47 protein-coding genes and 1 tRNA gene are annotated in these 57,671 nt (G+C 36.1%); 12 read left to right on the top strand and 36 right to left on the bottom strand.

Translation table 11 applies throughout. From position 1 onward, the window contains the following. The first annotated feature begins 161 nt into the window (after positions 1–161). Positions 162–1,217 carry a DUF6933 domain-containing protein gene (locus HMPREF3116_RS07235; protein WP_070468772.1) on the top strand — a complete coding sequence of 352 codons (1,056 nt, stop codon included), beginning with the start codon at positions 162–164 and terminating at the stop codon, positions 1,215–1,217. 72 nt (positions 1,218–1,289) lie between these two features. Here the strand turns inward: HMPREF3116_RS07235 and dnaJ are convergent, their stop codons facing one another. The 15 genes from dnaJ to HMPREF3116_RS07160 form a co-directional block, all read right to left on the bottom strand. Beyond that, the gene (gene dnaJ / locus HMPREF3116_RS07230) at positions 1,290–2,447 is read right to left on the bottom strand and encodes a molecular chaperone DnaJ (RefSeq protein WP_070468770.1); all 1,158 of its coding nucleotides are present in this window, start codon (positions 2,445–2,447) and stop codon (positions 1,290–1,292) included. 90 nt (positions 2,448–2,537) lie between these two features. Continuing rightward, a complete protein-coding gene (dnaK, locus tag HMPREF3116_RS07225) occupies positions 2,538–4,364 on the bottom strand; it encodes a molecular chaperone DnaK (RefSeq protein ID WP_070468768.1) in 1,827 nt (608 codons plus the stop codon). A 76-nt stretch (positions 4,365–4,440) separates the two neighbouring features. Further along, positions 4,441–4,992, bottom strand: coding sequence for a nucleotide exchange factor GrpE (grpE, locus tag HMPREF3116_RS07220; protein ID WP_070468782.1), 552 nt, complete (start codon positions 4,990–4,992; stop codon positions 4,441–4,443). A gap of 21 nt (positions 4,993–5,013) precedes the next feature. After that, positions 5,014–6,066 (bottom strand): heat-inducible transcriptional repressor HrcA, encoded by a 1,053-nt coding sequence (gene hrcA, locus HMPREF3116_RS07215; protein WP_070468766.1) that lies wholly within the window; start codon positions 6,064–6,066, stop codon positions 5,014–5,016. 273 nt (positions 6,067–6,339) lie between these two features. Continuing rightward, entirely contained in the window at positions 6,340–7,527 is a 1,188-nt protein-coding gene (locus HMPREF3116_RS07210; protein ID WP_070468764.1) for a M20 metallopeptidase family protein, read from the bottom strand. A 194-nt stretch (positions 7,528–7,721) separates the two neighbouring features. Further along, positions 7,722–8,690, bottom strand: coding sequence for a riboflavin biosynthesis protein RibF (ribF, locus tag HMPREF3116_RS07205; RefSeq protein ID WP_070468762.1), 969 nt, complete (start codon positions 8,688–8,690; stop codon positions 7,722–7,724). A gap of 20 nt (positions 8,691–8,710) precedes the next feature. Beyond that, complete coding sequence (gene truB, locus HMPREF3116_RS07200) at positions 8,711–9,622, bottom strand: tRNA pseudouridine(55) synthase TruB (protein WP_070468759.1); 912 nt, start codon at positions 9,620–9,622, stop codon at positions 8,711–8,713. Positions 9,623–9,766: 144 nt separating this feature from the next. Continuing rightward, positions 9,767–9,958: a DNA-directed RNA polymerase subunit beta gene (locus tag HMPREF3116_RS07195; protein ID WP_070468758.1), complete on the bottom strand. Its 192-nt coding sequence runs from the start codon at positions 9,956–9,958 to the stop codon at positions 9,767–9,769. Positions 9,959–9,973: 15 nt separating this feature from the next. Then, the gene (gene murA / locus HMPREF3116_RS07190; protein WP_070468756.1) at positions 9,974–11,278 is read right to left on the bottom strand and encodes a UDP-N-acetylglucosamine 1-carboxyvinyltransferase; all 1,305 of its coding nucleotides are present in this window, start codon (positions 11,276–11,278) and stop codon (positions 9,974–9,976) included. Positions 11,279–11,372: 94 nt separating this feature from the next. Then, positions 11,373–12,008: a uracil phosphoribosyltransferase gene (upp, locus tag HMPREF3116_RS07185; protein WP_070468754.1), complete on the bottom strand. Its 636-nt coding sequence runs from the start codon at positions 12,006–12,008 to the stop codon at positions 11,373–11,375. A gap of 122 nt (positions 12,009–12,130) precedes the next feature. After that, a complete protein-coding gene (gene glyA, locus HMPREF3116_RS07180) occupies positions 12,131–13,351 on the bottom strand; it encodes a serine hydroxymethyltransferase (RefSeq protein ID WP_070468752.1) in 1,221 nt (406 codons plus the stop codon). 72 nt (positions 13,352–13,423) lie between these two features. After that, positions 13,424–14,449, bottom strand: a complete 1,026-nt coding sequence (locus HMPREF3116_RS07175; RefSeq protein ID WP_070468751.1) for an L-threonylcarbamoyladenylate synthase — start codon at positions 14,447–14,449, stop codon at positions 13,424–13,426. 56 nt (positions 14,450–14,505) lie between these two features. Further along, the gene (gene prmC, locus HMPREF3116_RS07170) at positions 14,506–15,369 is read right to left on the bottom strand and encodes a peptide chain release factor N(5)-glutamine methyltransferase (RefSeq protein ID WP_070468749.1); all 864 of its coding nucleotides are present in this window, start codon (positions 15,367–15,369) and stop codon (positions 14,506–14,508) included. Beyond that, complete coding sequence (prfA, locus tag HMPREF3116_RS07165) at positions 15,362–16,435, bottom strand: peptide chain release factor 1 (protein ID WP_070468747.1); 1,074 nt, start codon at positions 16,433–16,435, stop codon at positions 15,362–15,364. The genes prmC and prfA overlap by 8 nt, the downstream gene beginning before the upstream one ends. A gap of 73 nt (positions 16,436–16,508) precedes the next feature. Then, entirely contained in the window at positions 16,509–17,129 is a 621-nt protein-coding gene (locus tag HMPREF3116_RS07160; RefSeq protein ID WP_070468746.1) for a thymidine kinase, read from the bottom strand. Positions 17,130–17,354: 225 nt separating this feature from the next. Here HMPREF3116_RS07160 and HMPREF3116_RS07155 point away from each other — a divergent pair, with 225 nt between their 5' ends. Beyond that, positions 17,355–18,707: a Mur ligase family protein gene (locus tag HMPREF3116_RS07155; protein ID WP_070468744.1), complete on the top strand. Its 1,353-nt coding sequence runs from the start codon at positions 17,355–17,357 to the stop codon at positions 18,705–18,707. Then, positions 18,707–19,381: a type 1 glutamine amidotransferase gene (locus HMPREF3116_RS07150; RefSeq protein ID WP_070468742.1), complete on the top strand. Its 675-nt coding sequence runs from the start codon at positions 18,707–18,709 to the stop codon at positions 19,379–19,381. The genes HMPREF3116_RS07155 and HMPREF3116_RS07150 overlap by 1 nt, the downstream gene beginning before the upstream one ends. 256 nt (positions 19,382–19,637) lie before the next feature. On the opposite strand, the gene HMPREF3116_RS07145 is transcribed toward HMPREF3116_RS07150, so the two are convergent. The 4 genes from HMPREF3116_RS07145 to HMPREF3116_RS07135 form a co-directional block, all read right to left on the bottom strand. Continuing rightward, entirely contained in the window at positions 19,638–21,479 is a 1,842-nt protein-coding gene (locus tag HMPREF3116_RS07145) for an ABC transporter ATP-binding protein (RefSeq protein ID WP_070468740.1), read from the bottom strand. Then, a complete protein-coding gene (locus HMPREF3116_RS07140) occupies positions 21,479–23,194 on the bottom strand; it encodes an ABC transporter ATP-binding protein (protein WP_070468738.1) in 1,716 nt (571 codons plus the stop codon). Before HMPREF3116_RS07140 ends, HMPREF3116_RS07145 begins: the two co-directional genes overlap by 1 nt. Before the next feature lie 95 nt (positions 23,195–23,289). Further along, positions 23,290–23,589 carry an AI-2E family transporter gene (locus HMPREF3116_RS09300; protein WP_256365721.1) on the bottom strand — a complete coding sequence of 100 codons (300 nt, stop codon included), beginning with the start codon at positions 23,587–23,589 and terminating at the stop codon, positions 23,290–23,292. Further along, positions 23,552–24,526, bottom strand: a complete 975-nt coding sequence (locus HMPREF3116_RS07135; RefSeq protein ID WP_256365720.1) for an AI-2E family transporter — start codon at positions 24,524–24,526, stop codon at positions 23,552–23,554. Before HMPREF3116_RS07135 ends, HMPREF3116_RS09300 begins: the two co-directional genes overlap by 38 nt. Before the next feature lie 148 nt (positions 24,527–24,674). Here HMPREF3116_RS07135 and HMPREF3116_RS07130 point away from each other — a divergent pair, with 148 nt between their 5' ends. Both HMPREF3116_RS07130 and HMPREF3116_RS07125 read left to right on the top strand, forming a co-directional pair. Continuing rightward, on the top strand, positions 24,675–25,697 hold the full coding sequence (locus HMPREF3116_RS07130) for a lactonase family protein (protein WP_083272810.1): 1,023 nt from the start codon (positions 24,675–24,677) through the stop codon (positions 25,695–25,697). Between the two features lie 16 nt (positions 25,698–25,713). Continuing rightward, positions 25,714–26,337: a flavin reductase family protein gene (locus tag HMPREF3116_RS07125; RefSeq protein WP_070468736.1), complete on the top strand. Its 624-nt coding sequence runs from the start codon at positions 25,714–25,716 to the stop codon at positions 26,335–26,337. Positions 26,338–26,407: 70 nt separating this feature from the next. Here the strand turns inward: HMPREF3116_RS07125 and HMPREF3116_RS07120 are convergent, their stop codons facing one another. The 5 genes from HMPREF3116_RS07120 to HMPREF3116_RS07100 all read right to left on the bottom strand — a co-directional run bounded on the left by HMPREF3116_RS07120 (position 26,408) and on the right by HMPREF3116_RS07100 (position 32,120). Beyond that, positions 26,408–27,364, bottom strand: coding sequence for an ABC transporter permease (locus HMPREF3116_RS07120; RefSeq protein WP_070468734.1), 957 nt, complete (start codon positions 27,362–27,364; stop codon positions 26,408–26,410). 2 nt (positions 27,365–27,366) lie between these two features. Next, positions 27,367–28,443 carry an ABC transporter permease gene (locus HMPREF3116_RS07115; RefSeq protein ID WP_070468732.1) on the bottom strand — a complete coding sequence of 359 codons (1,077 nt, stop codon included), beginning with the start codon at positions 28,441–28,443 and terminating at the stop codon, positions 27,367–27,369. Continuing rightward, positions 28,430–30,001, bottom strand: a complete 1,572-nt coding sequence (locus HMPREF3116_RS07110; RefSeq protein WP_070468779.1) for an ABC transporter ATP-binding protein — start codon at positions 29,999–30,001, stop codon at positions 28,430–28,432. The genes HMPREF3116_RS07115 and HMPREF3116_RS07110 overlap by 14 nt, the downstream gene beginning before the upstream one ends. A 113-nt stretch (positions 30,002–30,114) precedes the next feature. Then, positions 30,115–31,185, bottom strand: coding sequence for a BMP family lipoprotein (locus HMPREF3116_RS07105; protein ID WP_070468730.1), 1,071 nt, complete (start codon positions 31,183–31,185; stop codon positions 30,115–30,117). 410 nt (positions 31,186–31,595) lie between these two features. Further along, complete coding sequence (locus HMPREF3116_RS07100) at positions 31,596–32,120, bottom strand: PTS sugar transporter subunit IIA (protein ID WP_070468728.1); 525 nt, start codon at positions 32,118–32,120, stop codon at positions 31,596–31,598. A gap of 205 nt (positions 32,121–32,325) precedes the next feature. Between HMPREF3116_RS07100 and HMPREF3116_RS07095 the strand changes: the two genes are divergently transcribed. After that, positions 32,326–33,156, top strand: a complete 831-nt coding sequence (locus HMPREF3116_RS07095; RefSeq protein ID WP_070468726.1) for an undecaprenyl-diphosphate phosphatase — start codon at positions 32,326–32,328, stop codon at positions 33,154–33,156. A 209-nt stretch (positions 33,157–33,365) separates the two neighbouring features. Here the strand turns inward: HMPREF3116_RS07095 and HMPREF3116_RS07090 are convergent, their stop codons facing one another. The 7 genes from HMPREF3116_RS07090 to HMPREF3116_RS07060 form a co-directional block, all read right to left on the bottom strand. Further along, a complete protein-coding gene (locus HMPREF3116_RS07090; protein WP_070468724.1) occupies positions 33,366–34,721 on the bottom strand; it encodes an aspartate kinase in 1,356 nt (451 codons plus the stop codon). 178 nt (positions 34,722–34,899) lie between these two features. Next, entirely contained in the window at positions 34,900–36,339 is a 1,440-nt protein-coding gene (gene glgA / locus HMPREF3116_RS07085; RefSeq protein ID WP_070468723.1) for a glycogen synthase GlgA, read from the bottom strand. Between the two features lie 19 nt (positions 36,340–36,358). Next, complete coding sequence (gene glgD, locus HMPREF3116_RS07080; RefSeq protein ID WP_070468721.1) at positions 36,359–37,558, bottom strand: glucose-1-phosphate adenylyltransferase subunit GlgD; 1,200 nt, start codon at positions 37,556–37,558, stop codon at positions 36,359–36,361. Further along, positions 37,551–38,687, bottom strand: coding sequence for a glucose-1-phosphate adenylyltransferase (locus HMPREF3116_RS07075; RefSeq protein ID WP_070468719.1), 1,137 nt, complete (start codon positions 38,685–38,687; stop codon positions 37,551–37,553). The genes glgD and HMPREF3116_RS07075 overlap by 8 nt, the downstream gene beginning before the upstream one ends. Positions 38,688–38,798: 111 nt before the next feature. Further along, on the bottom strand, positions 38,799–40,742 hold the full coding sequence (gene glgB / locus HMPREF3116_RS07070; protein WP_070468718.1) for a 1,4-alpha-glucan branching protein GlgB: 1,944 nt from the start codon (positions 40,740–40,742) through the stop codon (positions 38,799–38,801). A 37-nt stretch (positions 40,743–40,779) separates the two neighbouring features. Beyond that, positions 40,780–42,066, bottom strand: coding sequence for an alkaline phosphatase family protein (locus tag HMPREF3116_RS07065; protein WP_070468716.1), 1,287 nt, complete (start codon positions 42,064–42,066; stop codon positions 40,780–40,782). Between the two features lie 339 nt (positions 42,067–42,405). Next, positions 42,406–42,780: a lactoylglutathione lyase gene (locus tag HMPREF3116_RS07060; protein WP_070468713.1), complete on the bottom strand. Its 375-nt coding sequence runs from the start codon at positions 42,778–42,780 to the stop codon at positions 42,406–42,408. Positions 42,781–43,311: 531 nt separating this feature from the next. Between HMPREF3116_RS07060 and HMPREF3116_RS07055 the strand changes: the two genes are divergently transcribed. Continuing rightward, positions 43,312–44,250, top strand: coding sequence for a zinc ribbon domain-containing protein (locus HMPREF3116_RS07055; protein WP_070468711.1), 939 nt, complete (start codon positions 43,312–43,314; stop codon positions 44,248–44,250). Between the two features lie 311 nt (positions 44,251–44,561). Next, positions 44,562–44,644 (top strand) — tRNA-Leu (locus tag HMPREF3116_RS07050). 87 nt (positions 44,645–44,731) lie between these two features. On the opposite strand, the gene HMPREF3116_RS07045 is transcribed toward HMPREF3116_RS07050, so the two are convergent. The 3 genes from HMPREF3116_RS07045 to HMPREF3116_RS07035 form a co-directional block, all read right to left on the bottom strand. Continuing rightward, complete coding sequence (locus HMPREF3116_RS07045; RefSeq protein WP_070468710.1) at positions 44,732–45,367, bottom strand: CBS domain-containing protein; 636 nt, start codon at positions 45,365–45,367, stop codon at positions 44,732–44,734. Between the two features lie 84 nt (positions 45,368–45,451). Beyond that, positions 45,452–46,663: an ABC transporter substrate-binding protein gene (locus tag HMPREF3116_RS07040; protein ID WP_070468708.1), complete on the bottom strand. Its 1,212-nt coding sequence runs from the start codon at positions 46,661–46,663 to the stop codon at positions 45,452–45,454. 364 nt (positions 46,664–47,027) lie between these two features. After that, positions 47,028–49,175: a Tex family protein gene (locus tag HMPREF3116_RS07035; RefSeq protein ID WP_070468706.1), complete on the bottom strand. Its 2,148-nt coding sequence runs from the start codon at positions 49,173–49,175 to the stop codon at positions 47,028–47,030. A 347-nt stretch (positions 49,176–49,522) separates the two neighbouring features. Between HMPREF3116_RS07035 and HMPREF3116_RS07030 the strand changes: the two genes are divergently transcribed. From HMPREF3116_RS07030 to HMPREF3116_RS07020, 3 genes are all read left to right on the top strand, one after another. Further along, on the top strand, positions 49,523–52,237 hold the full coding sequence (locus HMPREF3116_RS07030) for a cation-translocating P-type ATPase (RefSeq protein WP_070468705.1): 2,715 nt from the start codon (positions 49,523–49,525) through the stop codon (positions 52,235–52,237). A 264-nt stretch (positions 52,238–52,501) separates the two neighbouring features. After that, positions 52,502–53,815 carry a DUF1576 domain-containing protein gene (locus tag HMPREF3116_RS07025; RefSeq protein ID WP_083272808.1) on the top strand — a complete coding sequence of 438 codons (1,314 nt, stop codon included), beginning with the start codon at positions 52,502–52,504 and terminating at the stop codon, positions 53,813–53,815. Continuing rightward, the gene (locus HMPREF3116_RS07020; protein ID WP_070468703.1) at positions 53,793–54,140 is read left to right on the top strand and encodes a hypothetical protein; all 348 of its coding nucleotides are present in this window, start codon (positions 53,793–53,795) and stop codon (positions 54,138–54,140) included. The genes HMPREF3116_RS07025 and HMPREF3116_RS07020 overlap by 23 nt, the downstream gene beginning before the upstream one ends. An 81-nt stretch (positions 54,141–54,221) precedes the next feature. Here HMPREF3116_RS07020 and gorA read toward each other — a convergent pair whose 3' ends face one another. Together gorA and HMPREF3116_RS07010 are read right to left on the bottom strand one after the other, a co-directional pair. Next, on the bottom strand, positions 54,222–55,574 hold the full coding sequence (gene gorA / locus HMPREF3116_RS07015) for a glutathione-disulfide reductase (protein WP_070468701.1): 1,353 nt from the start codon (positions 55,572–55,574) through the stop codon (positions 54,222–54,224). Further along, positions 55,553–56,251 carry a dihydrolipoamide dehydrogenase gene (locus HMPREF3116_RS07010; protein ID WP_070468699.1) on the bottom strand — a complete coding sequence of 233 codons (699 nt, stop codon included), beginning with the start codon at positions 56,249–56,251 and terminating at the stop codon, positions 55,553–55,555. The genes gorA and HMPREF3116_RS07010 overlap by 22 nt, the downstream gene beginning before the upstream one ends. A 172-nt stretch (positions 56,252–56,423) precedes the next feature. Between HMPREF3116_RS07010 and HMPREF3116_RS07005 the strand changes: the two genes are divergently transcribed. Continuing rightward, positions 56,424–57,635 (top strand): O-antigen ligase family protein, encoded by a 1,212-nt coding sequence (locus tag HMPREF3116_RS07005; protein WP_246819074.1) that lies wholly within the window; start codon positions 56,424–56,426, stop codon positions 57,633–57,635. Positions 57,636–57,671: the final 36 nt, after the last annotated feature.

Raw genomic sequence — 57,671 nt, 5'->3', positions numbered from 1 at the left:
CAAAATTACCCCATTACCACAACATTTTGCCTACTTTATCATTTCCAAGACTATCTGTGGTTACCTAGCTGATGACCCTATATTAATCAATAGATGAATGATAAAATTATGTTGCATAAACTTATGTTACTATTCAGTCTTTGACAACGGAGGTTAAATATATGCTCATTCAAATTACCAAAAAAACTGAACCACTTTTTAACGCTATAGATGAACAAATGACAAAAGAAAACAGTCAAGCTTATGCTACAGAAAACCCATTATTTACTTGGACAGGTAAATATTTCACCCAAAATAGAAAGAAAATTCTATGTCTCATTAATAATCAAACGCTTGCAGTTGTTATCATCAATGATGTCAACGCAACAAAGAAGAAAAAGATTGAAGAACTTGTCAGAGTTGGTATATCGGCATCATTAGAATTATGTGCCATATCACAAGAACAAATTCATGACTATTTAAACACTGATCCGACTTTGGCAATTGGCCCCACGACAGATCGTAGAATCATAGGCATTTTAAATGAAACAGTACTCGCCCTATCTACTTATGGTGTCGATCTTAGCCAAGAATATCCACTACGCATGATGCTTATGCTGAACAATACTATATTAACACTTAGTCAGCCTGCAGCTACAGATGAAACTAGTAAGGCATTTGACCAGCCACTTCAATTTACACCAATAACTGATATAGAGAAAAAATTGAAAAATTCTGATAGTGAAAATGGCAACCAATCCATTGTTCAAAAGAACTGGCAATCCTATCATGAGATTGAACAGATCAAAAATGAAGACGAGGATGCTTTCCAAGATCAGTTAATCAGCAATAATGAAATCATACTCGATGCTTTTTCTACGTATTTAGAAAAAGTACGAGGTCTAAGCCCAAAAAGCGTACGCAAACATCAGTCTAGGGCTAGAACATATATCCAAGATTATCTAAATTATTATTACCCTACTACACCAATTGATGATACCGATGACTTCGATACAATTGTACACTTTTTAAGTGCTTTTATTTTAGATAAGCATATAGCAACTTCAAAGGCAGACTTCAATTCATATAAAACGGCCTTAAAACATTTCTATACTTTCTTAAATGTTGTCGGTGAAATTTCAGATAAGGATTTGAAAATGGCCAAAGAAGCTATCGCCTTAGGTGGTGATGATAGTTTTTATGAGCTTGCTAACATGAGTGGTGATTTTTGGTTCTAGTTCATATCACATAAAACAGAGCTAAAAAATGGTAGTAAAAGTCAATTTGACTTCTGCTACCATTTTTACTGCTTATGAAAATGCATCTTTTAACTTATCAAAGAAGCCTCTATCCTCTTCACTAACTTCATCATTTGATGCTTTTGCGAAGGCTCTCAATGAAGCTTTTTGTTCTTCATTCAGATTCTTAGGCGTCACAACTTTGACAGTAACTGTTTGATCACCGTTTGAATTACCATTCAATTTAGGTGCTCCCTTACCACGTAAACGGAATTTAGTTCCTGTTTGCGTACCAGCTGGCACCTTCATAGAAACTTTACCATGAACGGTAGGAACTTCAATTTCATCACCTAAAGCTGCTTGTGCAAAGTTAATTGGTAATACATAGCGTATCTCAGATCCTTCACGTTCGAATGTATCAGATCGTTTTACATGGAAAACAACATATAAGCTTCCAGCTGGTCCATTATTTTTACCAGCATTACCTTGTCCGTTTAGACGCATGCTTTGACCATCTTCTACTCCTGCAGGTACATTTACTTTAACTTTATGCGTTTCAGTTTCACGACCTGCACCATGACAGTGATGACAAGCTTGGTCATAGATTTTCCCTTTACCAGAACATTCATGACATACAGATTGAGAAACAACACGGCCTAATGGAGTTTGTTGGTAAACTTTTTCAACACCGGAACCTGAACAAGTAGGACATGTATGTACAGCAGTACCTGGCTCCGCACCAGAACCTTCACATACTTTACAGTCTACTTCTCGACGATAAGAAACAGTTTCTTCAGTTCCAAAGATTGCTTCTTCAAATTCTAGGTCCATATTGTATTGTAAGTCATCACCTTGTTGCGGTGCATTTGGATTAGCAGTACGGCCGCCTCCGAAGCCACCACCGAAACCGCTAAAGCCGCCGCCTCCGCCACCAAAGAATTGTTCAAAGATGTCTTCAAAGCCAGAGCCACCGTAAGATTGGTAATTACCGCCACCAAAGCCACCGTCTGTAGCTGCATGGCCATATTGGTCATAGGCTGCACGCTTTTGTTCATCGCTTAAGACTTCATATGCATCAGATATTTCTTTAAACTTCTCTTCAGCATCTGCTTCTTTATTAATATCTGGATGATATTTTTTTGATAATTTTCGATAAGCTTTTTTTATTTCATCCTTACTAGCGGTCTTAGACACACCAAGGACTTCATAATAGTCTCTTTTTTCAGCCACGCTGTACTCCCCCTTGAATCATGCGTTATGTAGTTTATCATAACATAAGAAACCCCGCCCTCAAAGAAGACAGGGTTTCTAATTTATGCATTATTTGTCGTCGTTAACTTCTTCGAAGTCAGCGTCTACATCGCCATCATTGTCTGAAGCATCACCTGCGTCAGCTTGACCTTCAGCTTCTTGTGCTGCTTGTTCATACAATTTAACTGTTAAAGCTTGGATTTTTTCACTTAATTCATCTTTTTTAGTTTTCATTGTTTCAACATCTTCAGTTTCTTGCGCTGCTTTCAATTCATCTTTTAGCGCGTTTGCTTCGTCAATTTCAGATTGGTCAACTTTACCTTCTAATTCACCAGTTGTTTTTTCGACTTGGAAAATTAATTGGTCTACCTCATTTTTAAGATCTGCCTCTTCTTTACGTTTTTTATCTTCTTCGGCATTTGCTTCAGCATCTTTCATCATACGGTCGATTTCTTCGTCTGACAAGCCTGAGTTTGATTGGATAGTAATTTGTTGTTCTTTACCAGTACCTTTATCAGTTGCTTTTACATTAACGATACCGTTTTTATCAATATCGAATGTAACTTCGATTTGAGGGACACCACGAGGTGCAGCAGGAATATCTGTTAATTGGAAACGACCTAATGTTTTATTGTCTGCAGCCATTGGACGTTCACCTTGCAATACATGTACATCTACTGCTGGTTGGTTATCTGCCGCAGTTGAGAATACTTGTGATTTAGAAGTTGGGATTGTAGTGTTACGGTCAATTAATTTTGTGAACACACCACCCATTGTTTCAATACCTAATGATAATGGTGTTACATCTAGTAATACAACGTCAGTAACGTCACCAGAGATTACCCCACCTTGGATTGCAGCACCCATAGCTACTACTTCATCAGGGTTAACTGAACGGTTAGGATCTTTACCAGTTTCTTGTTTAACCATGTCAATAACAGCTGGGATACGAGTAGAACCACCAACTAAGATTACTTGGTCAATGTCAGATTTAGATAATCCAGCATCTGATAAAGCATTTTTAACTGGTTTTTTAGTACGTTGAACTAAATCGTAAGTTAATTCATCAAATTTCGCACGTGTTAAAGTCACTTCTAAGTGAAGTGGACCTTCTGCCCCTGCCGTAATAAATGGTAATGAAATTTGTGTAGAAGTTACACCAGATAAGTCTTTTTTAGCTTTTTCAGCAGCATCTTTTAGACGTTGCATAGCCATTTTATCAGAAGATAGGTCAATACCATTTTCTGATTTGAATTCAGCGATTAAGTGTTTAACAATTGCGTTATCGAAGTCGTCCCCACCTAAGTTGTTGTCACCTGAAGTAGATAATACTTCAAATACACCATCACCTAACTCAAGGATAGATACGTCAAAAGTACCACCACCAAGGTCAAATACCAACACTTTTTCATCTGCATCTACTTTATCTAAACCATACGCTAATGCAGCTGCTGTTGGTTCGTTCACAATACGGTCAACTTCTAGACCAGCGATTTTACCAGCATCTTTAGTTGCTTGACGTTGTGCATCGTTGAAGTACGCAGGTACAGTAATAACTGCATTTGTAACTTTTTCACCTAAGTAGTCTTCGGCATAACCTTTTAAGTATTGTAAGATCATCGCTGAAACTTCTTGTGGTGTATATTTTTTATCTTCAATTTCTACAGTAAAGTTGTCTTCACCGATGTGACGCTTGATTGAAGCGATTGCGTTCGGGTTAGTTACCATTGAACGTTTCGCTACTTCCCCAACTTGACGCTCACCATTTTTGAATGATACAACTGAAGGTGTTGTACGATTACCTTCTGGGTTAGCTATAATTTTAGGTTCTCCACCTTCTAATACAGAAACTGCAGAGTTAGTAGTACCTAAGTCAATTCCGATAATTTTTGCCATAATAAACATGTCTCCTTTTTTAATAATCTATCAATTTAAATGAGTATATTTGTTAACTAGTAGCTATGTACCTAATCTATTGCGCGATAGTCACCATCGCAGGTCGTAGAACACGATCTTTTAATACATACCCTTTTTGGAACACATCAACCACTTCCTCAGCTTGCTGACCTTCTTCGGCTGGCACAGCACTTACAGATTGATGGAAGTTTGGATCAAAAGTTTCTCCTTTAGGATCAATTACTTCAATACCTTCATCAGCTAAGGCTTGTAGTAAGCTCGCATGTACCATTTCAATACCCTTCACTAATTGCTGAGATGACTCATCGTCCTGTGCCAATTCTAGCGCACGTTCCAAGTTATCGATTGCAGGCAGAATACCTTTTGCTAAGCTTTGTGATCGATATTTAGAAGCTGATTCTCGTTCGGTTTGATTACGTCGGTGCATATTTTGAATTTCAGCAGATAGACGCATAATTTGGTCTTCTTTGGCTGATAAATCAGCTTGAAGAGAAGCTAATTCGCTATCCTCCACCACCGTTTCTGTTTCTACTTCTGCTTGCTCATCTTGAACGTCAGTTTCGCTGATTTCTTCATCAACATTTAAATCTTGTTGATTGTCGTCCATTTTTGTCAATTGATAGACCTCCTAAGATTTATAATAATTGTCCAGGTATCTTGCCATTTCTTTTGAAATACTTTGGAAAAGTTGTGCCATACGTATATACGACATACTTTCAGGACCAAGTACAGCAAAAGTAATTAGCTTACCTGATTTAACAGTACCCATGCTTGTAGACATTAAACTCATATTTTCCAAGGTTGGATCTTTGAGTTCCTTACCTACCCTCACTTGGATACCTTGGTCTGTGGTATTAATCAATGAAGCTATCACTGACTGGTCTTCTAGTAATTGACTCAATTGAGGAATACTAGTACCATTAGCCGATTCAGCTAATGAAGAAAATAAATAATTTTGACCATTTACCCTTATACCCTCACTATTAAATTGATTCATGAACCTGTAGATTAACTGATCACTAGCTTCACTAGAATGGTTCATTTGTTCAATATCTTTTAAATAGTGTGTTTGCAGTCGCTTAATCACAGTTGCAAGTTCAAGTCCGACAAGTTCTTGGTTCATTATTTCTGCTATTCTCTCAATTAATTGTGGCGTAACCACTTCATTGAAAGTCACAATTTGATTACGAATAACGCCTTTATCTGTCACTAGTATGACCATTGCCTGGTCTGCCGTAAGTGACAGCACCTGAAAGTTAGCTAAACGTTGCGTTGCAATATCTGGACCTAATGAAATTACGACGCTTTCTGAAAGCGAGGCCAGGGTCGCAGCCGTTTTTTTAATCACTTGACTCAAGTCGTTATAAGGATCATGGAATATCTCTCTAAGTAAAGCATCTTCCTCTTCCTCAAGCTCTAAATCAATCAACCCACCATAATATGGCATGATATGATTAATATAGTAACGATAGCCCGCTTCAGCTGGTACACGACCAGAAGATGAATGGGTTTTTGAAATCAACGAAAAATCTTCAAGTTTGGCTAATTCATTTCGTATCGTAGCTGAACTTGCATTTATTTCTTGATGTTGAGATAAAGTTTTCGAACCGACTGGTAATTGATATTTTGAGTAATGGTCAATTACCGCCTGTAAAATCAAACTTTGTCGTTTTGTTAACATCTAATCACCTCATTAGCACTTAACAACTCCGACTGCTAACATGTTTATAATATAACACCCTTCATTCCTTTTGTCAATAATAGTCAAACTTTATTTTGACTATTTTTAGCATTTAAAAGTTACTTATTACAAAACCTCGCTATAAATTGTGCGTTAAAAAATATTCATTAAAAAAAAAGACATCAATCATATTATATGTTTGACGTCTCTTCCGAAAAATAAAAGTACTAATATGAAGGTGTTTTCCCTTACCTATAAACTTGTATCGATATTTTATTTGTTATCTCGTAACCAGTTAGTAGCAGATGTTGCTAATGTAGCAGAACCAACAATTAGAGCTTCTTCATTGAATTGTACTAATGGATGGTGAACTGGATAAACTTCACCATTATCATCTGGTAATGGACAACCGACGAAGAAATATGTAGATTCAGGCAATTTACTAGCAATATGCGCATAGTCTTCTGATGCTAAATATGGCGGAACATTCATTACGTCATATTTACCAGCCAAGGCTTCTTTAGCAGATACCATAACTTGGTCAGCCATAGCTTCAGAGTTGATTAAGGAAGGGCAATCCGCCATTACTTCATATTCCGTTTCTGCACGAAAAGCTTTACCAATATGTTCAACTATTTCTGGTAAACGTTTTGAAACATGTGCTGCTGATTCTGGGAATAATGAACGTGAAGTACCTTCTAAAACTACTGTATCAGGTATAACGTTAATAGCGCCACCTGGTGCACTAATATACCCCATAGATAGTGAAGCACCTTTATTAGATGGTAATTCACGCGCTAAAATACCATTAGCACCATTGATGATTTGGCTTGCTACGAAAACTGGATCAACACCATTATTGGGCATGGCACCATGAGCACCTACACCTTTAATAGTAATTCGGAAGTTCAAAGCAGATGCCAGCGCTTCTTTTTTGTGAATTTCAACATCTACTTTATCACCATTTGGCCACATATGTAATGCCATACCGGCATCAGGTGTAGGATTTTCTAAGATACCCTCTTCAACCATTACACGTCCACCATTTAAAGTTTCCTCGGCTGGCTGGAATAAGAACTTAATTTGTCCTTCAAGCTGGTCTTCATTTTCTTTTAACATTTTTAAAACCATTAATAAAATAGTGGTATGCATATCATGTCCACATAAGTGTCCATTTTCATTTTTAGATGTACATACTGATTGAGATTTTTCTGTAATTGCCAGTGCATCCATATCGGCACGTAATAATAAAGTTTTACCTTTAGCACTGTCACCTAATGTACCGGTGATTCCGTAAGTATTACCTACGTTTTCATATGTAATGCCAAACTCATCTAGTTTTGATTTTACTAGTTTAGTAGTTTCTGGTAATTCAAAACCAACTTCTGGATTTTCGTGTAATTGACGACGAACTTTTACTGCATCATCAAAAATTTCTTTAGCACGGTCTAAATATGCCATTTGACATTCCTCCAATATTTTCTATATTTCTACTATATTGTACTCCTAATTTAAAATTTGTCTAATAATATCTATACAAACCTAAGATTGAAATCCTATAATATCAACATTTCACTCTTTTTTGTTGATTTTTGCATACTTAATAAAAAAGTAAACGCTATAGGTAAGTCCATAGCGTTTAATAATTGATATATTTATTTAATTTTATCATTTGTCAAATTTTGCAATTTTTCTAAATATTTTCTCGCTTGAATCGCATCTTGGTCCATTTGATCAATTAAGCCATCAATACCATCAAACTTTAGCTCAGGTCGTAAATATTGATGCCAATATACCGTCACGTATTCCCCATATATCTCACCTTTAAAATCTAGAAGATGAATTTCTACGGTCCGTTTACGTCCTTCTCCAAAAGTTATATTATTCCCAATAGAAGCAACACCAGGAAACACTTGGTCGTTCAGCAACATTTCAACGATATAAACGCCTTCAGCTGGGATCAATGACTCTGTAGCGATCATCAAATTTGCAGTAGGATAACCTAATTCTCGCCCTCTTTTCTCACCGTGAACTACAATACCATCGTTAGAATAGATGTAACCGAACTGTTGATTTGCTTTATCAATTTTACCAGTATTTAGATCTTGTCTAATTTCAGTAGATCCTACTTTATTCGTATCTTCTGATAATTTATTTACTTCTATAATATTAAAGCGACCAGCTGCGTGTTCTATAAGTGTATGCATATTAGCTAGGTCTTTTTTACCATAAGTATAATCAAATCCGGCAACAACTGACTTGGCATGAAGCCCTACCATATACTGATCAACAAATTCCTGTGGTTTCAATGCCGAAAAAGCTGACGTCAGCTGAACAACATATAAATAATCCACTCCTAGATGCGTCATTAAGCGTTCTTTCTCTTTTAAAGTTGTTAAGTAAGTGACCTCTTCAGGTCTAATTTGTTGATACATAATTCTTGGCGCCATATTAAAAGTCATTACAGCTAGTGGTAATTGCAAGCGGTCTGCCTCATCTCGTGCTGCTTTAATCACCGCTTGATGACCTCTGTGGACGCCATCAAAAAAGCCTAAAGCTAACACAATGTCTCCGGTATAAACTGTTGCTTGTTCAAAAGGATGGTGTAAATTTATTGTTTTCATTCAGTATCGTCGTCCAATCTTTAAAACATTTTACTTGGTTTAATCTTACCGTCTTTACTCGGGTGAACATCATAAAGAGCTTTTAACTTGCCGTCTATGTATGCTGTCACAGGTAGCTGGCTTCTTAGTGATGGTGGTAAAGTGTTGATTTCTAGTACTGATCCATTTTCTACTAACTTCACTAAATTTTTATCTTCAATTGGCAAATGCCACTCTGGATATGCAGACATTGCTGATTCAATTGGTACTAACCAAGAATAATCTTCAACTTCTACCGCTTTTGCCAAGTCTGATAAGGTTAGACAATCCCCTCTTGAAAAAGGGGTTGAAGCTTTCCGAGTAAGGCTAGTCATCGTAGCTGGTACGCCTAATTTCTTACCTAAATCACTTGCTAAAGTACGGACATAAGTCCCTTTACCGCAAGTTATCTCAAAGGCAAATACTTGCTTACCTTCAACAAAACGAGACGTCCCCATTAATTTAAAGCTATGCACAAAAACAGGGTGTTCAGGTCGTTCAACCTCAATGCCCTCACGCGCATATTCATAAAGTCGTTTACCCTTAACTTTTATTGCCGAAAACATAGGTGGAATTTGGACAATATGTCCAGTCAACTCATCCATCATTTTTTGGATTTCTGTATCAGTAAAAGCAGATGGTAATACTTTTTCTGCTATCACCTCACCATCTAAATCTTCGGTGGTAGTTGCAAAACCTAAGGTAATTTCTCCAGTATAAACTTTGGTTTTATCCATTAATAACTCAACCAGCTTAGTAGCTTTACCCAAACATATCGGTAGGACACCATCTACATTGGGGTCTAATGTCCCTGTGTGCCCGACTTTCTTCATTTTCAATATTTTTCTTACTTTAAATACACTATCATGGCTTGTCATGCCACGTTCTTTCCATAAAGGCAAAATGCCGTCCATAAACTCACCTCATATCTAGCATATTGTAACATATGGTAGCGAAAAAACGGCTTTGAATACGATCAAAAAATATATTTTCATGATTAAAAAAGCTAAGAACTAGCACGCATCTAGTTCTTAGCTCTTCAAGTATAAAGTGATATCTTAACGAATAAATGAAAATACATGGTTCCAGCTATCTGGATTTAAAAAATTAAAAGCCGATTGATTTGATGAAATGCTATAGCCAATCAAACCACCAACGACAAATAGTAAAAAAACTACAAGTAATAAAAGTAATCCCCAAAACAATAATTTTTTCCATGGTTCATTTATATATTGATGATATTGTTTCATTTGTTCACTACCTAACTAATCTAACAAGCTAGCAATTTCAGCGTCCGATTTCTCATCGACGTCTACGCGTAAAATATTAGCACCTAGGGCGCGCAATTTCTGATCGAATTGATGGTAGCCACGGTCTAAGTATTTTAACTCAGATACTTTTGTCATACCTTCAGCCCTTAAACCAGCTAAGATTAAAGCCGCTGCCGAACGTAAATCAGAAGCTGCAACTGCTGCACCCTGTAATTCTGAAGGACCGTTCATAATGGCTGTATTTCCATTAATATTAAAATCAGCATTCATTCGACGCAATTCTTCTAAATGCATGAAACGATTTTCAAAAACTGTTTCTTCCATTTCTGAACTACCTTCAGCTAGTATTTGTGCTACTGTAAATGGTGATTGAATATCTGTTGGAAAACCAGGATAAGGTAATGTTCTTGCCTTTGTCGGATGTAAAACAGGAGAGCCTTGAACACGTACACCAGATACATCTTCAGTAATGGTTGCCCCCAATTCTTTTAATTTTGAAATCAAAGGTTGATTATGCTCTGAAATTGCATCTTCAATGTAAACATCACCTTCTGTGATTGCAGCAGCCACCATAAAAGTACCTGCTTCAATGCGGTCAGGAATGACTGAATGTTCAGTCCCTTCTAGATTTTTAACACCAATAATTTTAATGGTATCTGTACCAGCTCCTTGGACACGCCCACCCATTTTATTGATAAAATTAGCTAAGTCGACAATCTCAGGTTCACGGGCAACATTTTCTATAACCGTAGTACCCTCAGCTAGCGCAGCAGCCATCATAATATTCTGTGTTGCACCTACACTCGGAAAATCTAAATAGATATTTGCACCAACTAATTTATCGGCACGTGCTTCCACATATCCTGCTGTAGTCGTAACTTTTGCACCCAAGGCCTCAAAACCTTTTACATGTAGGTCAATGGGACGAGAACCGATTGCACAACCACCAGGCATTGCAAATTTCGCATGACCATATCTAGATAATAAAGGTCCCATTACAACAATACTAGCTCGCATTTTACTTACTAATTCAAATGGCGCTTCCGTTGTTAAATCACCGGAAGCATCTACAAGGATTTCGTTATTCTCTTCATCAAAATCTACCTTGGCATTCAAATTACGTAACACATCATTCATTACATATACATCTGAAAGTAATGAGGCGTTTGTTATACGACTTTTCCCTTTATTTGCTAATAACGTGGCAGCCAGTAGTGGTAAAACAGCGTTCTTAGCACCATCAACCCTTACATGTCCTTTTAATTTTCTGCCACCCTTAACAATCATATTTTCCGTCATTTCATTATCACCTATCTAAATTAATTTATCTGTTTCAAATATTGATGTTTATTTTTGTACACCAAGAGTAGCATATATTTCTAATAGATGACAATTATAAGGTTCCAAATAGGCGGTCACCTGCATCACCAAGACCTGGTAAAATGTAGCCGTCCTCATTTAATTTTTCGTCAAGTGCACCAGTAAAAATATCTACTTCTGGATAAGCATCTTGCAGCGCTTTTACACCTTCTGGTGCGGCAACTAAACAAACGAATTTGATGTTTTCTGGTTTTACATTACGTTTTACCAATGAGTCAATCGCCATGATTACTGAACCACCCGTAGCTAACATAGGGTCAACTACAATCACTTCACGTTCTTCAATATCTTGGGGCATTTTGAAGAAGTATTCTTGTGGTTGTAAAGTTTCTTCGTCACGGAACATACCAATATGTCCTACTTTAGCAGCAGGCATCAATAATAGCATACCATCTACCATACCTAGCCCAGCACGAAGAATTGGTGCAATCGCTAATTTTTTCCCAGCAATCACATTTTGTTTTGATTTTACTAAAGGTGTTTCAATTTCAACTTCTTTCATTGGCAAATCACGGGTGACTTCATAACCTAAGAACATGGTGATTTCATTTACCAATTCACGAAAATCTTTAGTACCCAATTCTTTATCACGTAACATAGCCATTTTGTGTTGGACTAGAGGGTGATCAATTACAACTAATTTACTCATGAATATATACCTCGCTTTAAGATTTTATGTTTCCTTGATTAATTTTGCTTAAACCCTAAATATTATATAGGACTTGACAGCCTAGTGCAAGTTACCTAGGCCGTCAAGTCCTTAAATATTGTTTAGTTTAATGGAAATGCTTTCGTTAAAGTTTCAACTTTTGCCATAACATCATCACGAACCGCTTCATCATGCGGATTTTTAATAATATTAGCAATCATACGTGCAACTTGTTCCGATTCTGCTTGTTTAAAGCCACGAGTAGTAATTGCTGGTGTACCAATTCGGATACCACTTGTTTTGAAAGGACTTAAACTTTCGTTTGGAATGGTATTTTTGTTTACAGTAATCCCTACCTCATCCAAGGCTGTTTCAATTTCAGCACCTGTAACACCAAATCCGATGACTTTAAGCAATAATAGATGGTTATCAGTTCCACCAGATACTAATGGAATACCTTCTTCATGGAAAACTTTTTCAAAAGCTTTTGCATTTTTAATAATTTGTTTTTGGTAGTCTTTAAAATCATCCTGTAAAGCTTCACCAAAAGCAACAGCCTTTGCTGCAATGACGTGCTCCAATGGTCCACCTTGAATGCCTGGGAAAATCGCGGAATTGATCTTTTTACCATAGTCTGCATTAGCGGATAAGATTAAACCACCGCGTGGGCCACGAAGCGTTTTGTGTGTTGTCGATGTTACTACATCCGCATATGGAATTGGATTAGGATGTAAACCAGCTGCAACTAAACCGGCAATATGTGCCATATCTACCATAAAGTAGGCACCAATAGCTTTAGCAGTGGCTGCAATCTTTTCGAAATCAATTGTACGTGCGTATGCTGATGCACCCGCTACAATTAATTTAGGTTGATATTCTTTAGCCAGACGGTCAATTTCATCGTAATCAATGAATTCTTCATCATTCGTTACGTTGTACGCAATAAAGTTATATTTCTTACCTGAAAAATTTACATGAGAGCCATGAGTTAAATGCCCACCATCAGTTAAGTTCATACCTAGGACTAAATCCCCTGGTTCTAAGAAAGCGTCATATACGGCCATATTAGCTTGTGATCCTGAATGTGGTTGAACATTAGCATAAGTAGCACCAAATAGCTTTTTAGCACGGTCAATCGCTAACGTTTCAATTTTATCAATTACTTCACAACCTCCGTAATAACGTTTACCTGGGTATCCTTCAGCATATTTATTAGTTGCAATCGAACCTTGCGCTTGGCGTACAGCCTTCGAAACCCAGTTTTCACTTGCAATTAATTCAATACCATGTTGTTGACGGTCCATTTCCTCGTTTAACAAATCAAAAATAATGTCGTTACTCATGCATCTGCCTCCAGCTTTATTATTTGATAAATATTCCTTGGAATCTACCTAATCCAATTCTATTATCTAACTTTATTCTACCACGGTTGAGCTCGCTTTTATCAAACGATTACGATAAGCCCCATTTTTTTCGGTATCGGGATACAATTCTACAACAATTTGTTGGATATTTTTATGTTCATCAAACGTTCTTAAGACAGCAAATAGCTGTTGTGTAGCGGTTTCTATCGTTGGTCCAAGAGATACTACTGACTCCACTAGTGTTTTGTATTTTTCAACATTCTGTACACTAGTTGCTAGTCCTACCTTAATCGACTGATCGGCTAATTCTGATAGCACTTGCGCTAGCTTTTCAGAGGAAACAGCTAAAACTGGTTGATCGGGACTGTAATGAATATATTTCATTCCTGGTGCTTTTGGTGCTTCCTCTGCATTGTTTGCAATGGTACCTCCCATATAAATAGGCATATTCTTTACCACTGCTCCCAACATAGATTTCGTAATATAACCAGGTCTTAAAATAACCAAGCCTCTTGGATCCGTTAAATCTAACACCGTAGATTCAACGCCAATTCGTGTGGGTTCAGCATTTACAACACCGCCAATTCTGCCATCGAAATCATGCATAACGTGTGCGACTTGTGTTGGACTAGGTTTACCAGAAATATTTGCTGAAGGGCCAACGATTGGAAAGCCAGTTGCCCGAATAAGACTTCTTGTAGTGGCGTGATCTGGTAAGCGTATACCGACTGTATCCATACCGCCGGTTACTACACTAGGAAATGTATTTGGCTTCACTGGTACAACTAAGGTCAAGGGCCCCGGCCAGAATGCTTTAGTAAGATCATCGATTAAATGATGTCGGACACTATCATCATCAATCATATAATCGAAGATATCTTCAGGGTCTGCAATATGTACGATTAATGGATTATCACTAGGTCGCCCCTTTACTGAATACACAGATTTAACTGCGTCAGCATTATTCGCAATTGCGCCTAAACCAAAAACAGTTTCAGTAGGAAATGCCACCAGTTGACCATCTTGTAACATTTTAGCGCCTATTTCAATTTCTTCAGATTGAATAATTTTTGTCATATAGCCATAACGCCTTTCATATTAAATACTTTTGACTTTTATCATACTATTTCTAATCACGAATGATGGATAACAAGAATTCTATCATTACCTGTATAATCCTGCTCAATAGATACTGTAGCATCCGGCAGTTTGAGACGGCTGATAGCACCTTCAACTAACAGATTCCCCTGTCGGTAACCAAACTCACCGATAAAATAACCTGGCTTAGCTATGTAATGATGTAATTGCTCGAAGATACGCCAATAAATTTGATAGCCATTTTCTTCAGCAAATAGCGCCAGTTCTGGTTCAAATAATAGAGTAGATTTAGACATCATATTCGTTTCATCCAATCCTATATACGGTGGGTTTGAAATAATGAGATCAAATTGCTGACCTATAACTGGGTTAAAAAGATCACCTAAACGAAAATCGATAGTAATTTGCTTTTCCTCTGCATTTTGTTGGGCAATTGATAAGGCTTCTTCAGAGATATCTGTAGCTGTTACCTGCAAATTTGGAAAGCGTTGTTTTAATGTGATAGCAATAATACCAGTTCCAGTACCGATATCTAATACGCGTGCATTGTTAGCAATCTGCCCCTTATTGATTAAATCGATAATATATGACACTAAATCTTCAGTTTCTTGTCTTGGAATAAGGGTTGCTGGTGAAACTTTAAATGGTTCACCGTAAAACCATGCTTTACCAACTAAATATTGCCAAGGATAATCTTCGTTAACCACACGTTTTATAGCTGATTGATAAGCAGCTTTTAAATGGCTAGGCATAGTATGATTTTGCTTAAGTACCCAATCTGACACAGAAAAACCTGCTAAATCTAATAATAGATGGTAAGCAATTTCTGGTTCCTGGTGATTTTCTTCTAAAAAAGAAGAGGCCCATATTTGGACCTCTAAATACGTTTGATTAATCATTTAACTCCTCTAACTTATTGGCTTGATCGGCTAATAGTAAAGCATCAACGATTTCGTCCAATTCACCTGTCATAATCCGATCTAATTTTTGAATAGTTAAACCGATTCGGTGATCAGTCACACGATTTTGGGGATAATTATAGGTACGAATACGTTCTGAACGATCTCCTGTACCAACAAGATTTTTACGTTGAGAATCGTACTCATTTTGTTGTTCTGAAGCAATCTTTTCATATACGCGTGAACGTAAAATCATCATTGCCTTCTCTCTATTTTGTTGTTGCGAACGTTGGTCTTGCATAGATACAACAATGCCTGTTGGTTCATGTGTTAAACGAACTGCTGAAGAAGTTTTGTTAACGTGCTGACCACCTGCACCCGAAGCGCGGAAAATATCAACTCGGATGTCGCTATCATCCAAATCAAAATCAATATCTTCTAGTTCCGGCATAACACCAACTGTTGCAGTTGAAGTATGTACACGCCCTTGAGATTCTGTATCTGGTACACGTTGTACACGATGAGCACCTGATTCAAATTTTAATTTTGAATATACATTGTCACCTTGAATCTGTAAAGTAATTTCTTTAAAACCACCAATATCGTTACTAGATGACTCCACCACTTCAACGCGCCAACCTTGGTTTGTGGCATAACGACTGTACATTTCGTACAGGTCACCGGCAAATAATTGCGCCTCATCTCCACCAGCTGCCCCACGAATTTCCATGATGATGTTTTTATCATCATTTGGATCAGAAGGAATCATTAAACGTTTAATTTCTTCTTCAAGGCTTTCACGTTCTTCTTTTAACTCTTTTAATTCTTCTTTCGCTAATTCTGTCATTTCATCATCTGAGGACTCAGCTAACAATTCCTCAGTATCTTCTATTTCTTGTATTACATTTTTATAGTGACTGAATGTTTCAACTTTTGGTCTTAAATCAGCTTCTTCTTTTGAAATCGCACGGAAACGTTGATTATCATTAATGACATCCGGGTCACTCATTAATTCAGTTACTTCCGCATAGCGTGCAATAAATGAATCTAATTGATCTGTAAACATTTTTTCAACTCTTTTCTACTACTTTAATTCAAACTTACTTTATCTCCTATTTTTCTGAAAAATGATAGGGATCTTATTCGCTTATGTTACGCTCAATATAAATTTTACCATCTTTTAACGGCGGCCGGTGATAATGTTTACGACAAACAGGATAATAAGCTTCATTTCCACCAATTTGTACTTGTTCACCCTCATACACTGGTTTACCATCTGCCACACGCATATTCATAATTGCTTTCTTTGCACAGAACCAGCATATCGTTTTAACTTCTTCAATCTTATCAGCCAACAGCAATAAGTATTTAGAACCTTCAAACAAGTTGTTTAAAAAATCATTTTTCAAACCAAAAGCCATTACTGGTATATCTAGTTCGTCGACTATTCGGGCTAATTGATAAATGTGTTCTTTTGATAAAAACTGGGCTTCATCAATTAAAACACAATAAATCTTTTGATTATTCTCTCGCATATATGTCGTTAAATCTTCATACACATCTGTCTCCGTCATTATAGCTCGTGCTTTTCTCTCTTCCCCCACACGACTAGATACATTACCTACTCCTGCACGGTTATCAACACCACTTGTATACACCAAGACATGTTTATTTTGTTCTTCATAGTTATGTGCTACCTTAATGATTTCAAAGGATTTACCACTGTTCATCGCACCGTAACGGAAAAATAACTGAGCCATCCAAACACTCCCATAATTTTAATATCAATATACTAGCTATTTATTTTACTTTTATTCCCCCTACTAGTCAATTTTATTTCCTAGAATATATGAGGATTTGCGATAAAAGTTTAAAGAATTTTTAAATGACATGTTTTTTTTTTGAAAACTGCGCACTTATGGTAAAATTATCTCACTGAGCGTTCGTTTAAATAGCGCAAAACAAATGATTTGAGGAGTGCCAAAATGAAATTTAAGAGTCATCTAGCAACAGTTGCTGGGCGTACAAGCCAACAATTATTAAAGAAATTTACAAGTGGTGGTACTTCTTTACCTGGTAAAATTGCACAACAGATTGATCCTAATATTTTAAAAACCTTAGGTGAAAACTATCGTGTCGTAATCATTACTGGAACAAACGGTAAAACAGTTACCACTGCCTTAACAGTAAATATTTTAAAACAAAAATTTGAACATGTCATGACCAACAATTCTGGTTCAAACATGCTGCAAGGTATCGTGTCTTCATTTATCGAAGATTCAGCTAATAAATCTAAAGATAAGGTAGCAGTACTTGAGGTGGACGAAGCATCTTTACGTCATATTACAGAACATATTAAACCAGAAGTTATTTTAACTACCAACATTTTCCGTGATCAAATGGACCGATACGGTGAAATTTATACAACATATGATTTCATTTTACAAGGTGCAGCTAAAGCGAAAAGTGCAATTTTAATGCAAAATGGTGATGCACCGATTTTCTCTTCACGAAAAGTTGACAACAAACAAGTATTCTTTGGTTTCAATACTGAAGATCAGTCACAAGATTTCCTAGCAGATAATAACACTGATGGTGTTATCTGCCCAAATTGTGAACATGTCCTACACTACCACAGTATTACTTATAGCAATTTGGGGGATTACTTCTGTCCAAACTGCGGTGTTCATCGTCCAGAACTGACATATCAAGTCGAAGAAATCAATGAATTAACACCTGAATCAGCTAAATTTACGATTGATGGATACCAATATAGTATCCCAGTTGCCGGCCTTTATAATGTATATAATGCCTTATCCGCTTATTCACTTGGTCGTTACTTTGAGGTAAGCCAAGAAGCAATTGCTAAAGGTTTACAGGGAGCTAAACGTATTTTTGGTCGACAAGAAGCAATCGATGTAGAAAGTCACGACCTACGCATCAACTTAATCAAAAATCCTGTAGGTTTAAATCAAATTATCGAGTTATGTCTCTTAGAAAAGGCACCTTATACTTTAATCACAGTGCTAAACGACCGCCCTGCTGATGGTCAAGATGTTTCATGGATTTGGGATGGGAACTTTGAGAAATTAGCAGAAATGGATAATATTGAAGCAAGTTATGTATCAGGCATTCGAGTAGCCGATTTAACAAAACGTATGGTAGTTGCTGGCTTTAACCAAGACCAATTAATTCAATTGGATAATCCAAATGCAGTTATTGAAACCGTTAAGAAAGCCCCTACCAAAAAAGTTTATATCCTAGCAACTTATACAGCTATGCTAGCAATTAGAAAAGAACTAGCCGAGTCAGGATACGTGAAGGAGCGCATGAGTTAATGGATAAAACTTTAAAAATCGCCCATCTTTATGGGAACTTAATGAATACATACGGTGATAATGGCAACTTATTGATGCTTCAACATGCAGCCAAGCAACAAAATGTACTCGTAGAAACAGAATTGGTATCCATTGGCGACAAGTTTGACCCTAGAAAATTTGACCTTGTCTTCTTTGGTGGAGGCCAGGACTACGAACAAAAAATTGTTGCTCGAGATATCCAATTAAAAAAAGAAGCCCTGACTGAATATATTGAAAATGAGGGTGTGACAATTGGTATTTGTGGTGGTTTCCAATTATTAGGAAAGTACTACATTAATGCTGCAGGTGAGCGATTGGAAGGTATTGGTGCTTTAGACCATTACACATTAAATCAAGATAATAACCGCTTTATCGGTGATATTGTGATTGAAAATGAAAGATTTGGTCAAACTTACTATGGTTATGAAAACCATAATGGTCGTACTTTTCTTGGAGAAAATACACAGCCCTTAGGCAAAGTTATTACTGGATTTGGTAACAATGGCGAAGACCAAACAGAAGGTGTAATGTACAAAAATACCTTTGGGTCATACTTCCACGGCCCACTATTAGTCCGTAACGAACAATTAACCAATGAAATTGTCAATTTAGCCATCAAGAATATGGCGTCAAGATTCTCACAAGAAAACTAATCTGGTAAAGTCTATCAGCTATTATTAAGAATTGTTAAACGTGTGATTAGTTGTTCAAATTTAGGCTTCCAACAATATAGTAACGCTCACAGCTAACCCTGATGGAAAAAATCGTTTTTGGCATAACAAGATATCATTTTACTGGTTTTCCAACTAACCAATTGTTGGTACCGACTAGAATAATAGGCTATTTATTCCTTTACAAAAAATGCGACCCGTAGTTTTACGGATCGCATTTTTTGCTAACTATATTATTTTATTCAACTTCCCCTTTTACAAATTGTGAATTGTATAAGTTGTAGTAGAATCCTTTCTGTGCTAATAATTCTTCGTGATTACCCGTCTCGATGACATCTCCGTGGTCCAAGACAATAATATTATCTGCGTCTTGAATAGTTGATAATCGATGAGCAACAACAAAAGATGTTCTACCTTCAAGTAATTGATTCATCGCTTTTTGGATTAATTTCTCTGTACGGGTATCAATAGATGATGTTGCTTCATCCAAAATCAATATTTCTGGATCAGACATAAATGCACGGGCAATCGTTATTAATTGACGTTGACCTTGTGAAATATTCGATCCATCTTGGTTTATAACCGTATCATATCCATCAGGTAATGTTCGAACGAAATCATCTACGTGAGCTGCTTTAGCTGCACGCACTACCTCCTCACGACTTACATTCGCTTTATTTGATCCATATGCAATATTATCGGCAATCGAAGCATTAAATAACCAAGTATCTTGTAATACCATACCCATTCTTGATCGTAACACTTCTTGATCAATATCTCTAGTATCAACACCATCGTACTTGATTGACCCTCCAGAAATATTATAGAAGCGTTCAATCAGGTTAATAATCGTAGATTTACCAGCTCCAGTTGGACCTACAATTGCTACCATTTGGCCTGGTTCAACTGTTAAGTTGAAATCGGTCATTAATAGGTTTTCATCTCCCGGCTCGTAGCCAAATTGTACGTGATCAAAAATCATTTTGTAATTCGTTTCAATTGCAGGTTGTCCTGAGGAAACTTGCGCCATCTCTTCAACATCAAGAAACTCGAAAATACGTTCGATAGCCGCCACCATGCGTTGTAATTGGTTAATCATATTAGCTGTTTGTTTTAAAGGTTCTGATAAGATACCCGCATATTGTAGCATCGCTTGAACATCCCCAATGACCATAGCACCATTAGCTACTGAAAAACCACCGACAATCGCTACTGCGACATAACCAAAGTTTTTAGCTAAGTTCATTAACGGCATTAAGATTCCTGAAATAAATTGGGCTTTCCAAGATACTGCATAGTATTCTGCTGATTTCTCTTCGAATTCGGCAATTTTTCGTTCATTTTGATTAAAAGCATTATTCTCAATTTGACCCGAATAATTTTCTTCAATATATGCGTTCATATTCCCTTGTACTCTTTGTTGTGCAGCGAATAATCTTTGTGACACTGGTGTAATAGATAACATCACAATCGTTGAAAGCAAAATCGTACCAGCCGCAATTAATGTCATTTTTGGACTGATTAAAGTCATCATAGTTAAAGTTGAAACAAACTGGGTACTTGACATTAAAACTTGTTGTAAAGTTTGTTGTAAGGACATAGCAATCGCTTCAACATCGTTGATAGCACGTGACATGATTTCACCATTTGGTGTAGCGTCTAAGAATGAAATTGGTAAACGATTTAATTTTTTTCGCATATCATTTCTTAAATCTTCAATAACACGTTGGGCTGTACGACTTAGTAAAGCCCCTTGTAAAAAATTAAATAAAGCACTTAACATATAGAAAGCAATCACTTTTGTTAAGATTTTTGCTAATTCTGTGTAGTCAATTACATACATTTCTTGACCATTCACATTTTGTAAACCATTACTTACACCATCGGTAATTAAGGTAGTCGCTTGACCTAAAATACGTGGTGATACAATTTGAAATGCCGTGGCTAAAATAATAAGGACGATAATTAGTAGGAAAGTCCACTTTCTGCTCGCCATATATTTTATGAAGCGACCTAAGGTTGACCAAAAGTTTTTTGGTTTATAACGGCGTCCTGCTAGTTCATTTTTATTATTCGCCATTAGTCCGCCCCCTTAATTTGTGATTCAACAATTTCTCTGTAAATATCGTTTGACATCAGTTCATCATGCGTACCAATACCAGAAATTTCACCCTTATCAAGAACAACGATTGTATCCGCATCGCGAATAGTTGACACTCGTTGTGCAATAATAATCGTAGCAGCATTCTCAGTAACTTCTTTTAAGGCGCCTCTTAGATTACGGTCAGTTGTGTAGTCTAGAGCTGAGAATGAATCATCAAAAAGATAGATATTGGCTTGTTTTACAATCGCACGAGCAATACATAACCTTTGCTTTTGACCACCAGAGAAGTTATTGCCGCCTTGAGCAACATGAGCATCTAATCCTTCAGGTAGTTCCCGAACGAACGATTCTGATTGTGCAATACGCAAGGCATGCCATAGTTCCTCATCTGTTGCTTCTCTATTTCCATATTTTAAGTTTTCTCGAATTGTTCCAGAGAATAGATTCGCTTTTTGCGGTACGTATCCGACAAGGTCTCGTAGATTACTCAATGATAAATCACGTACATCATGATGGTTTATTTTAACTGCACCCTTACTTACATCAGAAAAACGTAATAATAAATTAGCGATTGTCGTCTTCCCAGAACCGGTCCCCCCAATAATGGCTAAGGTTTCACCTGGTTTAATTTGGAAGTTGATATCCTCAACCACATTATGCTCTGCATTACCGAATCTGAAGGCAACATCTTCAAAGGCTACTTCTCCTGGAGTTTGGCGATCAATAGTGATGGGATTTTTGGGTGAATGGATGGTGATTTCTGTATCTAAAATCTCATTAATACGTTGGGCTGATACTTGCGCACGTGGCAAAATTACAAAAATCATACCTAACATCATAAAGGAGAACATGATAATAAATGAGTAGTTCACGAACGAAAGGATAACACCAACACTTAATTTTTGTGCTGCTACTAGTTGGGCACCACGCCAAGATAAGGTGATGTTAGTCAGTGACAAAATCGTTGTCATGATAGGCATTAAAAAAGACATCCGGAACATCGCTTTAATCGCTGTATCCGCATAATCTTTATTGGCTTTTGCAAAACGATTAACTTCAAAATCAGATTTGTTAAAGGCTCTTACTACCCGTACACCAGTTAACCCTTCTCGGAAAATCAGGTTTAAATTATCGACTTTTCGTTGCATAGATTTAAAGTAAGGTGACACAATGCGTAAAATGATAAAAATTAAAAAGGCCAATACTGGACCAGAAACTGCATAAACTAAACTTAATTCAGGACTGGCTAACACCGCCATTACAACTGCAGCCAATAACATCGCTGGAGATAGTAAAACCATCCGCATGATCATCATCACAGTGACTTCAACTTGCTGGATGTCGTTTGAAGAACGAGTAATCAATGATGCCTCGCCATAATCTCCCATATTTTCTTTTGAAAAATGTAAAACTTTAGCATATATTTCATTTCGTAATTTTCTACCCAAGTCCTGGCTCGTACGTGCTGAAATGTATACAGATATACCTGCAGAAATAATCACTAACATCGTAATTAAGATCATCTGCCCACCAATACGATAGATAGCTTGCATATCTCCTGCTGCAACACCGTCATCGATAATGCGAGCAGTCTGCGTCGGTAATAATAACTCTCCTATGGCTTGTGTTAAGGCAAAAACAACTGCCCCAAACATCGCCCACGGTGGAATTCGTTTAATCAAACGCCACATATAATTCCTCCTTTATATAACTAATATTGCAAACAATTTGAATATTGCCTCAACTTAAAATTATACGCCCTTTTGATTAAATAAACAAATAATTGTTACTTTCCGGGTGTCTCCTCAAAATTAAAGTCATCCAAGATACTTTCATCTTCAGCATATAAACCTGAAACGCGTTTATACCACGAGAAGAAGTGTTTAAGAATGACTTTGATTACCGCATAAATTGGAATAACAAATACAACACCTACCACGCCAAAAATACTTCCTGCTGAAATCAATAGCAGCATAATAGTTACTGGGTGAATAGCCATATTTGACCCGAGTACTTGTGGCGAAATGACTCGACTCTCAATTGTTTGCTCAATTGCAAATATAACCAACACTTTCACAATCATCATAGGGACCAATCACAATAGCCACAATAACGGCAGGAATCATAGCTAGAAAAGATCCTATATAAGGAATAACATTTAAAAATCCAGCGGCAATACCAATAATAACCCCATATGGTAAACCAACAATTGAATAACCAAGAACAAACATAATAGCTACAGCAATAGCCACAATAATTTGTCCCCGTATATATTGGCTAATTTGGAGATTCATATCGCTAATTAGGTTTAGGGTTGATTTACGGATTTTTATCGGTAAAAATTGTGCTAAATATGCTGGCATTTTATGACCATCACGTAACATATAGTACAGAATAATTGGTGCTGTGAATAAAGCAACAGTTACACGAGTGACTGTACCCACTATAGACGACACACTAGCAATTGCTGAATTTGCAATACTTTCCCAGTTGAAGGATGATAAGTCTTGTATATTGGCCATAATAGATTGCAAGACTAGATCCACTTGATCATACCAATCACCATGAATGAATGATTGCAAGCGATTTTGATAATTCGCCCAGATAGTATCCCAGTTATCAATTAAGTTACGCCCTTCATCTACTACCGTTGGAATTAAAGCTAATAGCCCTGTTACAACAACCGCAATTAATAAAAGTACAATTGCTGAACCCCAAGTTCGATTTAGTCCTTTTTTCTCAATTTGATTAACTAAGGGAACTGTCAAATAATAAAAGATAGCCGCAACAACTATCGGTAAAGAAACATATTGAATAAAAGAAATTACTGGGTCTAAAAGATACGATACTCGCGTAAACAAGCTCACAAATATGACAATTAAAATCCCAATCATTAAGCTGCCAGTATATTTGTTATTCAAAATATATTTAAAGAACCAGGAATTGGCAAAAGTACGTTTATTTTCAGCTAATTGCTGTTTATTCATATCCTGTATTTCTTCTGAATGAAATTTATCTTTCATAACGACCCCTCCTATATTACATATGTCCATTATAACAAATATTTTTATTCATATATGCCAATACAATCAGAGTAAAACTAGTTTTACTTTTAAAAAGAGCGTTTTCTTGTATAATAAAGTTATCTTAAGAAAGAGGGGAATTTTAATTATGGAAACGATTTATGTATCTGGCTATACGCGAGAAGACAATAAAGGCATTCATACCTTAACGCTTAATGCTGATAAGCAAGCTTTCGAGGCAAGTGAATTAATTATTGAAGAAAGTAACCCTACTTACATGAGTTTATCAAATGATGGACAACATCTATTTACCTTAAGCGATGGTGACGAACCTGGAGTTGCCCATTATGAAATTATTGATGGACGATTCTCTTTAAAAGATCGTATTAAGGTTTTCAACGAAAATGGATGCTATGTAACGTATGATGAAGAAACGAGTGTACTTTATGTTGCAAACTATAAAAAAGGCGAATTAGCTGTAATCAAAGTGAATGAAGATGGTACATTAACACTTACTGATTTGATCCAGCATACATCACCTGTTGGTCCTCATGAAAACCAAGATTTTGCACACGCACATTTTATTCATCCAACAAACGACCATCAGTTCATCCTTTCTTGTGATTTGGGAACGGATGAAGTGCATACTTACCAGCTAACTGATGATTATAAATTATCAGAAGTGAGTGTATATAAAGCTGCGCCAGGTACTGGTCCACGTCATCTAGCTTTCCACCACTCTAAACCAATTGTGTACTTACTTGGTGAATTAGATTACACAGTGGAAGTGTTAACTATTCAATCAGATGGTAGTTTAATTGCAGGTAATCGTTATCACACAATTCCTAGCGATTGGACTGAATTCAATTCATCAGCAGCTATCCGTCTTTCTCATGACAATAAATTTTTATATGTTTCAAACCGTGGGCACAACTCTATCACTGTCTTTGAAGTATCTGAAGATGGTCAAAGCTTGACTGAAATCCAAAACATATCAACTGAAGGAGATTTCCCACGCGATTTCAACTTCAATGCGGACGAATCCTTTGTAATTGTTGGTCATCAATTCCAACCACAAATTTCATTATTCACTCGTAATCAAACAAGTGGTTTACTATCTTACGTTGACAATACAAGTATTAACGAAATCGTTTGTGTAACACCGGTTTAAAGGAGCTCATTTATTAATGTATCATTTAGCAGCTAATCAAATTGATGAAAAATTACAGTATAAATTGCTATCTGGTGCCATTGTTCCGCGACCAATCGGTTGGATTACTAGTTTGAATAAGGAAACGGGTGTCATCAATTTGGCACCTTTTTCTTTTACTAGCGGAGCTGGGCAAAAAATGCCCCTTATCTCAGTGGCTATACTTAGAAAAGAAGATTTCTCCATTAAGGATACAGCGCGCAATTTGCTGAATCATCCTGAAGGCGTAATAAATATTGTTAGCAAAACATTCATTGATAAAATGAATGCAACAGCTGCTAAAGTACCTGCTGATGTCAGTGAACTCACTTTAGCAGATATCAAAATCCTTGATTCAAATAGTGTGACTGTTCCAGGTGTTCATGATGCTTTAATACGTTTAGAAGTCAAGGTATACCAATACATCCTTATTCGAGACCGAGATGAACATATCATCACCGATATGTTTATTCTTGAAGTGACTGACTACCACCTAGACGAATCTGTATACGATATAGAAAATGGTTACATACTTTATGATGGTTTGGCGCCTGTAGCAAGACTAGCAGGTAACCTATATACTGATATTACCGAACCTTATATTTTAGAGAGACCTGAATAAAGATACATAGCAATTAGAAAAAGGATTTGGTACATGCCAAATCCTTTTTCTAAAGTATAAAATAAATGGTTTATTTTGATTGGACAAAGGTTTTCCCTAAAGCTTTAGGTGCCTGCGCTCTACCTATAAACACTACCAATACAATAATTGTTAAGATATAAGGTGCTATATCTAAATACACTGACGGGATATCTTGAATAATAGGAATGTAGTTAGCTGTAACAGATAAGCTTTGTGCGAATCCAAAGAAGATTGCAGCTAACAAAGCACCTACTGGATGCCATTTTCCAAAAACCATAGCTGCCATAGCCATGAATCCTTGACCAGCAACAGTGATCACAGAAAATTCGTTCTGCACTGCTTGGGACTGAACGGCCCCTCCAATACCACCGAGTAAGCCTGAAATAAGCACCCCAGCATACTTCATTGCGTTAACATTAATACCTAGCGTTTCTGCAGCTTCTGGATGTTCACCTACTGACCGTATGCGTAAACCAAAACGACTCTTAAAGAGTAAAAACCAAGCCAATATTGCCAGTAAAATGCCTAAATAAGCTGGTCCAGAGGTATTTTGAAAGAAAATAGGTCCGATCACTGGAATGTTATTCAACCCTAAGATGTTATATGTCACAAAAGGTTTAGCCAATGGACCTGTTTGGGCTGCCCCGTATATGGCTCTAACTAGGAATACAGATAATCCTGGTGCTGCTAAGTTCAAAACTGTACCTGAAATTGTTTGATTAGCGCGGAAATGGATCGAAGAAACAGCATGAATAGCTGAATAAATTAAACCTACAAATCCCCCTACTAATAACCCAATCCAAGGTGTCATAGAACCCAAGGAGGCAGACATAGCAATATTGAATACGGCAGAGGCAAAAGCTCCCATGACCATAATCCCTTCTAAACCAATGTTTACCACACCTGATCGCTCAGAAAAAGTGCCACCGATAGCTGTGAAAATAAGGGGTGCGGCATACATCAAGGTTGATGACACAATTAGTTGTAAGATCGTACTTAATTCCATTATTAGTCCCCCTTTATCGTTTGCTTTTTACTTTTTCCAAATTTTTCTAAACTATAACTAATGATGTAAGACGAACCAATGAAGAAAATAATTGCTGCAGTGATCCCCCTCGCTAATTCATCAGGAACCCCTGCTCGATTTGGCATAAATGAAGCGCCAATGTTTAAAATACCAAACAAAATAGAAGCTAAGAAAGTGCCTAAAGGTGTTCCCATACCTAGTAACCCGACAGCGATACCATTAAAACCTTCAGAAGGTAGTGAAGTTAAGGTATATAAATTACCAAACGTACCGATTCCATGAATGACACCTGCTAAACCTGCTAATCCACCAGATAGAAAAATAGCTAAAACAATATTTTTCTCTACGTGAATGCCGGCATACTCTGCTGCTTCTTTGTTCAATCCGACAGCTTTTAATTCGAATCCCATCGTTGTATGTTTCATCACAAATCCATATAAAATCACCATAACTATTGCAATGAGTATCCCCATATTTAGACGAGAACCACCTGTTATCGTTGTAATGAAGCCAAGTGCTAAAGAAGCATTTTCTCCAACTTTTTCAGTCATATTCCCCGTACCAATCACTTCACGAATCAAATAATTCGTTGAATATAAAATGATATAGTTCAACATAATCGTCACTACGACTTCATTTGTTCCTAAATAAGCACGCAATACCCCTGCGATTGATGCGAATAAAGCACCTGATAATGTGCCAATAATTAACACACTAGGTACCATGATCACTTTCGGTACATCCGGAAATGCTAAAGCAAATGAAACCGATGATAGCCATCCTGCTAGTAATTGTCCAGACAAACCAATATTGAAGAAACCTGATTGATAAGCAACATTGAAGGCCAGACCGGTGAGCGTTAACACTGTCGCTTGTCTTAATACTTCACCAATAAAGTATGGACTTGATAATACTGTCATTATCATGGCATCGTACGCAGCTATTGGATTATATCCAAAAAACAACATAATTAAGGCGCCTAGAATAAAACCACTTACTATAGAAATAAAAGGAATTGTCAATTTCTCTATAAGGGTACGCGATTTAAATGCTTTCAACTGTTTCAACTCCTTCATCTATAGCGTCTTGTCCTACAGGATTTAAGTGACTTTGTACTCGTGCCTCTTTTAAGGATACACCAGCCATTAGTAAACCTAATTCTGTTTCATTTGTATCTTCAGCAGCGACGATTGCATTTATTTTCCCATCATGCATGACAGCAATCCGGTCAGCTACGCCCATAATCTCATCTAACTCAAAACTCATTAATAATACACTCTTCCCAGCATCCCGATGTTGTACTAATCGATCATGGACAAATTCAATTGCACCAACATCCAATCCTCTAGTCGGTTGCGCAGCAATTAATAAGTCTGGATTACGGTCTAATTCGCGCGCGATGATAACTTTCTGTTGGTTACCACCAGATAAAGCACCCGCTAAAGTTGCTTCACTTTCCGTTCTCACATCAAATTCACCAATCAAAATTTTTGCATGATCATTGATAAATTGATGGTTTAACAGACCGTTCTTTGAAAACGGCTTTTGATAGTAAGATTGCATCGCCATATTTTCTGCAATCGACCATTCTAAGAATAGCCCATGCTTTTGACGATCTTCTGGAATATGTCCTAATCCGGCTTCAGTAATCTTTCGAGGACGTTTATTCGTCACATCTTTCCCTGATAACGATACTTTTCCTGAAACTACCTTTCTCAAACCGGCAATTGCTTGAATTAATTCTGTTTGCCCATTTCCATCAATCCCAGCAATCCCCAAGATTTCTCCTGCTCGTACATCAAAATCAACAGATTTTACGGCCTGTAATCCGCGAGACTCATTCACAACTAGGTCCTTGACCTGTAAAATAACATCTCCCGTTTTAGCTGGTTGTTTTTCTACTTTGAAGTTAACATGGCGACCAACCATCATGTCTGCTAATTCTTGCTTATTTGTTTTTGCAACTTCTACAGTATCAATACTCTGACCACGCCGAATAACTGTGCAACGGTCAGCAACAGTGGTAATCTCATCTAATTTATGCGTAATTAGGATAATTGATTTGCCCTCAAGTGTCATAGCTTTCATGATATGCATTAATTCTTCAATTTCTTGGGGTGTTAATACGGCTGTTGGCTCATCAAAGATTAAAATATCTGCTCCTCTGTAGAGAGCTTTAATAATTTCTACTCGTTGTTGTTGACCAACAGAAATATCTTCAACGTATGCATCCGGATCTACGGCTAGCTGGTATTGATTGGATAATTCTTTAATTTTGTCATAAGCGGCTTTTTCATCTAGGTAACCAAATTTTGTGGATTCTTTTCCTAATACAATATTTTCTGCAACCGTAAATTTATCAATCAGCATAAAATGCTGATGAACCATCCCAATGCCTAACTTATTTGCATTATCTGGAGAACTAATATTTGCAACTTGACCGTTTACTAAGATTTCACCGGATGTTGGTGATAATAAACCAGATAAAATATTCATTAGTGTTGATTTTCCAGCACCATTTTCCCCTAATAAGGCATGAACTTCACCTTTTTTTAAATTGAAGTTGATCTTGTCGTTCGCTTTGTAATTACCAAAGATTTTGGTGATGTCACGCATTTCAATGACATTTTCATTTTGCACGTTTATTTTCCTCTTTTCTAACCTACTGTCCCAATCATAGGAAAAGCGTCAGTCAATTTGACTGACGCAATTTTCTTTTGCTATATTCCTCACTCTGCTGAATAAGAAAATTCTGGAACGTCAATTTCACCATCAATGATTTGTTGTTTCGCATCTTCAATTGTTGCCCAAGTTTCATCATCCAGGTTACCTTTAGTGACATCAACTGTCTTATCTGCTAAACCATATTCAACCAATTCCCCACCTGGAAACTCGTTTTCCATAGTTTGCTCTGTAATGGCAACGATTGCTGAACCTGTATCTTTAATTGTAGAAGTTAAAGTGAAGTTGCCTCCTGACCATTCACCTTCTTCAGTTTGATCACGGTCAACACCAATCACCCAGATGTTTGCTTCGCTATCAGCTTCTAAACGGTTACGAGCTTCTGTAAATACACCGTTACCTGAACCACCAGCTGCAGTATAGATGACATCCACACCACTTGTATACATAGCATTCGCAATTTGTTGACCAGTTGCTGCATCACCAAATGATTCAACATATTGTGCATCTACTTCAATTGAATCATCTACATAGGCAACGCCGGCTTTAAAACCAGTTTCAAAACGATCAATCCCAGGTGTTTTCATACCGCCCACAAAACCGACTTTGCCAGTTTCAGATGTTGATGCCGCAGCTATACCTGCTAAGAAAGCAGATTCTTGATCTTTAAAGGTCATAGAAACAACATTTGGTTGATCCACTTGTCCATCAATAAAGGCAAATTGTTGGTCTGGATTAGCAGGTGCTACTTCATTAAAAGTATCTTCTAACATGAAGCCCATACCGAAGATAATGTCATAACCATCTGCAATCGCAGTATTGAAGTTTGGTACGAAATCAGATGAATCTGTTGATTCGTAATATTGTACCTTATTGCCAGTTTCTTCTGACCAAGCTTGCATACCTTCCCAAGCTGATTGGTTAAACGAACGATCATCAACTCCACCTTCATCAGTAATCATACCAATGGCATAATCACCAGTAGCTTCAGTAGAAGACGAAGCCCCTGCTTGAGCATCAGAACTGCTAGATTCAGTACCAGCGTTTTGTCCTTGACATGCTGCTAAAGCAAATACAGAACCAGCTAATAAAACGATGTTTTTAAATTTTGTAGACATGTTTCTCCTCCAAATAACGAATGTTATGATTTTAAATTTTTATAATGTTCGCTTATTACAGGATTTATATTACGGCATAATTTAGACAAAGTAAAGTGTTTTTGTAAAAATAGTTCGTATTTTTTATTAATTTATCATTTTCTATTTAAAATTAAGTATTTTAACCATTTGTAATACGAACGATTATACAAATTTTTAGGTTAAATAAAAAAAGAGGCTGAAACAAAAATGTCTCAGCCTCTTTTTGCTATATGAGAATGTTTATAATTAAATTCCAAAAATCATTATTGTCCGATACTGCCCAAATGTCTCCAATAATATTTTATTATTGTTCGTTTTTTGGTCCAGTACGTTAATTCAAAACGACTTTTGTCTCACCTTCTTTGGTATATTAATCATGTATATTTGGATTAATGATCCGCTGTTACAGTACCTACTTCTGCACTATGCGTTACATGTCCTGATGCAGTTAATTGTAAGTTAGAAAAGTCTTCTAAATTTGTGAATACTACAACGATAGATTTTCCTTTGCCAGCAGAAGCTAACTGGTTTAAATCTACATTCGCGATTTTACTACCAACACTTACTTGATCACCTTCAGCTACAGTAACCTCAAATGGTGCACCATCTAATTCAACAGTATCAATCCCCATATGAACTAAGACTTCTACATCATCATCAGTTTTAATGTAGATTGCATGTTTAGTTGGGAAAATACTCATAACAGTACCAGCAACCGGTGCATACACATCTCCAGTTTCAGGTTCCACAGCATAACCGTCTCCCATCATTTTTTGTGAAAACACAGGATCATCCACTTGATCAATAGCTTTAAATTCGCCCGTTGCAGGAGCAAATAAAGTTTCTGCTAATTGAGAACTACTCGATTGTTTTGTAGTTTCTTTCTTCTTATTTTTCTTAAAAAAATTAAACATATGGCTCGCTCCTTAAGTATTCATTTTGTTAACTAGATTAATCATATCACAACCATAAAAATAATGACAATACTTCTACGAAGGGATTTCACCTTTCTAAACTTTAAAGACTTCTTAAATTTATAATGTTTTTTTGTTTTATCCGATATTTTCATTTATACTAATTTGAGAAATAAATTAAACAAGAATGAAGGGAAATTGATAAATGTTAGATACATTAAAGGTGATTTTATTAGGTATCGTAGAGGGGATTACTGAATGGTTACCTATTTCATCAACTGGACATATGATTCTTTTGGAAGAATTTATTACTTTAAATGTCCGCCGAGAATTTTGGGATATCTTCCTCGTTGTCATTCAACTTGGAGCTATTCTAGCTGTAGTATGGCTAAACTTTAACCAATTAAACCCATTTGCCCCAAGTAAGTCTAAAGCTGAAAAAGAAGAAACTTGGATGACTTGGTTTAAGGTATTTGTTGGTTGTTTACCTGCTGTGATTGCTGGGTTACTATTAGACTCTTGGATGGAAGCCCACTTGATGACTTGGTCGGTAGTAGCGATTACTTTGATTGTTTATGGTATTTGGTTTATCTGGATTGAGAATCGCAACCAAAATAAACAAGTAAAAATAGATACTATGACCGATTTGTCTTATATGGATGCGTTTAAAATTGGCCTATTCCAAGTACTTTCACTAGTCCCAGGAACATCACGTTCAGGTTCAACAATTCTAGGTGCAACTATTGTCGGTACGTCAAGACCATTGGCTGCGAACTTCTCATTCTTTATGAGTATCCCCATTATGTTTGGTGCTTCTGCATTAAAATTAATTAAAGCTTTCTTAAATGGCTTTGTTTTTACTGGAACAGAAATATGGTTACTCTTGGTTGGGATGGTTGTGGCTTTTATTATTTCCGTTTTAACGATTAAGCTATTCTTGAAATATATTAAAAGAAATGACTTCAAAGTATTTGGTTGGTACCGTATCGCTCTCGGTATTATAGTGTTCTTATATTTCTTACTATTTAATGCATAGGTTGTCTGTAAAATTTTAATCAAAAGAGGCTGGGACAAAATACCTCAGCCTCTTTTGATATATAAAAATGTTAATCATCGGGTTTCAAAAGTCAATATTGTCCGATACTTCCCAAAATGTGCCAATAATATTTCGTTATTGTTCAGCTTTTGGTCAAGTACGTCAATTCTAACGACTTTTGTTTCACCTTCTTTCTCTAAACTAAAAATTTAGTTAAAAAACTCCTTATATATAGCTCGGACAGCGTCATCTTCTCGTTCTTCAATAATACCAAACATGACAGAAATTTCAGATGATCCTTGGTTAATCATTTCCAAGTTGATATCAGCATTTGACAAGGCTTTGGTTGCTCTTGCAGTATTCCCGATATTCTCAATCATACCTTCACCCACAAGCATCAAAAGACTTAAATTGTCTCTTTTTTCGACAGCATCTGCAACAGTTTCAGCTTTGATTTCAGCTATCATTTCCTCTAATTCTTTCTTTGATAAAGCATCCTCTTTGAATATGACATCAATATCATCAATACCAGAAACAATATGTTCAAAAGAAACGCCATATCTCTCTAATACAGATAATACACGACGTACAAATCCAACTTCTCTATTCATCATATATTTCTTGATATAAACAGAAGCAAATCCACTAGTTGATGCAATACCTGAAATAGCTAAATTATTTTTGGGACGAGTTCGTGTAATCAAAGTGCCAGGTGCATGTGGTTCGTTTGTATTTTTTACAGCTACAGGAATATCAGCAATAAAGGCGGGCTGTAACGCTTCGTCATGGAAAACAGAGAATCCTGCATAAGATAACTCACGCATTTCTGAATAAGTGAGTTGTTCAATCGCTACTGGATTATGGACGACACTTGGATTTGCCACATAAATTGAAGAAACATCCGTAAAGTTTTCATACATTGAAGCCTTTACACCGTTGGCTACGATTGCACCGGTAATATCAGAACCTCCACGAGAAAAGGTCACCAATTTTCCATCTTTGGTATAGCCGAAGAAACCAGGTATCACGATGATACCATCCTGTTTACGTAATTTATATAAATTTTGATAAGATTCAGGTAATACACGTGCTTGCCCTGGATTATCAGACAAAAATAAACCCGCATCTTGAGGATTTAGATAAGAAGCCTCATAACCTAGACCAGAAAAATACGCTGCAATTAACTGGGCATTAGCATCCTCACCAAAGGCCTTAATAGCATCCGTAAAATATGCAGGTTGTGCTGTAATACCTGAATTAATTAAATCATTCAATTGTTTTGAAATTTTATCTATGATAGCTAAATCCATTTCTAGCCCCTCAGCCGTATCTCTAAATCGATCAACAATTTGGTTAAAAGTAGCTGATGCATTTTCACTATCATGTAAAATCTCAGTAGCTAAGTCAATTAACAAGTCAGTTACCTTAATATCCGCTTTGTCACGCTTTCCTGGAGCAGAAACAATGACAAATTTACGGTCAGTATCACTGATTACGATATCTTTTACTTTCACCAGTTGTTCAGCTGATGCAACTGATGATCCTCCAAATTTTACTACTTTCATTTTTTCATTTCATCCCAATCCAATTTTAATGTATTATGAGCTATCTTATCATAAATATCAGATCTTATACAATAAGAAAAGCGGTTGATACCTGTAGCTATCAACCGCTCAATTTCATAATGAGTATTTACAAAAGTATTTAAGTAAATTAAAGTAAATTAAAGTAAATAAGTATTCTTTATAAAACTAGGTCTTCATACAAGCGAATATATTCTTTGGCCGGTTCACTCCACCTAAAGTCAGTCGCCATAGCCTGGTGTATTAATTGGAACCAAACATCTGGTTGATTTTCATAAACATCCAAAGCAATTGCAATAATATGAGCGAATATATCACCGGTGAAAATATTAAATGAAAAACCATTTCCCTCACCAGTGAATTGATTATATGGTTGAACTGTATCTAATAAACCGCCCGTTTCATGGACAATCGGTAAAGTGCCATATCGCATGGCAATCATTTGCGATAAGCCACATGGTTCAAATGCACTTGGCATAAGGAATATATCAGATCCTGCATATATCTGTTGCGCTAATTCAACATCAAAATCGATATAAGCACAGAATTCACCTGAATATTTCCACTCAAAATACCGGAAAGAATTTTCAAACCCTTCATCGCCAGTTCCTAATACAACTATTTGGATATTGAAATTTATCAGTAAATATTCTGCCTTTTCCTGCAATAATTGCATACCCTTTTGGTCAGTCAAACGTGTAACAACACCTAGTAAAGCCACATCAGGATCCACACTCAACCCTAGTCGCTCCTGTAGGGCGCGTTTGTTCGAAGCCTTACCGGTTTGAACTGTTGATGCATTATAATTCACGGTTAAATATGGGTCCGTTTCAGGGTTATTTTGATCATAGTCAATGCCATTAATAATCCCTGATAGTTTCCAGGCATTATATCGTAACTCACCATCCAATTTTTCTCCAAATTCTGGCGTTTGAATTTCTCGTGCATAGTTCGGACTGACTGTCGTCACCCTATCAGAAAAATTAATACCCGCTTTAAGATAATTTACTTGATCTTCTTTCTTAACACCATTTTCATGATAAAGAGCATTAGTCGTATTAAAAATGTCTTTCAAAACTGATGGATTCTGCCATCCTTGGAAACGAATATTATGAATAGTCAGCACCTTTCGAATATCTTTATAACGATCAATCCAGTGGTACCTATCTACTAACAGGGCTGGAATCATGGCTGTTTGCCAATCATTGACATGTATGATATTAGGAATGAAATCTATTTTCTCCATCATCTCAATCACTGCAATATCAAAAAATCCAAATCGTTCCCCATCATCATCTTGTCCATACAGTTGATCTCTATCAAAATAGGCTAGATTATCGATAAAATAATATTGAACACCATCAAGCGTGAGCGTTTTGATGCCAACATAAGCCGATTTATCACCTAATTCTACTCTAAAGTGTGTAATTTCGGTTACTTGTTCCTTATATTCTTCAGGCATTTGTGAATAGTAAGGCAATGCTACTCTAATGTCTATCCCTTGTTTCCGCAATTCCTTGGGTAAAGCATAAGCCACATCCCCAAGTCCGCCTGTCTTAAAGAATGGTGCGCCTTCAGCCGCTACAAATAGCACTTTCATAAAATCACCTTTCTTTCAATTAAAATCCTTTTGCTTTTTTTATTGTATAAGCAGGATGTTGAAAAGTTTTGTCAGATGCTGCTACATAAGTCCCTTTTGAAATTATAACTGGTTCCTCTGCTGTACCTATAATAACTGCACCAGGTTCAACCTCTACTTTTTTATCTAAAATAGCATATCGTACCGTGGCTCCTTTTCCGATTTTTGATCCTTGGAAGATAATCGCATCAGCAACTTTAGCATTTGGACCTACTTCCACATTACGAAAAATATGAGAATGCTCTACTTCGCCATAGATTTGACAGCCAGTACCTATTTGTGCATTAATCACATCAGCATGACTACCATAATATGTTGGTGAACCATTGTGTGCTTTAGTGATAATAGGCTGATCACCTTGAAATAATTGTGTAAAATATTCCCCATTTAACATCTGCATGCTGACATCATAGTATGATTTCACTGAATCTACGTTACCAACATAACCTTCATATTGAAAGCCTACCGTCTTATAGTCTTCCATATATTCAATGATCACTTCATCTAATTCTTTATAGTAGTTATTCTCTTCAGCACGATGAATCATTTCTAGTAACTTATCTGTTCTAACAAGCGCCATATTCATATCGTAATTAACAGTAGCTTGTGAAATTGGGGTAATTCCTTCTTTTGATAAACGTTCTACTTGTCCCTTTTCATTTAAGTGAATAATATATTCATTAGGATGATATTCAATTAATTCACGAGGCACTTCCGAATAAATACGGATGATATCAGCATCGCAATGATCAAATGCTTCAATTACTTCGTCTAAATGGATATTAGCAACGATTTTTGCACCTGAGACAAATACATATTCAGCATTTGAACGCTCAATAAATAAGTGATGATCATCATAGAATGGTCCTTTACGACTTGCTGCTTCATATAACGCACGTTTGTGGTTCATTTGCGAATATGTAAAAATACCACCAGTATAGTTGTCGAAATTCCATGCCTTACCCGAACGGATATGATCATATACAGATCGACCTGTTTCAGCCATAAATAAAGCAACAGAGCGAACACCAGCATGTGATAGACTTGATAAATAGAAGTCTAAAATTCGATAACGGCAAGTAAATGGTAGGTTAGCAATAGGTCTATTTTCTGTTAATGGCATTAAATCGGTTGTAGATTCATTTAAATTTAAAATAGCAGTAACTTTATTTTTAACCATAATAATTTCCCCCTACTACTTCTTCATAACCTATGACAGCGATATTATCTGGCATTCCAATAACAGAAGAACCATTCGAAACAACTGCGTCCTCACCAAGGATCGCATACTCAATCTTAACGTTCTCACCAATACTTGAACCTTTCATAATGATAGAATTACTAATAAGAGAATCCTTACCAACCAATACATTCGGTGAAAGAATTGAATTCAGTATACTTCCTCGGATGATGCATCCATCACAAATCATCGCATTCTCTACAACTGATTCTGTGGATAAAAATTGCGGTGTAGTCATCGTGTTTCTTGAGAAGATTGGCCATGCTTTATCGCGTAATTGTAGCGGATGGTCTTGATCGAGCACCTCCATGTTAGCTTCCCATAGTGAATCAATCGTGCCTACATCTTTCCAGTAGCCATCAAATGAATAAGAAAAAATTTTCTCATTATTATTTAAATAAGCAGGAATAACATTTTGACCAAAGTCTTCCATACCTTCTGGATCTTTCATTAAATATTCACGTAATTTTTCCCAGGTAAAAATATAAATACCCATTGATGCTAAATTACTCTTTGGACTTTTTGGTTTTTCTTCAAATTCAATAATTTTTCCTTCATCATCTGTATTCATAATCCCAAAACGGGAAGCTTCATCTATTGGTACAGGCTTTACAGCAACCGTACAATCTGCATTATTCGCTTTGTGGGCCGCTAACATAGGGGCATAATCCATTTTATAAATATGGTCTCCTGATAGAATTAAAACATATTCTGGTTGCTTACTGTCTATAAATGAAACATTTTGATAGATAGCATTTGCTGTACCATTAAACCACTTTTCTCCATCACTTGATGAGTAGGGCTGAAGAACAAATGCCCCACCATCTCGTGTGTCTAAGTCCCAAGAATCACCATTCCCAATATGGTCATTTAAAATCATTGGTTCATATTGCGTCATCACACCAACCGTTGTAATGCCTGAATTCATACAATTACTTAAGGTAAAATCAATAATTCGATATTTACCTCCAAAAGGAACAGCTGGTTTAGCTATACTTTTTGTTAATTTTCCTAAACGAGTACCTTTACCACCAGCAAGAATCATTGCAATCATTTCATTATTTAACATAATAATGGAGTTAAACTCCCTTCCCCCTTTTTTCAATAAGGCCCTACATATCAATAGTGGGTTCATTACATTCCAACAAAACTATGGTTACCAATTCATCAACTACTATCATTACTCTTGATTGACTGACGCCATTTCTATCTGGATATTATGGGGTGTCAATGCAAACGCAGCAAGCGATGGTAATATAATTCTTAGTGAATATGGTTGACCTTTATGTGGCACTTCTTCAGTTTCAAAAAAAGTACTTTGACTTTCCCAATTTCCACCAAATGTATTCATTTCACTATTTAAAATAACTTTATAAGTCCCTGGATAGGGCACACCAATTCTATAGTTATGACGCTCAATTGGTGTAAAATTAAAAGCACAAACTAAAATATTGCTAGTTTCTTTACCATGTCGAATAAAAGAAAGCGTTGTTTCTCGGTCATCATCTGCTTCAATAATAGTGATACCCTCCGTTTGGTTATCTTGTTCATGTAATGCTGGTAATGTTTTATATAAGTCATTTAATTTAGCAATATAAGCTTGAAACTCTGAATTAAATTCCCTATCTAACGATGACCATTCCAAGCCTTCATAAAATCGCCATTCCAAAAATTGGCCTATTTCATTTCCCATAAAGGATAGTTTTTTCCCTGGATATAGCAGTCGATAACCTTCAAGTACACGCAGGTTCGCAAACATTTCATAACGATTATGATTAGGCATTTTACCTAGGAGTGAATGCTTTCCATGAACAACTTCGTCATGAGAAAATGGTAAAATAAAGTTTTCGTTATGCATATACATAAAAGTGAAATTGATTAATTTATAATGATATGCCCTACCCGATGCATCTATACCAAAGAATTTTAATGTATCATTCATCCATCCCATATTCCATTTGAAGCTGAAACCTAAGCCTCCATGACTAGTTGGTTTTGTCACCCCGGACCAAGCCGTAGATTCCTCAGCAATCATCAGATAAGAAGCATCTCTTCTTAGAATTTCTGTATTTAATTTACGTAGAAATTCTAGTCCTTCAAGGTTTACATTATGACCATATTTATTAGGTTGCCATGGACCAATATCATAATCTAAATACAGCATATTAGATACTGCATCTACACGAATACCATCGAAGTGAAACGTTTCTAGCCAAAAAACAGCACTAGATATTAAAAAGGATTGGACCTGATTCCTACCTAAATCAAAATTCTTAGTACCCCATCTAACATTATTTGCTCGATTCGGATCTTGATACTCATAAGTCGGGGTACCATCATAATTTGCTAAAGCATCATCATTGACTACAAAGTGTCCAGGGACCCAATCAAGGATTACACCAATTCCTTCTTGATGACAAGCGTCCACAAAAGCCATCAAAGGGCCAAAATCATGACCAAACCTACCAGCAATCGAAAAATATCCGGATATTTGATAACCCCATGAAGCTTCCAGAGGATGTTCCATCAGTGGCATAAATTCAATATGTGTATAGCCCATCCTTTTTACATATGGAATTAACTCCCTTTGTAAGTCTGAGAATGTATATGCTGAACCATCTGCATGTCTTTTCCAAGATGCCATATGAACTTCGTAAATATTGATTGGTCTTGCAAACATGTCCATTTTCTTTCTTTGTTTTATCCATTTTTGATCCTGCCACTCATATGACGGAATGTCCTGAATGACAGAAGCATTTTTTGGGGGGATTTCACTTGCAAAGGCAAATGGATCCTGTTTTTCCCGTCTTTCACCATGCTGATCTTCAATGACAAATTTATATAGGTCCCATTCTTTGGCATCTAGGCTTACAATCGTCCACGCACCGGTGTCTGCAACTTTTTTCATTTGCATTTCATTCCAGTCAGTAAAATCTCCTTCTAGATATACTGCTCTAGCCTTTGGGGCCCATACCGTAAATCGATAACCTTCTTTATGATTGAATAATTTTTTTGCGCCAAGGAATTTATATGCTTCATAATGATTTCCTATATTAAAAAAATACATTTCTTCTGCTAAGTGTATGTCTTGAACGGTAGTCTCAGCTTCTTTTTCTTTAGCCAAAATGATTCCTCCCTAATATAGCAAATTTCAATATTTGCTATTTGAATATTTGTTCTATAACTTTTCCCTCTACTGGTGTATTAAATGCTAAATCTAACATTGCGAGCATTGTCGGGCCTTCGTCTATTAGACGGCCTTTGGATATTGTTTCGCCCATTTTGATTTTAGGCCCTTTTGCCATAAACATTGTCGTGTAATTTTCTTTTTCAGGACTATAACCATGACTGGCTTTTAAAAATTTGACACCTGGAATACTTTTATTTGTGTCTTCCAATATTGGTCGCTCAATATCGCTCTCGAAATAATAACCTGCTTTAGCTTCAACTAACGCAAAGCAATTTGGATCAGCACCTAAAGCTATCGCCTCATTTTGACTATAAATCTTATCAATGTATGGAGCTAAAGGAGTGAGTAATGTTTTTAATTCATCCATTATAAAATCATCATGATTTTTTACATAGATATAGGTAGAACCGTCTGCTCCTTTAGCATATACGTCATAATCCTGAATCTTATTTTGCTTATCTATTCGAATTAAATCAGCATTTTTAAATAAGTGATTCGGTCGAATAACCGTATGCGTATCAATTTGATAATGATCTCCTAAAAGCACAACATGCGCATCTTTATATGCTTCTGTAGACTCAAGCGCTTTCATTAATTGGCCTAAATGATTGTCCATACGTTCAAGTGCTGCCTTTGATTCAGGTGATTTCACCCCATATCCATGCCTTGTAGAATCAAGGTCTACAAGATGAAGTGCTAACACATCTGGTTCTTCTTTTTTTATCGTATCAACTGCTACAGCAGTGACAAAATCATCCAATTCTGGTTGCTTAATACCTGATCTTAAATGGCCAAATTTATGATTTTTCTCGAGTAAATATTTAGGAGAAGATGCGAAAAGTGATACTGCTATCTGGGAGTGCCATTTTCGATTAGCAAAAATTTCTGCAATATTATAATCAATAGCAACACTTTTACCAGTAACGGGCCATAATATAGTGGATACAGTTAAACCATGATTACTGGCAATCTCAAACAAAGTTGGTGATTTAATATATCTGGTGTACCAATACCAATCGGGTGATAAAAGATCGGGTTGCAACAAAGTATTATTAATAATTCCATGGTCTTTGGGGTACTGCCCTGTCACTATAGATGTATGACACATATAAGTTAATGAAGGGTAAACAGTTTCTACGTTCTCAGCTAAGGCTGCTTCCTGACGAAATTTATTAAAATTTGGTAACGTTAAGGCGTAAGCCAAATCATCAGTTCCAAAGGCATCTAAACTAACAATAACTAATTTCTTATTTGTCATTAAGTCCCCCCTATATAAAATAATCATATATATAATTATAACTTAAAAATTATTTAGTTGGAATGAAAAAGCTTTCATTATATGATAAAAAAAAGCGAGGACAAAAATGTCCTCGCTCTCCAAGACTAGGGTCTCAGCTGTTCACATCAGCTTTTGACCAAGTACCCACTTCCTGTGGTGACTTTCATCGTGTACTTTCTTTAACTACATGCACAGACTTACAGTATGCTGTGCGTGTCGCCTCATCGCATGGAGTAAGTCTAACATGAAGTTACATAGAAAACAATCCTTTTTTTGTCAGTTAAAGCTTTACATGTTAAAATTCTTGAATTGTCAATATTATAAGCGAATCACTTCAATTTTATAACCATCTGGATCAGTTACAAAGAAATATCTTGGTTTTGTATCTCCTGGTAATTGTTTTAATTCAGTGACATCAAAGCCTTTTTCACTATGTTCTTTATGTAGTGATTCTAAATCTTCCACCGCAATCGCAATATGTCCATAGCCGTTACCTAAATCATAAGCCTCTGATCCATAGTTATATGTCAACTCTAACTCATAATCATCATTAGGTAATGATAAATAGGTTAGTGTAAATTCATGTTCAGGAAAATCTTTTTCTTCCGCAACTTCAAATCCAAATGCTTCTTGGTAAAATGCTTTTGATGCCTGTAAATCTTTCACACGATAGCAAGTATGTGCCATTTTCATTTATGCCATCTCCCTCTCTATTACTTTCTTATCTATTGCTAATTATAGTTTAGCAAAGATTGTTAAAAAAATTAACCAAAATCTTATTTTTTATCTAAAAAAGCGCAAATTCTATTATAAGTGATCAATTGACCTAAAATATGGATAATTCTCACGGATAATTTCTGTTAAAATTCCCTTCGTTAATCTCTTCAATTTTTTTGAAATATACACAGGGAAGGCCTGGTAAATCCTTACCCAATTTGTCCAAAAAAGGCTGAGATATTTCTTGATCAAATGGTATGTATAGAAAATATTTCTCTTTTTGCATAGAAGATCTATCACAATTCCAATCCATCTTCTTTTTTTGTCACATTTAGTGATTCAATGTGTGTTTTTGGATCTACTTTTTACACCTTTAAAAAAACAATAAAATTCTTTAGAAATGTACAGTCTCTTTCAAAACTATGTTATCATGATATGAAGTAAAACACACTTTTAAGCATATTAATTACTAAAAAGTGTGATGCAGAGATAAGGAGTACAAAAACGATGATTTGTCCAAATTGCCAATCGGCTATTCCATCAAATGCGCAAATTTGCCCACAATGCGATCATATTATGATCAATCGAGACATGGATGACGATTTACATGATACGATTGAGATCCCAACAGCAAGATATTCCAATGAAATGATTGAACATGACGATCAATACACTACCTATGAGGAGTTGAATAATTCTCCTATTCAAGATACCACCAATAAAGACAAAGGAGATAAAAAGACCAAGAAACCTTTCTTTTCATTTGGAAAAAATCATAAACAAGATAAGAAAAATGAAGACGACGGGCCTAGTCGCCGAAAAAATAAAAAAGCTGAAAACCATCTGACATCTTATATTAATTACTTATTATCTTATATCAAAAAACCAATTCAATCGCCATCAACCAACGAATTTAACGATAATCCAAACCATGGTATAACAAGTTTACTTTTATTAGCTATTCTAAATGCAGTATCTATTACATCTTTAGCTAATTACTTTGTGTCACATTATGAGTGGTTTGCAAACTTATCTGTATTACCTAATCTGGATTTTGATTTTGTTGCTTGGCGATTCGGATTAAAAACCTTTGTATTCTTAATTATTACCCTGTGGTTATTACCAGCTATTATTCATTTATTCAATCGGAATAATGCGTCAGAAAAAATTAGCAACAATGTTTGGCTAACTCATTTTTTTGGTATGAATAGTATTTCAGTGGTTGTGGCTTTCATTTGCTTTTTAATTTCCCTATTATCACCTTTATTTTTCATGATTGTTGTCCTTTTACTTTCTCTCATGCAAATTGCCTTGCTAATTATAACTTTATCTATTCACTTCTTACAGTCAGGTAATGTTAACAATTCAAAAGCATTTTATAGCATATTGAGTGTATTACTATTATTCTTTATAGCGGTTATTTTCTTAGTTGGTTTAATATATTAGTATTCTTTAGCGTTATTTAATTATCTGGATATGCAACTTAAAACGATTACTAGTAAGGCAACCTTCGATATTTACATATCACTACAGGTTGCCTCTTCTTTTAATCATAATCAAACTGATAACATTTATCTCTACAGCATTAGTAACGCTAACACGTATATCTCTTATATTTTGTTATCTTTAACACGCTAGTCTTGAATGCTATGTGATTTTTCTAAACATATTGCAAAATAGTCTGCATCTTTATATAATAATGTATGTGATATTTATTGAAGCTATTCATAATATTATCACTAGACATTTAAAAACTTGCGGTCATGGCGGAATGGCAGACGCGCTGCCTTGAGGGGGCAGTGAGATTACTCTCGTGCAAGTTCAACTCTTGTTGACCGCATTTATATACTTTCAAATACTAGCCAGTAATAGTGGGATTATAAAAAGTGGTTTAGATGACAATATCTAAACCACTTTTTTAGTGTTTTTATAATGTAATGACTTCGTAACCTGCATTTTCAATTGCGACTCTTGCAGCTTCACCTTTACCAGTATGTACTTGAATGGTAATTTCAATACCCTCTTCATCATTAACGAAAATATGGGAAACACTAACATTTGCGTCTGCCAATACTTTCGTAATTTCTGAAAGTACACCTACTTTATCTTCAATGACTTTTACCACAATTCGGCTACTCACATCATCTGGTTGGTAACCCGATAAATCAATCAAGGCTTTAAAAATATCTTTATAAGTTACAATACCTTCTACGACTTTATTATCATCAACAATTGGTAGCACACGTAAGTTATGCTTACGCATATACTCTGCAGCTTCTTCCACCATCCATTCAGTAGTTGCTGTTGCGGCTTGTTTATCCATAAACTTCTCAACATTTGCTTGAGAAAGAATGTAGTTTAATTCATATATACTCAAGCTTGTTGCATCTGAAGCAGATTTTGCATCAATAATATCTTGAGTTATTAGACCAACAAATTGCCCATTAGATGTAACTGGAAGATTATGAATTTTGTGACTTTCCATTTTTGTCACAGCCTCTGTCACATAAGTCTCTGGTGAAACAGTAATTACATCTTTACTCATATATTGTTTGATTTTCATGAAGGTCCCCCCTATATATGTCAATAATATTTAAGTGCTTACATATATTTTATCATTTACCTAAGTAAAGTACAGATTTTAATATTATTTCGGTTCAATTACAGTAACATTCTCAGTCGGCTCACCATTCATTACTTCTTGAATATACGCTGGTGCAGAGACATTATGTTCTTCATCAAAAGAAATATCGTAAGCAATTCCTTCGAACCCTTGTGTTTTACCAATCGCTTCTTTTATGGCTTTTGGATCTGTAGAATCAGCTTTATCTATAGCATCCATCACCATATTTGCTGCATCATAAGCTACTGCAGAAAACATATCTGGTTCTGTCCCAAATTTTTCTACGTATGCATTGTAGAAGTCTTGAACGTCTTGATCAGCATCTTCTGTAAAAACAAAATGAGCTACATAATAGACATTTGTCATATTCTTTGCACCTGCAAGTTCAACGATATTTTGATTTCCTAAGCCATTTGGTCCTACAATGGCAATATCAATACCCATTTCTCTGGCTTGCTTAATAATTGGACCCGCTTCTTGATAATAGCCAGCAATAAAGATGACATCAGGTTGTTGCGATTTTACATTAGTTAGGACAGAACTAAAGTCCGTATCTCCAGAAATATACGATTCATCAATTATCACATCACCTTCAAAATGATCTACAAAAATATCAGTTAAATTTTGTCCATAGTCTGTAGAGTTGTCTTTCAGTACGGCAGCCGTTGAATAGCCATTTTGATTTGCAAATTCAGCAATTGCTGCACCTTGAAAGGAAATTTCAAAACTTGTGCGATAAAAATACTCCCATACTTCTCCCGTTTTTGAATTAATTGTCGCATCATCGACGGTTGTAGTTGCAGATACAAATGGTACCTCTGCATTTTCAGCCACAGGTTGTGTAGCAAAAGTTAAGGCTGCGGTTGCAGGTCCTAGAACTACTGAATTTCCTTGTTCAATTAAATATGTCATACCCGTCGCTGCTTCTTCAGGAGTGCCTTTATTATCATAAGAATGATAGTAAACTTCTTTTCCATCTATACCACCCGCATCATTTCGCTGTTCAACAGCTAATTGAATTGCATTATCTTGGACTACACCATAAGCAGCAGTTGCACCAGTTAACTCCCATAATCCTCCAATATTAACTGCAGCTGAATCAACATAATCTTCCGCTGATGAAGTAGACGAATGATCATTATTCGAGGTGACGGTTGTTGCTTGAGTACAACCTATACCCATTATTGTCACTGCAAAAATTATTGTTAGTATTTTAGCAAATTTCATTTTTTTCATAAAGATTTCTCCCATCTATTTGTAAATATTATTAGAATTCAAAGTTCAACCAAAGATATGCACCAGTTTAAGAAAATAGTTAACAAAAACGCCGGCTCGTTAATACGGGCCGGCGTCTTAGTTAAGAGCCCGTATTTCACGAGAAATAGGACTCTACTATAGTATGGTAGAATCCTCAGTTAACTAATAATAATAATAAATTTTGGTGTGGGCATGTAGAAACAAGTTCTACTTGAATTTTAATCTGTTCAGTCATCATTATTTCTACCTCCCCTTCTTTGAGTTAACTTAAATATAACAAATTCAATGGAATAATCAAGTGTTTTTTAATTATTTTTTAATTCATTTCTAATTTAAAATCAGATTATTTAATTTCAAGCATACTTAACCCGATTCTACCTTTTTTATCATCCACATCTGACACCCATACTTCAACAATATCACCAACTGATACAATATCACTTGGATTACTTACATATTTTGAAGACATTCTTGAAATATGTACTAAACCATCTTGCTTAACACCAACATCAACAAAAGCACCAAAATCAACTACGTTTCGTACGGTTCCTTGTAATTTCATACCCACTTTTAGATCTTTTAATGATAGAACGTCAGATCTTAAAATTGGTGTAGCTACGTCTTCGCGTGGGTCACGTCCAGGAGTCAATAAGGATTTCTGTATATCAAGTAAGGTTTCTTTTCCAATTTTATAAGTTTCAGACAGAGACGATAAATCTACAGTTGCAATTTTTTTTCTCGACTCTTCTGTTTGGAGTTCCTCTAATGAAATATTTAAGTCATTTAAAATCTTTTTAACTGTTTTATAATTCTCAGGGTGAATACCAGTATTGTCTAAAATATTATCACCATCAGTTATTCTGATAAAACCAACCGCTTGTTCATAAGTTTTCGGTCCTAATCGTTTCACTTTCTCTAACTGTTTTCTATCCGTAAAGACACCATTCTCATTACGGTAGGCTACTATATTTTTGGCAACTGCCATAGACAACCCAGCTACATGACTTAATAATGATGCAGAAGCTGTATTTAGATTTACGCCCACACGGTTTACAACAGTTTCAACGGTAAAGTCAAGCGTTTCTGCTAGTTCTTTTTGCGATACATCATGTTGATACTGGCCGACACCTATAGCTTTCGGCTCTATCTTCACTAACTCAGCTAACGGATCCTGTAAACGTCGCGCAATAGATACTGCTGAACGTTCTTCAACGTTATATTCTGGAAACTCTTCTCGGGCGATTTCACTTGCTGAGTAAACGGAAGCCCCTGCTTCATTCACAATACTGTATACTATGTCTAAATTATTGTCTTGTATTTGTTCAGCAACAAATTGCTCTGATTCTCGACTAGCAGTTCCATTACCAATCGCTACCATCTCAATTTCGTACGCATTAACCAACTCGAGGAACTTTTTGCTAGCTTCTGCTTTTTTATTTACTGGTGCATGTGGGTAAATAACATCTTTAGCCAATACTTTACCTGTCGCATCTACAACTGCAAGTTTACATCCTGTTCTAAAAGCCGGGTCCAATCCCAATACCACACGACCTTTTAATGGTGGTTGCATCAGTAAATTACCTAAATTAGTAGAGAAAGTTGCAATGGCATGTTGCTCAGCTGTTTCCGTTAACTTCGAACGTATTTCCCTTTCAATAGAAGGTTTTAGAAAACGGTCTAAAGAATCTTGAATAGCTGATTGTATTTCACGTGTTGATACTGGGCGACCTTTTATAAAGCGATTGACTAAATATTCAATAATCGGGAACTCATCTGCCTCAATTGCAACATTTAAAATCTTTAATTTTTCAGCCCGATTAATGGCCAAAACTTGATGGGGCTTCACATTTTGAATATTCTGGCTGAAATCATAATAGATTTCGAAAATTGCTTTTTCATCTTCTGCATTCTTACGTTTCTGACTAGTAAGTTTACCTTCTTTTAAGGTATATTTACGTAACCATAAGCGAATATCTGCATCTTCAGCAATCCATTCAGCCATAATTTCATGAGCGCCAGCCAAAGCTGATTTCGTATCTTGAATCTTATCATTTAGGAATTTTTCAGCTTCAGCCTGTACGTTACCTGAAGTCGGTGATGAAAATAGCCATTTTGCTAATTCTTCTAGACCATTCTCTTTCGCAATTGTCGCTTTAGTACGGCGCTTTTGTTTATATGGCGCATATAAATCTTCTACTGTTTGCAAAACAGTTGCCTTTTTAATTTTGTCCGCTAGTTTATCGGTTAACTTTCCTTGTTCTTCAATATTCGCAAGAACCGATGCCTTTCTCTCCTCTAACTGTTTCGTATATTGGTAAGCATGTTCAATTTCTCTAATTTGAACTTCGTCTAATGACTGCGTTACTTCCTTACGATAACGCGCAATAAAGGGGACGGTATTACCTTCTTCCAACAGTCCCAATACATTTTCAATTTGTTGCTTGTTAAAGGGTAAACTTTGATTAATTATTTGAATGTAAGATGATTCCATATTCAACACCTTTCTTTTTTCGCGAACAATAATTATACCCCAAAAGTATAACTTTTGCTATTCTTCATATTTTGACGTTATTAACGCATTTTATTTTCGGCTAATTATTGCAATTCTATTCTAAATAAAATATAATTGTGTTAACTTAAACAGTTCCATGAGGGAGTAATCAGCGATTATTATATCGTGGCGGCGCCAACATATACGGCAGATATCTGCTGGTGCCGTCTTAAAAGATGAGACTTATGGCTATTTCTCTATCGAGGAGTAGTCATAGGTCTTTTTTTGAAAAACTATCTCAGGTGCCTGCTTTAGGGAAAATAATTTAAAGGATGGAGAGATGATTAATGTCAGAAGAAAAGAACAATCAGTCTTTCTTCACTCAAGATACTGATCAAGTATTCACATCATTAAATTCTTCCACAGAAGGTTTAACAGATGCTGAAGCTGCTAGTCGCTTAGAGAAGAATGGACCGAATGAAATTAAGGAAGGTGAACGCAAATCTACCTTACAGAAGTTCTTGGATCAATTTAAAGATTTAATGATTATTATCTTATTAATTGCTGCAGCGCTTTCTTTAATTTTAGAAGGTATGCACGGTATGGTAGATGCTATTATCATCCTTGCAGTTGTATTAATTAATGCAATTATGGGTGTTGTTCAAGAAAATAAAGCTGAGGATGCAATTGACTCTCTTAAAAAAATGTCTTCACCTAAAGCAAACGTTCGACGCGACGGGGAAGTTCAAGCGATTAATTCTAAAGATATCGTTGTTGGTGATATTGTAATTCTAGAAGCTGGTGACGTAGTTCCTGCAGATATACGCCTATTTAAAGCGAGTTCATTACAAATTGAAGAAGCCGCTTTAACCGGTGAGTCAGTACCAGTGACAAAAGATATTGTACCAGTGGAAGCTGACGCAGGTATTGGTGACCGTTTAAATATGGGATTCTCTTCTACTAACGTTACTTATGGTCGTGGTGAAGGTGTCGTCACAGCAACAGGTATGGATACTGAAGTTGGTAACATTGCTGAAATGTTAGACAATGCTGAAGGCAAAACAACCCCATTACAAGAAAATATGAATGGGTTAACTCGTTTCCTTACTTATGCAATTGTAGTTATTGCTGTTGTGATCTTTGTTTTAGGTTTATTACGTGGATTTAACTGGATTACAATGCTATTAACAGCCATCTCAATTGCAGTAGCTGCCATTCCTGAAGGTTTACCAGCAATTTCAACAATTATTCTTGCATTAGGTACACAAAAAATGGCTGATCGGCGTGCTTTAGTACGTAAATTACCGGCTGTAGAAACCCTAGGTGGTACTGAAGTTATCTGTTCAGATAAAACTGGTACGCTTACACAAAACAAAATGACCATCGAAAAAGTATACTACAATGGTAAATTACATGACGCTACAGAGGATATTGACCATAACGAACCCGTTTTTCGCGTAATGAACATGGCTAATGATGCTACTATCGCTATAGATGGTTCATTAGCTGGTGACCCTACTGAAACAGCAATGATTCAATTTGGGTTCGATAAAGGTTACGATGTTCGTGAAACCATTAAAGTTCAACCTCGTGTTGGTGAAGTACCGTTTGATTCTGACCGTAAAATGTCTACAACAGTTCACGAAACTTTGGGTGAAGAGCAATCACATGGCAAATATGTTTCAATGACTAAGGGGGCACCTGATGTTATTATCGACAAATGTACACACTATGTGAATAAGGGTGAAATTCTACCATTAGATGAAACAGCGCGTAAAGAACTGTTAGACGCTAACCATGGTATGGCAATTCAAGCATTGCGTGTATTAGGTATGGCTTACCGTTATATTGATGAATTACCAGCTGAATTGAATACGGAGTCTCTGGAGCATGATTTAATCTTTGCTGGTATGGTCGGTGAAATTGACCCTGAACGTCCTGAAGCTCGTGACTCAATTGCTACAGCAAAACAAGCTGGTATCCGTACAGTTATGATTACTGGTGACCATAAAGATACTGCTGCAGCTATCGCAGCTCGTTTAGGCATTATTGAAGAAGGTCAAGAAGAAGCTGTTACAACTGGTGCACACTTGAATGAAATAACAGATGAAGAATTAGCTGCGAATGTTGAAAAATATTCTGTGTATGCACGTGTATCTCCAGAACATAAAGTTCGTATCGTATCTGCATGGCAGTCACATGATAAAGTGGTTGCAATGACGGGTGATGGTGTTAACGATGCGCCTTCGTTAAAACAAGCAGATATCGGTATCGGTATGGGAATCACTGGTACAGAAGTTTCTAAAGGTGCTTCTGACATGGTGCTTGCTGATGATAACTTCGCCACTATCATTACCGCAATCGAAGAAGGACGTAAAGTATTCTCAAATATCCAAAAAGCTGTTCAATTCTTACTTTCAGCTAACTTGGGTGAAGTAATGACTTTATTTGTGGCAACTATGCTTGGATGGACAATTATTGAACCAATTCACATTTTATGGATTAACTTGGTAACTGATACCTTCCCTGCAATTGCTTTAGGTCTTGAAGCAGCAGAATCAGATGTTATGGAACACACACCTCGTGGACGTTCTGGTAACCTATTATCTAATGGTGTATTACCTTCAATTATTTACCAAGGTATTTATGAAGGTGGTGTAACCCTATTTGTATTCTGGTTTGGACGTTACCACATGGGTGTACCTTTGGAAGATGCTGAAGCCATGGCTTTTCTAACCTTAGCATTTATCCAATTATTCCATGCATATAACTCGAAATCAGTATTCAAATCATTATTTGCTTCAAATCCATTTGACAATAAGTGGTTGAATATCGCAGTACTAGCCTCAACAATGTTAATGTTAATTACTGTATTCGTACCTGGTTTAAATGACGCCTTTGGTACTGTTCATTTATTAGGAGACCCAATGGCACTGCAAATGTGGACTGTTATCCTATTAGGAGCTGCTTCAGTCGTACTTTACGTTGAAATCAGCAAATTTATTATTCGTACAACTGGTTTAGATAAAAAATTTGATGTCAGTTCAGAGTTAAATAAATAACGATTTATCCACTTACTTTTAAACTAAAAAGGGTTATGACAGCTTTGTCATAGCCCTTTTTGATTTGAATAAAACAAATATTAGTAGAATGAAATTTCGTTCCGATATGTCATTGACAAAACTAATTATCTTCGCATAAATAATAATACTTTTTCGTTTATGCATTATTTGTGTTTGCATTTTTTGTTTGTCTACCTATCAACTTCTTGATAGTATATATAAATAATCAATAAATTTTCATTTTAATAATAAAGGTGGTTTTAAATGCGTAAAATGCTCAACAATCAGCTATATCGTTTTTTACATCTATTCTTCGGTAAAACAGAAATAAAACCCTTGTTCTTTTATACAGTAGCAAGCATTTTTATATTATTTGGTCTAAGTGTTCAATCACCTAGTTCTTTGATATCTGGTTATTGTACGATCCTCTTATCACCAAGTAATCTAATAACAGACTACTTTGAAGTTGGTGGCATCGGTGCGACTTTTCTAAATGTTGGGATACTTACCTTAGCCAATACTTTTTTTATACATCGTAATGCACCTAAAATTACGGGACCATTATTAGCTGCTGTATTCACAGTTATGGGATTTTCTTTCTTCGGAAAAAACTTATATAATTCGATTCCTTTTCTAATCGGTACTTATCTTTATAGTAAGTATGCTGATACGCCGATTGCTAACTTACTATTGGGTGCCCTTTTCTCATCTGCACTAAGCCCTGTAGTATCCTTAATCACATTTGGCCAGGGATTACCAATTTTCATAGGTATGCCAATTGGTATATTGGCGGGTATCATTATTGGTTTCGTGATTCATCCAGTTTCATCTAGCTTTCTACGATTCCATCAAGGATTTAATTTATACAATATTGGCTTCACTGCTGGCGTGATCGGTTTAGTGATTGCCTCAATTATGCGGGTTTTTGAATTACCAGTAACTTACGACATTGAACCACAACAATTATCTAGTTCACTTGTTACTTGGTTCTTTATCCTCTTTTCACTGGTGCTTTTCTTATCTGGATTTATCTTGAACAATTATTCATTTAAAGGGTATATGAAATTGCGTAAAGCTTCTGGACAATTAATTTCAGATGTGGTAATTGAATTTGGTACCCCCATTACCTTAATGAATATGGGTATTCTCGGTTTAATTGCAATTGGATATGTGCATATTGTTAATGGGCATTTAGAGGGTGCAGTGGTTGGTGGTGTCTTGACCGTTGTAGGTTTTGCAGCGTTTGGTAAACACCCCTTTAATATTATTCCTATCATGGCTGGTATATATTTGATGCAAATTGCCATGCATATAGATAATCCGAATACAACAAGTGCATTATTATCCGCATTATTCGGTACCACTCTTGCACCAATTGCTGGATATTATGGATGGGGTGCTGGCCTTATTGCTGGTGCCCTACATGCTGCCGTCGTCAATAATACTGGTGATGCCCATGCCGGCTTAAATCTATATAATAACGGATTTTCTGGAGGGTTCGTCGCAGCTTTTCTTGTTCCTATATTTGATGTCATAAAGGAGAGAATGAACAAAAATGAGAGAATACGCAAAGGTTAATCGTATTGTATCAGAATTTATGAATTTATTTGATGACTATGAAATTAATAGATACCAAATGGATTTATGTATTGCGGCTGATAAACAATCTACTTCTGTCATTAAATTTGACGGTAAAAAAGCTGATCTTCCACAATCTTTTATTGATCTATTAGATGACTTAAATGCTAAAAGACAACCTGAAATTGAATATTATTATGAAGATCTTCTAGGCATTCGTAATGATACTTTTAATACGGAAATTCTAGCTGCGGTTATCGATTATGTTACTTTTGATGTTACAGATATGGGATTTAAAATCTATATTGAGCGTGTATATCGCTAGAAACATTGTTAAAAGTTAATCTTCATTATAAAAAACGTCCATCTAGGATACGAAGCCTAGATAGACGTTTTTATTTTTTAACTACCTCATTGTTACAAATTCTTCTGCCCCTGTTGGATGAATAGCAATTGTTTGATCAAATTGTTTCTTAGTTAAACCTAATCGAACACCAACAGCAAAACCTTGCATCATTTCTTCAACTGCATAACCAATACCATGAACACCAATAACCACTTCATCAGGCCCTTGTGTAATTAACTTAAAACGTGCAGATTGGCGATTTTCAGAAACTGCTGAATACATAGGGGTGAAGTTTGAATTATAGACCTTCACTTGATCTGCGCCAAATATTTCTTTTGCAGCTTCTTCAGAATAACCAATCGCACCAATTGCAGGATGAGTGAAAATGACTGTTGGTACAGTATTATAATCTAGTAAGTAAGGTTCTGCATGATTAAAAAGCGTATCTGATAAGGTTCTACCTGCCATAATTGCTACTGGTGTGAGGTCCACCTTACCAATAACATCACCAAAAGCATACAATCCTTCTACATTAGTATGATGGTATTCATCAACTTTGATATGTCCTGATTCAGTTAAAATGACATCTGTATTCTCCAAACCGATATTATCCGTATTGGGTGTTCGTCCAATAGCATATATCACTTTTTCGGCTTCAGCAAAGTGACCATTTTTAAAGTTTACACGGAGCAAACCATTATCTAATTTTTCGACTGACTCAGGATCACTTTGTGTCAGTAATTCAATGCCAGTTCTCTTCATTTCGTCAACTAAAACTTCAATAATTGATGCATCATAATTACGTAATGGTCGATCATGTCGAACAGCTTGAGTTGTTTTGACACCTAAACCATTTAAGACACCTGCGAATTCTGTAGCTACATATCCTGCACCAATGATAAGGACACTTTTTGGTAAGGTTTCCCAATCAAAGAAATCATCAGAAGTATCTACTAAATCAATACCTGGTAGTTCAATTAAACGAGGACGTCCACCTGGTACGATGGCAATATGAGGTGCTGTATATTGTACACCGTCGACCTCTACGGTATGATTGTCGATAAATTTCGCCTCACCTGCTAAATAATGTGTACCACGTGACTCAAAACCAGAAGCATAACCTCTATGGACACGGTCAATATATGCATCTCTATTAGCTTTCATTGTTGTATAGTCAACTGGACCTTCTTCTGTGAAATTTAGCCCATATGCAGAACCATATTCATTGATTTGATCTCTTAACATTGTACCATGCCAAGAAATCTTTTTAGGCACACAACCTCGGTTGACACATGTGCCACCCACATCTCTTTTCTCAATAATTAGTGCTTTGGCCCCATATTCAGCTGCGCGGTTAGCTGAAGCTATACCAGCACTGCCGCCGCCGATACTTATATAATCATATCTTTCCATTCTTTCCACTCTTTCCCAAATATTTGTTTTTTCTTACGTTCTTCAGATTCTTTAGCCTGCTTTTCTAAAAAATTTACCCTTGCTTGATTGGTCTTTATAGTAATATCCTCTGTAAAATCATTTGGCTCTTCTTTTAGTGAAACATCTGTCGATGATGTTTGAATTGGTTCCAAATAGATATAGGCATTTGTCTGTTTAGCAGGAATAATCGCTTTGTAATTACCATGATTATCATAGGCTTTAAAATATAAATCATATTTGTCATCATATGCGTAAGCATATACAAGTAGCCAATGATTTTTATAAGAGGACCCTAAATATTTTAAAGTACCTACAATAACAGGTGATTGGTATTGATCAATTATTTTAGGCACTTCAATATCGGGTAATAATCCAGATTTTGCGCGATAGTTCTTGAAATTAAATATCGAATTTAACCCATTCTCTACATTCCAGTAGAAAGTACCACTATGTAGATGGTAATCATCAATTACTTTTTTAAAAGCGTCAATAAGGTCATTTTTCTCCATTTGATGGTTGGTATCTCTTAAAACCGTATAATGTGTTAATACTGCAGCACAGTAGGTACCACAAATACCAGGACTACCGTTGTTGATCCAAGACTTGTAAGATCTGAAATCTTTTTCATCAAGCCCAGTCCAAATGAGTTTTTCCATATCTGTCCCTCCAATTAATATAACTCATTATATCATTATTCAAGACATCTTTTAATTATACTGCTTGATATTAAGGTGTTAAAAATATAATAATATTAAAGGCTGGATATGTTTTTTCGGTAAAAAGTTGCTATAATGATATCTATGATTATATTAGGGAGGTGTACTTTTGGTGAATAGACCAGAAGCTCAACTAACCTGGCCAGTTCAATCATTACTGATTGCGATTTTATTTATCAGTAACTTATTTCCGTTTTACATGACACTTGTTACATTCGCTGTAATATTTATATTTCTATTCATGTTAGGACTTCTTGGCCCCCGGTACATTAAACGAGAGGTGCCTACCTCAATATGGGTATTTATTGCTTATTCAGCTGTGATTTCATTTATCTTTCAAAACTGGGCAGGATTAGGTATATCAATTGCTTTTATTCCAATCGCAATTTACTTTAACTATTACCAGCAAGTTATTCGACCCTATTTTGTTGAAGAATTATTAAACATTGCTTTAATTGGTTCATTTATTATTTTTATATTCGCAACATTTGAATATTTAAATTGGGTGCCCGAATGGGATTATATTTTTATATCTCCTGAAATTAATCGTATCCATAATGGAAGAGCTGAAGCAACTTTTGCGAATCCTAATTACTATGCCATGATGCTAGAATTTTTCTTCTTTATTGGTCTTTACAAAATGATGCGGACAACCAAATACCGCAAAAAATTTGTTTTCTTATTCATATCACTTTGCAACCTGTTCGCGATTATTTATACTGGAACTCGTACATCACTCCTTGTGGTGATTGGTACGCTCTTTGTATTCTATTTCGTATTGGGTTATAAAAAAATAGCCGTTGGTACATTTCTCACTGCTAGCATTGGTACCCTACTTTCGATAAAACTAAGTTTTCTTCCAAGATTTGAAGATTTAGGTTTTGCTTTTGAGGACAGATTCGTCATTTGGGAAATTGCTTTAAAGGGATTAAGAGATAACTTTTGGTTTGGACAAGGTCCACTTACTTATCTAAATGTTTGGCAGGATTACGGTGAAAAGTATACCCAACACGCGCACAATATCATCTTAGATACCTTACTTTCATACGGTGTGGTTGGTAGCGGTATCCTACTACCCTCGATCATATCGCTTGGTAAAAAAATCCTCCAAATGCGAAAATATCCTATTCTTAGAAGGCGTTTAGCCTTAGTATGTAGTTTCTGCAGTATTGTATTATTACATGGTATGTTTGACTTAACAATATTTTGGTTACAAACAGCCTTTTTATTCTTGTTTGTAATCCTTGCAATCTATAACATGTATCACGAAGTAGAGACGAACCCTGAACTACAAGGTGATAATAAAGATTATTCAAGAGATTAAGCTATATATAAATCGAGTAGGAGGAATCTTTCGATT

Source organism: Aerococcus sp. HMSC10H05 (assembly GCF_001806975.1).
Classification (GTDB): Bacteria; Bacillota; Bacilli; order Lactobacillales; family Aerococcaceae; genus Aerococcus; species Aerococcus viridans_B.
Note: the sequence above shows the minus strand (reverse complement) of the source record. Positions and strands in the feature narration are given on the sequence as shown.

Coding starts and splice junctions, on each gene's coding strand:
- HMPREF3116_RS07235 (WP_070468772.1), top strand. CDS start 162: ATGCTCATTCAAATTACCAAAAAAACTGAACCACTTTTTAACGCTATA.
- dnaK (WP_070468768.1), bottom strand. CDS start 4,364: ATGGCAAAAATTATCGGAATTGACTTAGGTACTACTAACTCTGCAGTT.
- grpE (WP_070468782.1), bottom strand. CDS start 4,992: ATGGACGACAATCAACAAGATTTAAATGTTGATGAAGAAATCAGCGAA.
- hrcA (WP_070468766.1), bottom strand. CDS start 6,066: ATGTTAACAAAACGACAAAGTTTGATTTTACAGGCGGTAATTGACCAT.
- HMPREF3116_RS07210 (WP_070468764.1), bottom strand. CDS start 7,527: ATGGCATATTTAGACCGTGCTAAAGAAATTTTTGATGATGCAGTAAAA.
- ribF (WP_070468762.1), bottom strand. CDS start 8,690: ATGAAAACAATAAATTTACACCATCCTTTTGAACAAGCAACAGTTTAT.
- truB (WP_070468759.1), bottom strand. CDS start 9,622: ATGGACGGCATTTTGCCTTTATGGAAAGAACGTGGCATGACAAGCCAT.
- HMPREF3116_RS07195 (WP_070468758.1), bottom strand. CDS start 9,958: ATGAAACAATATCATCAATATATAAATGAACCATGGAAAAAATTATTG.
- murA (WP_070468756.1), bottom strand. CDS start 11,278: ATGACGGAAAATATGATTGTTAAGGGTGGCAGAAAATTAAAAGGACAT.
- upp (WP_070468754.1), bottom strand. CDS start 12,008: ATGAGTAAATTAGTTGTAATTGATCACCCTCTAGTCCAACACAAAATG.
- glyA (WP_070468752.1), bottom strand. CDS start 13,351: ATGAGTAACGACATTATTTTTGATTTGTTAAACGAGGAAATGGACCGT.
- HMPREF3116_RS07175 (WP_070468751.1), bottom strand. CDS start 14,449: ATGACAAAAATTATTCAATCTGAAGAAATTGAAATAGGCGCTAAAATG.
- prmC (WP_070468749.1), bottom strand. CDS start 15,369: ATGATTAATCAAACGTATTTAGAGGTCCAAATATGGGCCTCTTCTTTT.
- prfA (WP_070468747.1), bottom strand. CDS start 16,435: ATGTTTACAGATCAATTAGATTCATTTATTGCACGCTATGCGGAAGTA.
- HMPREF3116_RS07160 (WP_070468746.1), bottom strand. CDS start 17,129: ATGGCTCAGTTATTTTTCCGTTACGGTGCGATGAACAGTGGTAAATCC.
- HMPREF3116_RS07155 (WP_070468744.1), top strand. CDS start 17,355: ATGAAATTTAAGAGTCATCTAGCAACAGTTGCTGGGCGTACAAGCCAA.
- HMPREF3116_RS07150 (WP_070468742.1), top strand. CDS start 18,707: ATGGATAAAACTTTAAAAATCGCCCATCTTTATGGGAACTTAATGAAT.
- HMPREF3116_RS07145 (WP_070468740.1), bottom strand. CDS start 21,479: ATGGCGAATAATAAAAATGAACTAGCAGGACGCCGTTATAAACCAAAA.
- HMPREF3116_RS07140 (WP_070468738.1), bottom strand. CDS start 23,194: ATGTGGCGTTTGATTAAACGAATTCCACCGTGGGCGATGTTTGGGGCA.
- HMPREF3116_RS09300 (WP_256365721.1), bottom strand. CDS start 23,589: ATGATGATTGTGAAAGTGTTGGTTATATTTGCAATTGAGCAAACAATT.
- HMPREF3116_RS07135 (WP_256365720.1), bottom strand. CDS start 24,526: ATGAAAGATAAATTTCATTCAGAAGAAATACAGGATATGAATAAACAG.
- HMPREF3116_RS07130 (WP_083272810.1), top strand. CDS start 24,675: ATGGAAACGATTTATGTATCTGGCTATACGCGAGAAGACAATAAAGGC.
- HMPREF3116_RS07125 (WP_070468736.1), top strand. CDS start 25,714: ATGTATCATTTAGCAGCTAATCAAATTGATGAAAAATTACAGTATAAA.
- HMPREF3116_RS07120 (WP_070468734.1), bottom strand. CDS start 27,364: ATGGAATTAAGTACGATCTTACAACTAATTGTGTCATCAACCTTGATG.
- HMPREF3116_RS07110 (WP_070468779.1), bottom strand. CDS start 30,001: ATGCGTGACATCACCAAAATCTTTGGTAATTACAAAGCGAACGACAAG.
- HMPREF3116_RS07105 (WP_070468730.1), bottom strand. CDS start 31,185: ATGTCTACAAAATTTAAAAACATCGTTTTATTAGCTGGTTCTGTATTT.
- HMPREF3116_RS07100 (WP_070468728.1), bottom strand. CDS start 32,120: ATGTTTAATTTTTTTAAGAAAAATAAGAAGAAAGAAACTACAAAACAA.
- HMPREF3116_RS07095 (WP_070468726.1), top strand. CDS start 32,326: ATGTTAGATACATTAAAGGTGATTTTATTAGGTATCGTAGAGGGGATT.
- HMPREF3116_RS07090 (WP_070468724.1), bottom strand. CDS start 34,721: ATGAAAGTAGTAAAATTTGGAGGATCATCAGTTGCATCAGCTGAACAA.
- glgA (WP_070468723.1), bottom strand. CDS start 36,339: ATGAAAGTGCTATTTGTAGCGGCTGAAGGCGCACCATTCTTTAAGACA.
- glgD (WP_070468721.1), bottom strand. CDS start 37,558: ATGGTTAAAAATAAAGTTACTGCTATTTTAAATTTAAATGAATCTACA.
- HMPREF3116_RS07075 (WP_070468719.1), bottom strand. CDS start 38,687: ATGTTAAATAATGAAATGATTGCAATGATTCTTGCTGGTGGTAAAGGT.
- HMPREF3116_RS07065 (WP_070468716.1), bottom strand. CDS start 42,066: ATGACAAATAAGAAATTAGTTATTGTTAGTTTAGATGCCTTTGGAACT.
- HMPREF3116_RS07060 (WP_070468713.1), bottom strand. CDS start 42,780: ATGAAAATGGCACATACTTGCTATCGTGTGAAAGATTTACAGGCATCA.
- HMPREF3116_RS07055 (WP_070468711.1), top strand. CDS start 43,312: ATGATTTGTCCAAATTGCCAATCGGCTATTCCATCAAATGCGCAAATT.
- HMPREF3116_RS07045 (WP_070468710.1), bottom strand. CDS start 45,367: ATGAAAATCAAACAATATATGAGTAAAGATGTAATTACTGTTTCACCA.
- HMPREF3116_RS07040 (WP_070468708.1), bottom strand. CDS start 46,663: ATGAAAAAAATGAAATTTGCTAAAATACTAACAATAATTTTTGCAGTG.
- HMPREF3116_RS07035 (WP_070468706.1), bottom strand. CDS start 49,175: ATGGAATCATCTTACATTCAAATAATTAATCAAAGTTTACCCTTTAAC.
- HMPREF3116_RS07030 (WP_070468705.1), top strand. CDS start 49,523: ATGTCAGAAGAAAAGAACAATCAGTCTTTCTTCACTCAAGATACTGAT.
- HMPREF3116_RS07025 (WP_083272808.1), top strand. CDS start 52,502: ATGCGTAAAATGCTCAACAATCAGCTATATCGTTTTTTACATCTATTC.
- HMPREF3116_RS07020 (WP_070468703.1), top strand. CDS start 53,793: ATGAGAGAATACGCAAAGGTTAATCGTATTGTATCAGAATTTATGAAT.
- gorA (WP_070468701.1), bottom strand. CDS start 55,574: ATGGAAAGATATGATTATATAAGTATCGGCGGCGGCAGTGCTGGTATA.
- HMPREF3116_RS07010 (WP_070468699.1), bottom strand. CDS start 56,251: ATGGAAAAACTCATTTGGACTGGGCTTGATGAAAAAGATTTCAGATCT.